This is a genomic window from Microbulbifer halophilus (genome assembly GCF_026183675.1).
Taxonomy (GTDB): domain Bacteria; phylum Pseudomonadota; class Gammaproteobacteria; order Pseudomonadales; family Cellvibrionaceae; genus Microbulbifer; species Microbulbifer halophilus.
Window position 1 is genome coordinate 115,343 of the sequence record NZ_JAPIVK010000006.1, and the last position, 41,536, is coordinate 156,878.

The following is a 41,536-nucleotide window of genomic DNA, read 5'->3' on the forward strand; positions in this document are numbered from 1 at the left end:
ATGATCTGGTCCGATATCGAGTATGAAGACGAAGTCTACATGCCCGACGGCAGTACGCGATCCCCCGACAAAGTGGCTGTCAATACGGGTCTGCTATCCCACTACCGGGCTTTGATTCGGGTTCGCAACCGAAATCCGGCGCTGCAACTGGGTGATTTCGAGCCGGTACTGATCGACGATGAGCGCCAGCTCTACGGCTATCAGCGCACCTATCGCGACAACCGGGCCCTGGTCATACTGAACAACTCCCCCCGGGAAAAGGCCGTTTCGACAGCAATACTGGGAGACTCGCGCTGGCGCGATGTACTGAATGAAAAGGGACAGGCTTTCGACCACCAGCCCAACGATATGGCAATCGATGCACGGGATGGACTGATCCTGATCAGGGAGCGGTAGCCCGGTCCGGCCTGTTTGAAACAGCCGCTTGATGGCGAAGAGATGGTTCGATCCTGAATAGAAGTGCAGCTGTCATTTTCGCAATCCTCGCGATCGACAAAAAAACCCCTGCAATACGGAATTGCAGGGGTCTTTTATCTGCGAGACTAGCTGGCGGAATTACAGCTCGTAGCTGAAGCCCAACAGGTAAGTCTTGCCGTAGCTCTGGTAGTCGCGTACCTGGAGCTCATTGTCGCCACTCAGGGTGGTGAAGGGTTCGTCAGTCAGGTTGATTCCCTGCAGATAGACGGACAGCCCCTCAAGGCCGGAGATACCGGCATCGGTAAAGTCGTAACCGAGCTGGGCGTCGACAATGGTTTCACCCAGTACATCCACCTGCTCGGTATTAAAGCCGAGACCGTAGACATCGCCCTTGAAGTCGGAACGCTTGCGCACGCTGGTGCGGGCGGAGAAACCATGGTTCTCGTAGTACAGGGTCAGGGTTTCGATACGGTCGGACAGTCCCGGCAGTTCGAACTCGTTGTCGTTCTGGTCCTCGATATCGGAACTCACGCCGGTGTGGCTGGCCAGCAGGCCGAAACCATCCAGGCTCTCGGAGAAGGCGTTGAATGGCAGGGTCACAGACAGCTCGTAACCCTGCAGGGTACCGCCGCCGGCGTTGATCTTGCCATAGGCAGTGGCTGTGGAATTCTCCGGCACTTCCCCGGTGGACGGATCCGCCACACCCGTCAGCTCAACCTGATAGTTGTCGTCAAAGTGCCAGTTGCTCAGATCCTTCCAGAAAAGAGCGGCCGAGAAGTAACCTTCGTCGCTGAAGTAGTTTTCGTAGGAGAGGTCGACACCGACCGCCTCCTTCGGCTCCAGCGTCGGGTTGCCGCCACTAATTACCCAGTTGTTGCCATTCGTATCCGGCGTCTGGTTGTAATTCACTTCCAGGGACGCGTTCATTTCATCCATGCGCGCGCGGGAAATGGTTTTTGCCGCACCGAAGCGCAGGGTCTGCTGGTCGTCGATCTCCAACGCCAGGTTCAGGCTCGGCAACAGCCGGCCGTAATCATGACCGAGTTTGGTCGGCGTGGCGACGACCAGGCCCTCTTCGGTGGTCTGGCCGGCATGGCCCCTGGACTGCTGTTCGGTGTAGACGTAGCGCAGCCCGGCATTGCCGGAAAGCGGCAGCCCCGCCACCTGGGTTTCAAAGCCTGCCTGCGCAAACGCAGCGGTCACTTCTTCGCTGACACTGTAGGACTTTGTCAGGTGGTCGATCCCGGTGAGCGACTCGTCCAGCAGGTTGTAGTAACCGTCGTTCATCATTGCTGCGGCGTCGTAGGCGATCATGTCGCCCATGCCGATAAAGTCCAGGGAAGCCGTACCCAGACGGTAGTCCTCCGGCACTTCCAGCATCTCCGGGAAGTCCGTCAGAGTCATGTAGTAACCGCCGGACTGCTTGGTCTTGGTGCGATCGCGGTAGGAAACGCCGTAGTTGATTTCGTTGACTAAGCCCAGATCCACCATCTGGCTGGCGGCGAGTTTGATCGTGGTCAGCTCGTCATCGATAGTCGGCGTATTGAGGAAGCCGTCCTGTGCGGTATTCTCGCCTGCTGTACCGGTCAGGTTGTAGTAATCGTTCAACGCGGAGCTGGCACCCCAAGACAGCGGACCACCTAGCTGGATCAGATCCCAATCACTGTAGTCCAGTTCGTGGTCGAATTTGGCGCCGGTGTTGCCTCCGTCAAAGGTATAGGTGAGGTCTTCGGCAATACCTTCGTTATCACCGCGGCCAGTGCCGGAGTAACTCTCGAAGCTCCAGATATCCCGCTCGACAGTTGAATGGCTGGCATCGAACTCCAACTGGAAAGTGTCGCTGAAATCGTACTTGGTATTGAAACCGAAGGATCCCAGCTCGGCCTGGCGAGTTTCCAGGTCGTTACGCACAACGACGCGTTGGTCTTCCACGGTACCGCTGCTGACAAAGCCGGACGCTTCGTCGATTTCGTTGGCACTGACAGGACCCTGCCCCCAGGCCATCGGAACCTCGATACCACGCAGGATCTTCTCGTCATTGAAGTCCACGTAGAGGGCATCGAAAGTGGTGTGCAGCTTGTCGTTGGGCTGCAGTTCCACTACCAGCATGGCGCTGTCGCGTTCCAGTACGGAGGAGCGTACAAAGGGCTTGGCCCCACCCAGTACAGAGTAATCTTCCAGCCCCGGCGTGTCTGTGCGATAGCCCCACGTATTCCAGCGCTCTTCCTGGTTCGGGGAGCTCATGGTGTTGTAGGCGAAAGCTACACCGATAGTGTCGTCGGCGAACTGGTCGATATAGGAGAAGGTGGCGCGATGACCGCTATCTTCGCCGTCCGGATTCAGCTTGTCGAAACCAGTCTGCTCCAGCTGCCCATTGAACTTGACCACACGCTCGCCACGCTCCAGCGGTTTGACGGTCTGCATGTCGATCACGCCGGCAATACCTTCTGCCTCGATATTGGCCTGCGGCGTTTTATAGACAGTGACACCACTCATGATCTCTGAGGGATAGAGATCGAACTCTACGCCGCGGTTATCGCCAATGGAAACCTGCTCGCGGCCATTGAAGGTGGTGGCACTCTCGTTTTCACCAAAACCGCGGATGGTCACCCGACTGGCGCGACCATCCAGACGCTGGGTGGCGAGCCCCGGCAGGCGCGAGATGGACTCGGCGATGGAGGAATCCGGCAGCTTGCCGATATCCTCGGCGGAGATAGCCTCAACCACGGCCTTGGCGTCGCGTTTGGTGTCGATGGAGTCCATCACACTCTTGCGGAAGCCGGTGACAGTTACCTCTTCAAGTGTATTGGAGACGCCCTCTTCTGCGGCGAAAGCCGGCAGCGAAACACTCACGGCTGCTACCGCAGCGGACAGCAAAGTGGGCCGGAAGGCCCCCTTACCTTTATAGGATTGACTCATCATCTTCTCCCTGGATTTATCGTTATGGTGAGTAGTTGCATCCTATGAGCGCCTATCATCCATAACATCCTCCCCCCGAGGGGGAGGAGGCGGGAGAAGCGACCGGGCCCCCGGGCCCGGCGCGATAACACACCGTAACCACTTGTTTTACATAGACTTTATCGGGCCCAAGTGACCCGACCCGGAAGCGGCGGAACCATCTGGAGAGACTCGATATGCCCCTCCACCCCTCGATCCACCACAGTCCCCGTCCGGGCCGCATATGATGATTTCACAGGCCCAATCTGTCCAGAAAACAATCAAAACGTTGGCAGAACGTCCAGAAAAGACTCGATTTCGATCTATCCGGGAAATGGAAATCCCTCCGGATAGCGATGAAAGGAATCAGAATCCCCTCCTCCCACCTGCATTTCCGGTGGCGCGGGATTGCGTGGGCCAGACTGAAATGGAAGCTGCCGCCCGCTCAGTTATCCAGCTGTACCGCGGCCCCGATCAGGGCCTGAAACCCGGCTTTCAGGGCGTACAGGGGGACCGTCTCCATCCAGCCGTGGACCCGGCCCTTGTCGAGAAAACGCTGTTCGAAGTCGCTTTCCGGCAGCAGTTCGGCGATACGCGGCAGTATGCCGCCGCCGAGGAAAACACCGCCGCGGCCCCCCAGGTACAGCGCCGCGTCGCCGGCGGTGCTGCCGAGGAAGTTGAGGAAGTCGATCAGGGCTTCACGGCACATCGGGTCGGAACCATCCAGGCCGCGGCTCCCCACATCCGGCGGGGTCAGATCTTCGGCCCGCTTGCCGTTCAGTTCGCAGACGGCGCGATAGAGATTCACCAGGCCGTTGCCGGACAGCACCCACTCGTTGAACACCGGCTGGCGGTCCCGCATCAGTATCTGCAGTAGCTGCAGGTCGCGCTCGGTGGCCGGGGCCAGGTTGGCGTGGCCACCTTCACCGGCCAGTACGTGATAGCGGCCGTTTTCCACCGCCAGGCCGGCCACGCCAAGGCCGGTGCCCGGACCCAGCACCGCCATCTGTGCGCCCTCGATCCGCGGCGCGTCCCTCAGCACCGTGTAGTCCTCGCTGCCCAGTTTGGGCAGGGACAGGGCCAGCGCGGCGAAATCGTTGATCAATTCCAGGTGGGCAAAGCCGAACTCCCTACGCAGCGAATCGGCGCAAATACTCCAGCCCAGGTTGGTCATATAGACGCGGCCGCCGGCCTCGGTCCTGTCCACCGGGCCGGCCGCGGCGATACAGGCGCGCTCGGGCACCGACCGGTCGAGGCTCTCGATCCAGTGGTGGAAGGCGGCATCGAAGCCGGCGAACTGCTGGCAGTCCACCACCTTGAGGCACTGCAGTTCATAGCCGCCGTCGGTGGGCTGGGCGATGGCAAAGCGGGCGTTGGTACCGCCGATATCCGCTACGATGCTTGTCATTGCTTATTACCTGTTATCTCCCTGAAAAGCGGCGCTATAAGTTACGGATTCGGCGGGTAAAAAACCAGCCCTCCCCGGCGCCGATGGCGTCTCCCCTCCACCGGGAGGGGGAGACAGGCGCCAGTCGGCACTTTTGCGGGGGGCGCCGACAAACATGCGGCCAAAAAAAGACCGGCACTGGGGCCGGTCCAACTAGCAGAAAGGAAGAAGAAGGCGATGGAGCCCACTGCCTCGGCGACCGCAGTAACCAGGGATGCCGCCTGTGTGGCAGCGGCGGTCGCGTGATGCGGATCATCGCCGCAGGGGCCGGGTCTGTCGGCCCACTTTCGCCACCGGGGGCAAACTGGGGCCTTGCCACTTTGCCCGGCGGGCGGGACGCCGGCCATTCCGGGGCCGGGATCTCCGCAGGACTGGAATCGTTGACTGCTCGGTCGGAGCGCTTTCCACTCTGTCGCAAACCGCGGGTTGCCCTTTTCCCAGTATGGATGCCGAAATGAAACAACCGCCAACAGAGCGTATGGCAACCGGCGACAGCCACAAAATTCATCGCAAGCCAAGATAGGCGCGGCGCTGGTTATTCTCTATACTGCGCGACAGAACAACACTACAAACAACTCTAATAACCAGCCCGAGCGAGATGAAAGAATACGTATTCAATATCCCCGATGTGGTATTGCTGATGACCGCTGCGGAGTGCCTGCTGCTGTCCATCTTTCAACTGGTACTGCCACAGCGCGAACGCAACTACGCTCTGCTGCTGACCGCCTTCCTGCTGATCGTGGCCCTGGCCTCCACCTGTACCCTGATTCTCTGGAACGACCAGTTCACGCTGTGGCCGCTGTTCGAGCAGCACATGGTGCCCTACCTGCTGTTCGCCGCACTGATGCTGAAGGGGCCGGCCTTCTACCTCTACGTTTCGGCCCTGACCCAGCAGAACCTGCGCCTGCAGCGACACCATGCACTCCACCTGCTGCCGGCAGTGGTAATGCTGCTGTGCATCGCCATATTCGGCCTGAGCGCCGACGACCTGCGTCACATTGCCGTGGCCGGCCAGGGCATTCCCTCGGGGCTGGTGGATCTTGTCTGGGACCTGTCCACGCTGGTGCCACTCGCCTACGCGCTGGCCGCGGTGCTGCTGATCCGCCGCTACCGCGGTGAATTGAAGGACGAGTACTCCCACTTCTCCACCGAGGAGCTGAGCTGGCTGAGCGGCCTCACGCTGGCCGTGACCGCCAGTTGGGGCTGGACTCTGCTGGTGCATATCCTCGCCCGGTTCTCGTCCGTGGCCCTTGCCGACTACCTGGGGATCGCCGACAACTACATCACCTTCATCCTGGTGAACGCCTTTTTCGCCTATACCCTGACCTACGCCCACCGGCTGCTGGACACCAGGCCGGAAGCCAGCCGCGAGGTACCGGAGGAGGAGCCATCCGACAGTGCCATCGACCGGGTCCGCCGTGCGATGGAGGGCGACAAGGTATTCCTGAAGAAGAACCTGAACCTGGAACAGTTTTCCGAAAGAGTGGACCTGCCGGCAAAAGAGGTCTCCGCCGTTATCAACAAACACTTCGGCACCAACTTCTTCGAGTTCGTGAATTCCTATCGCGTGGAGGAGGCCAAAGCGTTGCTGGCCGATGCGAAAAACGCCGACATGACGATTCTCGATATCCTGCTGCAGTCCGGCTTCAATAGTAAGTCCGCCTTCCACCGCTTCTTCAGCCGGCTGGTGGGAATGTCGCCGACGGAGTACCGTAAACAGACGCGGGCGCCCAGGGAAGAAACATCGGTCGCACAGCCATAGTCCGCCGGCTCCAATACAACCGTCGTGGACAGCGATGTCCGCGGCGGAAATAGCCGCATACCCACCATTACTCATCAACGGCACGCTGGATACCACCTACCTCGGCGGCCTGGGCCAGAGCGACGGCGTCTACCGCCGCATTCCCTACGGCGTGCCCAAACTCTTCTACGAGGCCTCCAACGCCGGCCATAAGGTCTGGGGCGGACCGGAAGATGCCAATCGCTACGTGGGCCAACTGGCACCGGCCTTCCAGAAAACCTTCCTCGACGGCGATACCCACTGGGCCGAATTCCTGGACCGCCCGCCCCTCTATGTGGCAACTTTCGAAAGCGCCCACCTCCCCAACTGATCTTTCCACCAAAAGACAGGCACTGTGCACCGGCGTTTGTCGGTGCATTTTTTGTGGGGAAGCCGAGAGATACCGCAGGACAGGAGGAAGATTACGCCCCTATTGACATCCAGCAGTTCTCTGCGAGAAATTTCGTGTCATCATCCATCAGGATCATTTTCAGGGAACAGAAGCCAACTGCTTTCTCGCACAGTCCTTTGACAACTTTTCCCCCTGAGACTCATGATAGCGATCTGTTCGGAATAAAACCTGACAAGGATGCCTCATGCCAACCCTAAAGAATGGATTACTGATTGACCCTAAAGTACATCAACGGGTATTTCCCGGCCTTGAAAAAGGGCCTCTAAATTCTGTCAATGCCTTAGTCATTCACCAAACTGGGGCCCCTACTGCACAACACACTTTCAATTCATATCAGAAATCCAGTTATGGGGCGCACTTTTTAATCGACAAATCAGGAAAGGTCTACCAAACAGCAAGCCTTGAAAAGAAGGCTTATCACGTTGGCAAAATAAAATCGAAATGCTATGAAAACAACAACTGCAAGAAAGCAGAGCTACAAACTGTAACCAGCATTCTATTTGCGCAGGGAAAACGCTATTCAACCCGCATTTCTAACCTACATTCTCACGAAAAGGCAAAGCCTTACCCGGATTGATTCCCCCTCAACCTGGACTCTCTTGGCATTGAAATCGTGGGGGAGTACGATGCCGCCGCCAAATCCTACGAAAGCGTATCTCCTCAACAGAACACTTCACTACAATGGCTTATCGGCACTCTATATCAGTTATTCAGCCTAACCAAAGCTGATATATACCGGCACCCTGACGTTTCCTACAAAATGCCCTCTGAAGCAGGCACTGCAAAATGGTAAAGCAAATACTGTTTTTTACGCTCTCTCTTCTCACTGTTCAGTTTCTGCCCGGCTGCACAAAGGCCAATACAGATATCACAGTTACGGAGATAACAGGAAGGGGAGTTGATGATGACAGCGGGGCTTTCTGCTCAGATTTTTCCCTGACCACTGAAGAGGCCCAACACTATTTCGACAAAACGCGAAAAGTATCTGTCAAGGAACTTCACGATCGGTACGACTTTCTTCCCTGCTATGTAAAAGGGAAGGCCACGAGGGGTGGCCAGATTTGCGAATGGGAAATCCGCGCGGGAGGGACAGGGCGTTTTACTTGTGGGGAGGACGCCGGTTTGACGGCATGCGTGGATTGCCTTCCCGCCGCCAAAACCTCGCATTGATTTCCGGCCAGTAAAAAGCCCGGCTTTTTCGACCCGGGTTTTTTATCGGGGTGGAAAACCCTGTGGTAACCGATCCGCACCGAGGCAGGCGTAGGTTGTAGTGAGCCCCGCGAACTCCAACCTACACCAATTTGTCAGTCGCGGTTGAATGGCGGCTTGCCTTTTTTCCAGCCCCGCTTCTCACCACGCAGGGGCAGGCATTTGTGTCGGCCTTTTTTCCAGCGCACCGTTTTGCATTTCTCTCCACTGTCGCCGCCGGAGAGGTAGATATTGTCGATCGACGGGTCGCTCACCTCGCCGATGCCCAGCACCTGGAAAAGTTGGCGCATATCGGCAAATTCCAGATCTGCCGCCAGGTCCGTCATCGGAATGGCGATATGGTGCCATTGGCCATCGCGGGAGAAACCGTAGGGGTCACTGCCGGGACTGAAGGTCACCCAGGTCTGGCCAATATCCTGCACATTACCGCTCTTCATACCGATGCGGAATTCGGTCTGGTCCGTGGTGCGCATGGAAAAGTGCAGCGCTGCCTCCTCGTTGTCGAAGGCAGAGAGATCGAAACCCTCTCGGTCAGCGAAGCCCATTCCGAACCAGCCCAGGCCGGTGGAGGCCAGGTTGAGTGCGCTGTCGCCCTCCGGGGCATTGCCGTGGGACAGGTTCAGCGTACCTTCCCAGATAAACAGGTCGCTGTCCTCGCCCTCCACCAGGGTGCCGGCGCTGCTGTTGGTATCGGTTTCGGTGTAGATGCCGAAGCTGCCATCCTGCGGTGCCGGCAGCGGCTCGCTCTCGGTGAGATAGATATTGTCCACGGCGATCTCGAAGGCCTCCGCCGGCGCCGGGCTGGAGAGGCTGAACAGCGTCTGTACGGTTTCCATATCCACACCCTCGAAACCGGACAGGGGAATCGCTACATGATGCCAGGCACCATCTCGCACCAGACCGTACTGTTCCAGATATAGAGGCTGGTGTTGTTCTCCCAGTCCAGCGCATTTTTCACTTCCCGGGTTTCGGTCATGATACCAAAATCGCCGCTCGGGTAGTCTTCACTGGCCACTTCCAGTTCGGTGTGCTCGTTGGTATAGAGGCGCACGTAATCCACGTACATTCTCGCCGGGAAGTCCGCGGTGATCTGCACGGCATCGGTGATCTCGACAAAATTCCAGCCGCCAACCGCCAGGTTGAGCAGGATATGCATGGGGTTGTCGCGGAACTCCGACATATTGGGGTCGGTGATATCCATGGTAAGCACCTGCGTGTCGTCCACGGAGATCACCAGTTCCTCGGGTGTCCAGTCCAGGCGATAGGTGCGATAGTCGGAGTAGAGCGGATCGGACAGCACCACGTCCTCGGCGTGGTCCGCCTGCAGCCAGTCGCTCCAGGTGCCGGACTCGTGCCACCAGTGCACCGCGCCGGACACCGCGTGATTGACGGTGCCGTTGTCGATTGCAGAGCGGAAGCCGGCCTCGAGAATATCGATCTCGCCGGACCGGGGCCAACCGTCCACACCGTAGTTGTCACCCATCAGCCAGAAGGCCGGCCACAGGCCATTATCCAGTTGCGGCAGCTTGATACGCGCCTCGAGAGTACCGTAACGGAAGCCAACGCGGCCGTTGGTATGCAGGCGCGCAGAGGTGAACGGCTTGCCCTCGTATTCTTCGCGGCGCGCCTCGATCACCAGGTTGCCGTCTTCGAGGTAGACGTTGTCTTGCGAGGCGGTGTAATACTGCAACTCGCCGTTACCAAAGCCGCTGCCGCCGGTGTTGTAGGTCCAGACACTGCGGTCGATGCGCTCGCCGTCGAACTCGTCTGACCAGATGGGGCCGACTGTGCACTCGCGAACGACGCTGCTAACAGACCGGCCGCGAAGGTGCCCGACACTGCGGGGATTCCTATTTTACGCATGGGTTTTCTCTCGCTTTTTGCTTTTATCATCGATTGATTGTCGGAGCGGACGCACCGGCGGGTTGAGGTAAAAACAGCGCTCGCCGCCAGTTGCGTTCCGGGCGCGGATCTCACAGCCAACTGCGTGGACGGGGTTCCGGCGGATGGGTAGAGATGTGCCGGAGCTGTCCTGAAACTGCAGAGAAGTTCGGTTTTTATTGTTCTTTTAAACTCAAGTTTCGGGGTTTGGTTCAGGGAGCTGGAGCGGGGTGCGCCGTGCGTACCGTCTAAAGCCTGGCATCGGCGCCAGGCCTTTCGGTGCGCAGGGTGCACCCTACGATTGCGATGACCTTATTGTCCTCCGGGTATCGTGTACCGGAATCAGATCAGCCGCACTGGATATCCGCCTCCACATCGGTGGCGATGCGGATGCTGTTGACCGATACATCCATCTCGCCTTCGGTCAGCATAAAGAAGGGCGACAGCACCATATCCATCTGCGCCCCCTGCTCGGCCATGCACTGCAGCGCCACGGAGACGGTGCCCCACTGGCCCGGTTCGGCGGCGCGCAACAGGTCGGTGACCGGCTGGGTGGCCAGGCAGTCGGTGCCGCAGTTCATGCCGATGCTGGCCGCGCTGCTGGGCGCCTTGTCGACTTTCACATCGAACACCAGCGCACCGTCGGCTTCGAGGTAGGCGCTCAGGTCCGTGCGGCTGTTGGCGAAGAAACCGACGCTGGCCGGCCCCTGACCGCTCCACTGCAGGCGGCGGCTGTCTTCCTGGACATTGCGGTCTACAGACTGCACGCGAATACCATCCAGCTCGGCGATGCTGGTGGTGATCGGCTGGCGGTTGTTGGCGATGTCGACCACTTCCAGGCTCCAGGGATCCAGGGCGCGGCCCTCGAATACCGGCAGCGCATCGGCGATATCCCGCCGGGTCAGGCCGCTTTCTTCCGGCAGTTGTGCCGCAGCAATGCCCCGCTCGCCAAAATCCAGTCCGTAGCCGTAGGGGAAGAGTGCCTGTCCGCTGTCGGCGAGGTTGCGCGGTGTGGGCACGGCGTTTTCCGGCCAGGTGAACGGCAGCTTGCCGACGAAGTCGTGGTTCACTTCACCCCGGGCATCGCGGAAGACCACATCCGCCACGCCGCCGCCCTCGGTACCCGGCTGCCAGATCACGGCAAAGGCGTCGGAGGCATTGATCTCGGGATTGACCCACAGCGGGCGCCCGGTAATGAACAGGGATACCACCGGGACATCCTGTGCGTGCAGTTTCCGCAGCAACGCCAGGTCCTCGTCGTCGCTGTAGTCTAGGTTGGCGATATCACCCTGCATTTCCGCGTAGGGATCCTCGCCGAACACCACGATGGCCACATCGGGTTTCCGTTCGAAGCTGCCGTCCTCGCTCAACACCGCCTCGCCGCCGGCGGAGGTCACCGCTTCGGCAATGCCGTCGTAGATGGAGGTGGCCCCGGGGAAGTCGCTGTTGTCCGTGCCGGTACCCTGCCAGGTGACACTCCAGCCACCGGCCTGCTTGCCGATATTGTCGGCGCCGTCACCGGCCACCAGCACGCGCTGGTCGCGGGCCAGAGGCAGCAACTGGTCGCGGTTTTTCAGCAGTACCAGGGATTCGCGCACGGCCCGGCGCGCCACGGCGCGGTGTTCCGGTGCGCCGATTACCGATTCGTCACCGGCCAGCGCGCGCTCGGAGGGGGCGCCGCGCTCGAACAGGTCCGCGCGCAGCTTGACGCGCAGGATGCGGCGCACCGCATCGTTCAGGCGCCCGCTGGAGATGGTGCCGTCTTTGGCCTGGGCCAGGGTGCTGGCGTAGAGTTTTTTCCAGTCGCCGTCCGGTGCCATGAACATATCAATACCGGCGTTGATCGCCTGCGGGCAGCTGGTGTTGCTGCAGCCGTTGACGAACTGGTGACCGTTCCAGTCGCCGATCACGAAACCGTCGAAGCCCATCTGTTTCTTGAGCACATCGGTCAGCAGGTATTCGTGGCCGTGCAGTTTTTCACCCTGCCAGCTGCTGAAGGAGGCCATTACCGTCTGCACGCCGGCCTCGATCGCCGTGAAATAACCGGGGGCGTGGATCTTCATCAGCTCTTCCTCGCTGATATCCGCATCGCCGCGATCGATACCGTCGCGGGTACCGCCGTCGGCGATAAAGTGTTTGGCGGTGGCGATCACCTGGCCGCCGGAGAGGAAGCCGTCGCTCTGCGGATCGCCCTGCAGTCCCTCGACCATGGGGCCGCCGTAGCTTTTCACCACCGCCGGGTCTTCGGAATAGGATTCGTAGGTGCGGCCCCAGCGGTCGTCGCGGGCCACTGCCAGGGTGGGGGAGAAATCCCAGTCGATGCCGGTGGCGGCCACCTCGGCGGCGGTGGCCTTGCCGATCTCGCGGATCAGATCGGGATTGCGGGTTGCCCCCAGGGCGATATTGTGCGGGTACAGGGTCGCGCCGATCACATTGTTGTGCCCATGTACCGCGTCGGTCCCCCAGATGATGGGAACGGCGGTGCCGCCGTCGCTGGTATCCATGGAGGCCGCATAGAAGCTGTCCGCGAGCGCCACCCAGTCATCCACGCTGGAGTGCTTGTTGTTGTTCGGGAAGGCGCCGCCGCCGTTGAGGATGGAACCCAGGTGATATTCCCGCACATCTTCCGGGGTCACTGCGCGCAGCTCCGCCTGGAACAGCTGGCCCACCTTTTCCTCCAGGGTCATCTGCTCCAGCAGCTGGTCGAGCCTCGCCTCCAGTTGCGGGTTTTCGGCAACGCGACTGGTCAGTTGCGGCCATTCGACCGCGCCCCCGGCCTGTACCTCTTCCGGCGCCGCGCCGCCATCGCCGTCAATCGGCTGCCCACAACCCGTGAACGCACCGCCCACCATCAGGCCGGACAAGATACCGATTATCCTGCCCAACGAATGTCGCTTTTTCATTACCGCGAACTCCTGTCTTATTCTTACTTCACATCCGCCGACATGGCGGCACCCGGCAGCCTCCGTTGTACGGGAGGCCCCGGGTGGGGTCGTCCCACTTTGAAACGGCATGGCAAAATGGTGCATACCACCTTGCCGCCCGCAGCAGACATCAAAATGGGACGGAACTCACCGGGCCAGGCGCACGTTGTCCACCTGCAGTACCGCACCATCCTGGTTTCCCCAGACCGGAGAGATCACAAACGGCGTATCCACCGCTTTCGCGTTCAGGCCGCCGTCGACCAGGTCCGCCATGGGGATCTCGAAGTGGGTCCACTGATCGAGCGGCGGCATGTCCAGGGGGTAATCCCCGGAAGTACAGGGATGCCCGCAGTCGGCGCGAAAGGTGAGGGCAGCCGAGCCGGCATCGGCCGGCTCTTCCAGAACCCGCAAGTCAAACTTCACGTAGGTGTAATCACTCAGGTCGTAGGCATCCACGGACTGGAAAAAACCGATACCCGCGTCGGTGTTGTAGGTAATCCGGCCCGCATCGCCGTAGTCACCACCTACTTCCACCGTTTCAAAATCCACAGTGCCGCCGTCTGTATAGGTGTACCACTGGTAGGGCGCCCGGATTTCTCCGTTGAATATCACCAGCTCGTCACCGGCATTGTCCGGCGCCTCGGGCGGCGTATGACCGGGGTTGCTGACGAAATCTCCATCCGTACTCGCACAGCCCCGGCCGGTCTCGAAATCCTCGCTGCATTGATAGACACGCACATGGTCGATCTGGAATTCCTGCGGAAAAGCGCTTTCGTCGATACCGCCATCATTGACGTTGGCCGGCCAGTCTCCGCCCACGGCCAGGTTGAGAATCAGGTGGAAGGTCCGGTCGAAGGGCGCCAGGGGATTGTCCAGCGCGGCGGAGGAATACCAGCCGTCGCTGGTCTGGGTGGCGTAGTGGTCGCCATCCACATACCAGCGGATCTCCCCCTCTTCCCACTCCACCGCATAATCGTGGAAACCGTCCGCCGGGTTGAGGTCGCCGGGGATCCGATAGGCCTCGCCGGAGTGGACGTTGCCGGGCCATTCATCGCCGAAATGCAGGGTGCCGTGGATACGGTCCTCGCCGCCCACTTTCAGGTTCACCGCCTCCAGGATGTCGATCTCCCCGGACAACGGCCAGCCGCCGTATTCCCAATCCGTGGGCAGCATCCAGAAAGCCGGCCAGCTCCCCTGCCCGTGGGGCAGTTTTGCGCGCATCTCGAAGCGGCCGTACTTCCAGTCGCCGAGCCCCTTGCTACGCAGGCGTGCGGAGGTATAGGTGCCGCTGCCGCTGGTGTCTTCGGGATCGTAGTCGGGGTCGTCATCGGTCTTGCCCGGGCCCACCGCGTCTTCGCGGATGGCTTTGATATGCAGCATATCGTCGGCGACCCAGGAGTTGTCCCGGTCGTCCACATAGCACTGGGCCTCGTTGTTGCCGCCGCCGGTGCAGTTCTGTTCGTGGGTCCATTTTTCGCTGTCGATGGCGTCGCCGGAGAATTCGTCCTGCCATACCAGGCAGTAGCCGGAATTCTGCGGATCTTCCAGGCAGCGTTCGGGGCGGGTCTCAACGGGATCTTCGGGTATGTCGGTGATGCCGTCGCTGTTGCCGCCGGAACTGCCGCCACCACAGGCGGTGGTCGCTGCGGCCAGGGCGAGTAGTGTTACCCGGAAAGGGATTGCAGGCATGTTTGTCTCCTCATCGCTTGGTTATTGTTTTTAATCGCTCCCGAAACAGGGAGCACTTTTTATCTAACGGGGAAACGCAAAAAGAATCGCCCCACATTGCGAAAATGCGCAAGGTGGGGCGAACATTCATTCAGGAAAAACGGAGAAAACAGGGCACGCCCTGCAGTTTTTTACAGGCTCAGCTTTCGGAGCTGGAAATGCCTGCCGATGGCACAAGCCGGGGCGGGGTGCGCCTTTCTGGGACTGTCTGCGAGAGGGACCTCGCAGACAAGCCTACGGGGACGTATTCACGGCGGGGGCGCCTAGCCGTGTCCCGGAAAGACGCACCCCGCCCCGGCTCCCCGAAGCAGAGCTCAGAAGCTTGAGTTAGAGTGAGTTGAGGAAGTTCAGCAGATCCTGTTTGTCGGAAGACGACAGCTCCTGATAGTTGTCATTGGCAGCCTGCCCCTCGCCACCGTGCCAGAGGATGGCCTCTTCGATGGAGCGGGCGCGACCGTCGTGGAGATAGCTGTGCTCGGGCGTACAGATTTCATCGCCCTGCTGCCCCGTGGGGTTTTCCACCCCGCCGGTGACACAGGCGGAAAGACCCAGCCCCCACAGCGGCGGCGTGCGCCACTCGGCACCGGTGGCCTCGCCTTCGCCGAAATTATCCGCCAGGCCCGGCCCCATATCGTGCAACAGCAGATCGGTATAGGGGTGAATGGTCTGGTTGCGCAGTTCGGCCAGCGGGTGATTTTCACCGGTCTGGTGGGTGGGCGTGTGGCAACCGGCACAGCCAGCATCCGCGAACAGCTGTTCACCGTTCTGTACCGAGGGATCGTTGTAATCCCGCTGCGGACGCACGCCCAGCAGCGAAATGTATTTGATCAGATCCTGCAGATGTTCGTCGTCGAGCTCCGCACCGCTATTGCCGCAATCACTCTGGCTGCCGCCGCAATCCGGCTGCGGATACACGGATGACAGCACGCCCATATCGGTATTGAGGGCCCGCGCCAGCTGGTGGCGGATGCTCGCACTACCGGCCTTCCAACCGAAGCGGCCGAGGCGGGTGTCGCCGGTCTCCGGGTCTATTACCCGATTGGCGCGACCGGAAATACCATCGCCGTCGGCGTCGTTCGGATCCGCCTGCGCCAGAATGGCGGATTCACCGATCGCTTCCAGCAGGCCCATACCCACCAGGTTGGGCGCGATGCGGGCGGAGAAGCGCTCCGGCGTCACGCCGGTAAAGGCGTAATTGGGCGAGCGCAGGCCATTCTGTTCACTCCAGAAGGCGATGGACACACTGCCTTCACTGGCGGCGCCGTCTCTGGCTTTGGGCTGTAGCACCGAGCCGAGATAGGGATCCGGATTGCCGTTGGCATCGGCCACCTTGAAGGTCCATTTGTCCAGTGGCTCTCCCACCGGCGCGGGTGCGGCGCGGCCGTTGCGTGCGTGGCAGCCGGCACAGCTGTCGTTGATATAGTGCGGCCCGGCCAGACCGAGCATGTCCTGCATCGGCGGGTTCTCAATCGGCTTCTCGTCGTGGACGCCATCCACCGCCGAACTGTGGAGTATGCGGCGGCCACGCATGAACGGCTGCGCATTGTCGTAGCCGGCATTCGTCGCCATCTGCATGAAATGGTTGTCCGTCTCCCCGGAAGTCATCTCGTGAATGGTGGTTTCGCCACCCAGCCAGGCGCGCTCCGGAATGCGGAAGGAATCCTTGACGCCGCCGAATGGTGTTTCGCCGCCGACATCCCAGGGCACCAGCCCCTCGCCGACGATGTACAGGAAGGTGGTGCCGTAATAGTTGGCCCGCCCATTGGGCACACTGGCATCCAGGAACTGGCTGATCTCGAATTCCAGCTTGTCGCCCACCTGGATATTACGGCCTTCACGGCAGTTATAGGTGCGCTCCTTGTGGTAGTTATACTGGTCCTCCACCACCATGGTGCCGTTGTCGCAGTACTCGGCAACCGTGCCGACACCGCGGTAAAACCAGCGGTTCTCCGCCTCGGTGTCACTCAAGCGAAACTCGGTCCGTACATTCATCCGCACCGTGTCGCCACCCTTGGCAACCTCGTCGATGATCTCGATCCCGGCAGTGCGGTCTTCCCAGTAGAAACTCAGGTAGTGGTCGTACGCCTGGAAATGATCCTCTTTTGCGTGGCGATCTCGGGCACGATCCGAGAATCGGGTGACCAGTGCGGTATCGGTCTCGAACTGGATCGCCGGCTCGAGCGGTGTGGTGCTGTCATAGAGGGGAAGAATGTTGCCGAGGTCGGGCGAGCCGCCGGATGAGGAACTGCTGCCGGACGACGAACCACCCGAAGAACTGCTGGAACTGCTGGAACTGCTGGAACTGCTGGAGCTCGAGCTACTTGAGCTGGAGCTACTGGAACTGCTCGAACTGGAACTGCCCGAACTGGACCCGCCCCCGCCGGATGAGGAACCGCCCTGACCCAGGAAAGTGTACTGGGTCGCGGCCGTCGTCTCGCCGACGCCGTCGGTGATTTTGGTGTAGTGCAGGCTGATGACGTCGCCCGCGGTGAGATTGGCAATATTGTGATACCAGTCGCCACCGTCCTGCGTCATTCTCACATTCTGCTGGACACCACCGTTCACGGTGTAGTGGATATCCACAATATCCCCCCCGGTCATGCGGGCCTGGGCGGTGGCGGCATCCAGCTCCACCACGCAGCCACTGTCGCAGTCCGGTTGCGAGCCGTAGACATCCAGTTCCCAAATGGAATATCCCCACTGGTTCCCGTCGCTTCGGCTGATTCCGTGAACCCTGACATGCCGATAGGTACCGCCAACCGGCACGCTATCGGTGCGATCACCGAAGACGCCACCACTCTCTGTGGCGAGGGTGTCCCACTGAATGCCATCGTTGGAGCCGAGGATTTCATAGGTTTCGGCGTTGGCCGCTTCCCAGGAAATCTCTACCCGATCCAGATCGTAGGGCTGGCCGAGATCGATGCTCAGCCAAGAGGGATCGGTCTGGGCCGCCGAGGCCCAGCGTGTGTTGTCGTCGCCATCCACCGCATTGGCGGCGGCCAGGTCCGCGGTACTCGCCGACGCCGTGGCGCCGCCGGCCAGGTCGGTGGACTGGGCCTGGGCCGTGACACTCATCGCTAGAAAAGCAGCGGCCATGAACAGGGAGAGCGCGGACGCCAGAAAGGTGTCCCGCTGTGGAGGGTATTGACACATGGGTCGATCCTCGCTGTTTTGTATTATTGATTATTGGACTTCTGCGAGAGCGGATAACCCGGGTTTTGGGGCTGGAGATTCCTGTCGGCGGCACCCCGCACCGGCTCCCGAAACCTGAGTTAATTCGCCTGCTGCACTCGCATTGCTGGTTATGGAGAGATGGAGGGTAGTTGCCCGGTGCACCTGCGTCGTCCCACTTTAGGGATATCTCCAATCTGGTGCGCTCAGCAACCAGCGAAAGGGAAATCCAGGCGACAAATCTTTGAACTCGCGCCCAATTCTCAGGAAAACTCGAAAAACAGATTGGCGGTTAGGCGACCACTTCGCGGATCCGGATCGATGTCCGTCTCCGTGTCCACCAGAATGGAATGCAGCAGGCTTCCGGGGTAGATGGAGAGGCGATGCTGTTGATAATCAATCCGGTGATAGAGCTCGAAGCCGTCGCGGCTTTCGGTCACATAGCCGGCGGAGGGGCCGCCCTGCTCCCGCAGGAACTGATCCGTGCTGGAAAAGTAGGTCTCCGTGCGCTCCTCACTCACCCGCTCGAAACCGGTGCTCCGGTGGCGAAAAAAGCCGGTACCGCCGCGGGGGCCCGGGTTCAGGTACAGCAGCAGGGCAAAGAAATACGGACTGGAGGTGTCGAAGTGGGGAATCCGCTGCAGGTCCGATAGCGATTCCGGCGCACTTACCCGATATTGGCTTTGCAGTATCGGTTGATGAATTCCATATGGTCGGGCCAGCTATCCACCTTTTGCCGCACATAGTTGCGGATACTGGCGAGGAAGCGACTCAGCTCTTCATCGCTCATCATGTCCACGATGGGGTGATAGGTGCGGGGCATCAGGCCCTGGCCCAGCATGACCTGAAGCCAAGAGGTTTCGCCAAACAGCTCCTCGCCATATTTGTATACGCGGCCACTTTTTTCGAACATCTCCATACGGTGAGCGAGTGAGTCGGGAATATCCATACCGCGACAGTAACGCCAGAACTCAGAGTCCTGCCGATCGGTCAGCTTGTAGTGCAAAATCACAAAGTCTCGCACATTTTCCGTTTCGTCCCGCACCATTCTGTTGAACTCATTGATATCCACTTGGAAGATACCGTTGGATGGAAAAACAGTTAGCAGTCGGATAATACTGCGCTGGATCAGGTGGATACTGGTGGATTCCAACGGCTCGATAAAACCACTGGAAAGTCCTACCGCGATGCAGTTTTTATTCCAGTGCTGGCGACGAGTGCCGGTTCGGAATGGAATAACACGCGGCTCATTGATCGGCTCGCCTTCGATGTTACCCAGCAGCTGTTTACGTGCGTCGTTATCATCCATGTAGTGGCTGCAGAACACCAGGCCGTTGCCACTGCGGGACTGTAGGGGAATACGCCATTGCCAGCCGGATTCGCGTGCGATAGAGCGGGTGTAAGGCATCGGCTTCGCTGCTTTTCCGGTTTGCACCGCTACTGCACGATCACATGGCAACCAGTGCCCCCAGTCCTCATAGCCGGTGTGCAGTGCCTTGTCGATTAACAGACCGCGGAATCCGCTACAATCGATAAACAGATCCCCTTCCAGCAATTTTCCGCTGTCCAACTTCAGTGCCTTGATATGACCGTTGTGGTGATCCAGCTGCACATCTTCAATCTTGCCTTCGATACGCATAGCGCCGTACTTTTCCGCCAGTTCGCGCAAATACTTGGCATAGAGGGTAGCATCCAAGTGATAGGCGTGATTGCGCTCCTGTCGCGGCGCGACCTGGAACCGTCCCTGCCTCGAAGCGAAGTGTTCCAGGCAATAGTCTCCGATATCGTGACTGATACCATTCCGCAGGCCTTTGACCCAGAAATGACTGAAGTTACAGGCCCAACAGTCTTTCCCAGCGGTACCGAAGGAGTGGATATAGCTGTGATCCACATCTTTCCAGTTTTCAAACGCAATGCCCAGCTTGAATGTAGCATTGGTATATGCCATCACCTCCCGCTCATCGATCCCCAGGAGCTGGTGGAACAACTGTAAAGTGGGAATGGTGGCTTCGCCGACACCAACGGTTCCTATGGATTCCGACTCGACCAGACAAATATCGAGATTTTTCCCAAGCAGTTTGGACAGGGCAGCGGCAGTCATCCAGCCGGCGGTACCACCACCGGCAACAACCACTCTGCGAATTCTTTTCTCTGCGTTCACGTGATTCTCTCGCTGACTGATGACACGCTCAGCGTTTCAGGTCATTTTGTAACTTGGCGCGCAACCGCATGGCGGCCTCGACGCTGAGCGGCTGCTGCAATATACCGCGGGCATCGGGCTCGATATGTTCGGCGGCACCGTCACCGGCGTCGAAAATGTAGTAGTCGAACAGCGCCTTCCAGGCCTTGCGTTGGTGCTCCGGCAGATTGCGCAACCCCAGAATGGCATGGAACAGGGCGTTGGTAGGGCGGCCCATGAAGGCCTCAGAGTCGCGCCACCAGTGGGTATAGAGCACATTCAGAGTATCCAGGCTCTCCACATGGTGCCACCACATCCCCGGCAGGAACAGGGCATCGCCGGGCTCCAGTTCTGCAAGCTGTGCATGGGCCAGAGCCTCGCGGAAGCGTGGAAAGCGCTCGAAGTCCGGGTTGTGAAAATCCACCAGGCTCACCTCCTGGCCACCGGGTGCAAACTCCAGCGGCCCCGGATAGAGGTTGGCGATCTCCTCCGGCGGCAGCAGGGTAAAACGCCGCCTGCCGGCAATATTGCAGGCGAGGTTATTGGGGAAGTCGTAGTGGGCCGCCACACGCACCCTGTTGCCCAGCCACAGGGAGCCGATGGGAGAGACCTCGCCGACGCCGGCGTCATTGGCGTCGGCGAATGCGGGAAACCAGTGCGATACTTCGCTGGAGGGCATATACCGCATTGGCATGGCAGCCGTATCGGCACTGGCCAGAATATCCTCCAGCAACGCGCGCAGATCCACTCGATGGGTCTGGAAGTTGAAGCCGCTCAGGTCTTCGCTGTAGAACACCCGGCCGCCGGTGCTCGCATCGCCGTAACAGCCATTGACGGGTCTCCCTCCATAGTGATCGAGGAGATAGTCCGCCATGGCCCGGGGAGATTCCCGGCCCGCGCGAACAGAGGGGAAATGCCCGCAGTAGCCGCGCAGAATCAGTGGTCGGGTAACGCCGACCACAGACGCCAGGACATTGCCCGGATTGACCCCTTCCACTTCATCGGTGGAGGGCAACCCGGCGGTTTCGATAAATGGCTGGCCCATGGCATCCCCCTACTGCACGGAGAGTCGGCGGTTTTTTTCATCGATCAGGCGACGCAACTGCGACTGGGAGGCCATGGCCATATAGATGGCCTCCAGGAAGCCCGCACGATGGAGCTCGTCCAGGTCCTCCGCGCTCATTCCCCGCAGCCGCTCTTCATCGATGGTGTAAAAGCCCTTGAGCTGATTGGCCTCACCATTGTCCAGGGTCACGTCCAGGGTAAAGGGTTCCAGCAGGCCGTTGACCTGCAGTGCGCGGACAAATTTTTCACTCTGCTCTATACCCCGATGGATCGCATCGAGCATATCAGCCACGCTGTCCAGGTAAGGGGAGTTTCCGCCGTATTCCAGAAACAGGGGCTCGCCCCGCTCGCGATTGACCCGCGGGTTGTCGATATCGATATGAATGACGCGGCGGCTTTTCTGCACCCCGTCTTCGACAAAATCCTGGCGCCCGATCAGGAACGGCTCGCGGCGAATGGTCAGCGGGACATAAGAGGCTGCCCAACCGTCTTCGCGCAGGTAGAGGTTTTCGCCGGGTTGGAAACCCAGTAACGCCAGCGGGAAAAAGCTGCCGCTGCTGGCGTCTTTCTGGAAAAAAATGGGATATTGCCCCTGGAGTGCGCGAAACTCCAGCGGGAAGGTCAGCGCGAACCAGGCGTCGTCGCCCAGTGCCGCATGGCGCTCGGCATTCACACGCAGGTCGCCATGCTCCACATTGTTCAGCAGTACCGCATTGGTCATCGTACTTCTCTCGTCGTCACTCGTTATTGTTGTTTCAGGATTACACAGTTTTCCGAATCAAAAAAGCCGCTGGTCCCCGGGGACCAGCGGCTTTCCTTTGCCTTGTCAAACCATTCCCGGCAATGGTTCAGAAGGCGTAGCGGGCACCCAGCTGCCAGCGCTCTCCACCCTGGTAGAGCCCCAGGAGCTGGCGATCATCGCGGCCGTGAACACGGATGTATTCATCGGTAACGTTGATCCCCTCCAGAAACACCTGCAGTCCTTCCAGTTGTGGCAGCTCATAGCTGAAATTCACATCAATCTGGCTGTAGGCCTCGGTGTACTGCGGATGGGCACCAGACGGAGTTTCTTCATGGCTGCGGGAGCTCAGGAACTCGTCGCGCCAGTTATAGGCAATACGGGCCTGGAAACCGTTCCTGTCATAGAAGCCCACCAGGTTGGCGGAATCGCTGAGACCAATCATGGACTCCTGGTCCATCAGCAGGTAGGGGTCGTACTCCAGGTCCGAATCTACCGCCGTATAATTGGCCTGCACGCCGAAACCCGATTCGCCGAACATATGCTGCACCGCCAACTCCAGGCCGTCGATGGTGTTTTCCACATCACCATTCACCGGCTGGCTGATGAGGAACACCAGGTCGGGATCGGTTTCCGGATTGCCGCTGATGCTAACCCCCTCAATTTCGCCGCCACTGCCGTATTCCACGTCAACGTAGGGATTGTCGGCGTGATTCTCGGCAATATACTGGCGAATAGTGCCAAAGGTATCGTGACCGGCGGCCCGGGCTTCCTCTACCAGCGGACCTTTCGCCGGGTTGGGGATGTTGAATACGGTTTTTTCCGTTATGCCGCTGCTGATGAAGTTGGACACTTCCTTGCGGAACAGGCCCGCAGAGGCATAGCTGCTGTCGCCGTAATACCACTCCAGGGACAGATCGTAATTGAGGGACTCGAAGGGTTTCAGCCCCGGGTTACCGGCGCTGCCGCCGCCGAGACCGGCATTCGCCACAGTACCCACAGAGGTGCCACCCTGGATGTCGCCGTATCCCGGCCGGGAGATGGCCTCGCTCACGGCGGCACGTGCCACCAGGTCATCCTTCAGGTCCATACTGAACGCCAGGCTCGGCAGCACGTAACTGTAGTCACCGGTTTCGGTCAAGTATTCCCGCTCGCCACTGCTCTGCAGGATAACTTCGTTGTCGGATGGCCAATATGCGCCATTATAGGCCGGTACCACCGAGGTGGATTCCACTTCGGTCTCCTCGTAGCGAAGGCCGGCATTCAGCTGATAGGGCATACCGCTGAGCTCGGAGCGGAAGTTGTACTGAACGTAAACGGCGTTGGAAGTTTCCTCCGTGGTACGGTCGGTTTCGGCGCCCCAGTCGGTGGAGGCACAGAATGCGGTACCGCAATCCCCCATACGGGTGGCATTAGCAATGTCGCCAGGATCTTCGCCGTACAACTCCTCCGCGGTTGCGCGCACCTCCTCGAAGTTCCAGGCGTAATAAGTATCCATGGCCTCCAGGCCACCGAGCTCGGAGAAATCCCCCCAAGACATATCAAACTGACTGGAAATGCTCTTGGGCGTAAACAGATCATCCGGCAGATCTTCTGGACTGCCCACACCACCCCAGGCGTTACGCATTACATTCACTGACTGGGAGGTATTGCTCACTTCCTGGCGAGAGATACCGAAATCGATATCGCTGGATTCGTTCAGCTCAAAGTTACCGCTGAAGCGGAACTGATCAATCTCGGAATGATCCTTGCTATTGGTGAGAGCAGAACCAGTCAGCAGAATATCCGAGGCATTGATGCCATCGTCAGTATCGACATAAATGGCCGGCAGATCTTTGGTGTAGTCCACGCTGCTACCGTTGCGCACCATGGCCGCGAGGCTCATGGTGCCACTCGTCCCCCAGGGACTGTCCGGACGGCGCTCTGCCTCGGAGTGCTGGCCATCAAACTCCAAACTCAGGCGGTCGTTGACTTGCCAGTCCAGGTTGATACCCGCCATATCGCCTTCGAATACCTCTGCAGTGCTGCCGCCACCCATGGCCACATCACCGCCTGTGCCGAATTCGGAATAGATCAACGGCGAGGAAATGGGGCCATCGGTCCATACACCCTGCTGGTCACCCGCCCAACTGTGGTAGACAGAGATATCATTGAACTGCTTGGCAATTTCGTTCTGGTAGTAGTTGTAATCCACGGTCGCCGTGAGGTCGTCTGTCGGCGCCCACTGCAGCACCAGTTGGCCGTTGGTCCGCTTACGCTGCTGCTCCTCAAACTTGTAGACGGCGCTGCGGGCAATAGAGTAAGTGTCTCCTTCCCCGGGGCGATTGACCTGATTCTCCTCTGGAAGACCATCCGGACTGTCGTAACTGCTCCAGCCGGGCGTGGTGGATTGCGCACTGCCACTCTCGCGCTCCTGCACACTGCCGGCGATGACCACACCGAATTCGCCATCGGCAAAGGTGTCGGAGTAGAAACCGCTGTATTCCGGCGTGATGCTGGCATCGTCGGAAGACTCATCCATCACGCCCTTAGCGGAAAAGCGGATGGTCCGCTCCGGCGTTTCCAGTGGACGCGCAGTCAGCAGATTGATGGTGGCGCCCATACCACCGGACGGCAGGGTCGCATCGCTGGTCTTGGCCACCTCCACGCCGGTGACCATATCGGAGGCGATATTCTGGAAGTCGAAGGAGCGGCCGCCGGTGGTGCGGGCCAGTTGGCGGCCATTCAGGGTCACCAGGTTGAAGTCCGGCCCCAGGCCACGCACCGTGACCTTGCTGCCCTCGCCGTTCACACGGTCGATGGACACACCGGAGATACGCTGCATGGACTCCGCCAGGTTGGTATCGGGGAACTTGCCGATGTCTTCGGCGGAAATGGCGTCAACCACGCCACTGGAGTCGCGCTTGATATCCATGGATCTCTGGAGACTGCCACGGATACCCAGGACCACAACTTCTTCGAGATTGTTGGATGAACTTACATCAGATTCGGTCTGCGCCAGGGCTGCGCCACTGAGGCCAGTCAGGGCGGCGATTGCCGCCGCCATGGATTTCTTTCTGAATCCAGCTTGCTTGCTCATGGAGTTCTCTCCCCATCGTCACGTCGTTATTTTTTATGCGTCTACGTACGTCAGATGACGGCTATCCGATTATCCGATGAAGATGGATGCGGGCTGCGCAGGATAGCGCTATCTGGCGCCAGGCTATACTCCGTTTCGCGACCGCGCAGTGTCGTCCCAGTTTCAAGTTGGGGCTAAAGATGAACTATCCCACCTTGCCCACCACAAAGCGGGAACCAACAAATCCTTATAAATCAATCACCTACAAAAAGTGGGACGCCGTGAGAGAAAGTCAGGTAAGACTTTGTTCCGGCCTGCCGGCAGCCGCCTCATTTCCGGAACCCCGCCATTCCCGACCGGCAGACTGGACGGTCATAAAAGCATCGATACACTCGCGAGCCTGCCGGGCTGTGGCGCGAGACCAGCCCCGCGAGCAGCGGTTGCTTGCTCCGCGGCGGCGCACTCTCCGCGATAAAGCAAAACAATAGAAGACGCGCCATGGTGGAAAAACCCCAGTACCCGGGATCGACTGAAAGGCTACCGCTATGCGCTGCACAGAGGGGGCATTCCGGTAGACGAAACCCTGATCGAAGTGGGCAACCATGGCCTCCGCGATGCCGAGCGCGCCACCCGCAAACTGATGGAGCAACCGGACCGCCCCACCGCCATTTTCAACTTCAGCGACGAGATGGCCATGAGCTGCCTCGCCGCCCTGCACAGCATGGGCTATCGCATCCCCGATGATATTTCGGTCATGGGTTTCGACGATATCCCCTACGCGGAATACTGCCACCCGGCACTGACCACTGTCTCCCAGCCGATGGCGGAGATCGGTATCGAGTGTATGGAGCTGCTGCCACAACTGAAAGGCAAAGAGATGGATGCCTGCAACAGGATTCTGCCGCACCGCCTGATGGTGCGGAACAGCACCGGCCCGACTCTGTCCGCTATGAGCCCGGCACTAGCGGGCCGCTCGCAAAGCTAGTGGTCTATGCGGTAGATTCTGTAACACTATCTCTTCGCCACAGGCGCCGGTGCTGCGTTGAAAAAGCTTGAATTAGCGCTGCTATTCCAGCGCTTTCTCGCCTTGATCTGATCGCTTTGGCTGTGCTCCTTTGTTCGCGAACTTCCCGCACAGCACACTAGACAATATCTGATCCCCCTTGTCAGGAACCCTATGATTGGCAAAGGGAAAGGATGGCCCATTTGTCCCGGTGACAAGTGGGAATCCCTCTCAGTTGGGGTCCTTGGCGAGCTTTTTCAGGAAGACCTCGATTTCCCGCTCCACCTGCTTGTCGCCCTTGTCGCGGGCCACGTCCAGCCCGCGATTCAACACCTCCCTCGCGCGCTCCTTTTCATCCAATGCCATCAGGCTGCGCCCCAGCAGTTTCCAGGCCGCGGAGTGATCCGGCATCTGTTCCACGCAGGCCTGCAGGTGCTCGGCGGCCTCCGCGTGGGCCTTGTCATTGAACAGGGCGCTGCCGAGACCGAAACGCAACAGTGGTGAGTCCTTGCCCTGGCCCAGCTGTTCGCGCAGGCGCTGGATGATCGGATTGGTCATGTGGTACCTCAGTCAAGTCGCGTTAGAATCGATCAACGATAATGAAAACACAAAGGAAACCGCCGTGAAAAAAATATTCCTGTCTTTCGCCATCGGCACAGCATTTCTGGGCAGCGGCCCGGCGCTGGCCGCCGATCCCGAACCGCTGCTCGAGCAAACCGGGGACAAGGTGATCGAGTGGCGCCGCCATATCCACCGGAACCCGGAGCTGGGCAACCGCGAGTTCGAGACCGCCAAATATATCCAGCAGCACCTGGAAGACCTGGGCATGGAAGTGGAGACCGGAGTCGCCCATACCGGCGTGGTGGCGCTGCTCAAGGGTGGCCGGCCCGGACCCACCGTGGCCCTGCGCGCGGATATGGACGCGCTGCCGGTCACCGAAGAGGTGGACCTGCCCTTCGCCTCCGAGGTCACCACCGAATACAACGGCGAGGAAGTGGGCGTAATGCACGCCTGCGGCCACGACACCCACGTCGCCATGCTGATGGGCGCGGCGGAAGTGCTGGCCGGTATGCGCGAGGAACTGAACGGCAATGTATTGTTCGTGTTCCAGCCCGCCGAGGAGGGCGCACCGGACGGCGAGGAAGGCGGCGCCGAACTGATGCTGAAAGAGGGCCTTTTCAAAAAGTACAAGCCGGACGTGGCCTTCGGCCAGCATGTGACCTCCAACCTGCCGGTGGGCGTGATCGGCTACCGCTCCGGGCCGCTGATGGCCAGCTCGGATGAATTCCGCATCACCGTCGACGGCCGCCAGACCCACGGCTCGCGCCCCTGGGGAGGCGTGGACCCGATCACCGCGGCGGCGCAGATCGTGACCGGCACCCAGGCCATCGTCAGCCGCCAGATCGATATCACCAAGGAGCCGGCGGTGGTGTCCTTCGGCGTGATCGAGGGCGGTGTGCGCAACAACATCATCCCGGACAACGTCTTTCTGAACGGCACCATCCGCAATTTCGATATGGACAACCGCGCGCAGATTTTCGACAAACTGAAAATCACCGCGGAGAACATCGCCGAGAGCAGCGGCGCCAAGGCCACGGTGCAGATTCTGGAGGGTTACCCGGTGACGGTGAATGATCCGCAACTGACCACCGAAGTACTGCCGACATTGCGCGAGGTGGCCGGCGACAAACGCGTGCTCGAGGTGCCCAAGGTCACCGGCGCCGAGGATTTCTCCTTCTTCGCCCAGGAAGTACCGGGTTTCTACTATTTCCTCGGCGTGACCCCGGAAGGCGAGGACCCCGCCACGGCCGCCAGCAACCACTCGCCGCGTTTCTATGTCGACGAGAGCGCGCTGCAGGTGGGCACCGAGGCGATTACACGGCTGGCGCTGGACTATATGGCCAGTCACAAAGAGGACTGATTCCATACTCAAGTTTCGGGGTTCGGGTCGGGGAGCCGGGTGACGCGGCCCTTGGCGGGACACGCTGCAAGTACGTCCCTGTAAGCTCTAATCGACATCCCTGTCTCATAAGGTCCCGCAAAGGGCCGCGCCACCCGGCTCTATGCCAATTTTCAAGGTTTCTCAACTCCGAAACTTGAGTTCCATAGATGGTCTCCTCCCTTCTCCCACCGGGACAAATTTGCCGGGAACAAATTTGGACACCGAAGGCGCCGCGAAACCGTGAGCGCCAGGGATGGCGCGAGTCAGTGGGGCCGGGGAGAGGCGCGCGAAGGGCCCCGAGGCCTCGACGGCCCCATCGGTACACACGACGCCCCCTTCGGAACTAGACGACCGGTCTACTTGTTTATTAAACTGTCCCCATGAAACGCGCCTACGACGACACCCGCCAACACCTGCTGGACACCGGTCACCGGATCATTGCCGGCAAGGGTTTCTACGGCGTGGGGTTGAGCGAGCTGCTGGGCAGTGCCGGCGTGCCCAGGGGCTCCTTCTACCACTATTTCAAATCCAAGGAACAGTTCGGCCAGGCATTGCTGGAGGAGTATTTCCGCAAGTACCTGGCCGAGGTGGATCAGCTGTTCACGCCCGGCGAGAAACCCGCCGCGCAGCAGTTGATGATCTACTGGAAAGAGTGGCTGCGCCGCTACAACGAAGGCTGCGACGAGCAGAAATGCCTGGTGGTGAAGCTCAGCGCCGAGGTGGCGGACCTGTCCGAGCCGATGCGGCTGACCCTGCGCGACGGCACCCAGCGCATCGTCGAGCGGGTGGCCCGCTGTATCGAACTCGGGCGCAAGGACGGCTCCCTACCGACGACACTGGATCCACAGCAGACAGCCACCATGCTCTACCAACTGTGGCTCGGCGCCAGCCTGCTGGCCAAGCTGCACCGCTCCAGCGAACCCATGGAGCAGGCGCTGCAGATCACCCGCGCCACACTGGGAAGCTGATCCGGACAACAAAACCTGCCCGCCGCGTGCGGGTATTTTTTCGCGCACAGATTAGACGACCGGTCTAGTAGAAATGCCCGCCACTACAATCTATTGGCGGCACTGCACTACAACTCAACCACACACTTCACTGCAGAGGACTGCACCATGACCCAACCGGACAACAGCAACCGCCGCTTCGTACTGGCATCGCGCCCCGAGGGCGCACCGGCGGCGGACAACTTCCGCCTGGAGCAAACCGAGATCCCCCAGCCCGCCGACGGCGAGGTGCTGCTGCGCAGCGTCTACCTGTCGCTGGACCCTTACATGCGCGGCCGCATGAGCGATGCGCCTTCCTACGCCGAGCCGGTGGCCGTGGATGACGTGATGTGCGGCGCCACCGTCTGCCGCGTGGTGGAATCCCGCAATGAACACTTCGGCAAGGGCGACTGGGTACTGGCCTACACCGGCTGGCAGGACTACGCCGTCTCCGACGGCAGCGGCCTGATGAATCTCGGTCCGTCGCCGCAGAATCCCTCCTACGCCCTGGGCGTGCTGGGCATGCCCGGCTTCACCGCCTATATGGGCCTGCTGGATATCGGCGAACCGAAGGAGGGCGAAACCCTGGTGGTGGCCGCGGCCACCGGTCCGGTGGGCGCCACCGTGGGCCAGATCGCCAGGATCCGGGGCTGTCGCGCAGTGGGCGTGGCCGGCGGCGCGGAGAAATGCCGCTACGCGGTAGAGGAACTGGGCTTCGACGCCTGTATCGATCACTACGCCGACGACTTTGCCGAGCAGCTGGCCGCGGCCTGCCCGGACGGCATCGATATCTATTTCGAGAATGTCGGTGGCAAGGTGTTCGACGGCGTGCTGCCGCTGCTCAACACCTTCGCGCGCATCCCGCTGTGCGGCCTGGTGTCCCAGTACAACGCCACCTCACTGCCGAAAGGGCCGGACCGCCTGGGCCTGCTGATGGGCCAGGCGCTGATCAAGCGGCTGAAAATCCAGGGCTTCATCATCTTCGACTACGAAAAACGCTTCGGCGAGTTTTTCCCGCAGATGTCCGACTGGGTCGCCGACGGCCAGATCAAATACCGCGAGGAAATCGTCGACGGGCTGGAAAACGCCCCGGAGGCCTTTATCGGTATGCTGGAGGGCAAGAACTTCGGCAAGCTGGTGATCCGCGTGGGCGACGACGGCTGACTCGGGCACCGAGCCAAACCCCCCAAAAATGCCGCGGCCAACCTTGCGGTGGCTGCGGCCCCTGTCCCACCCATTTCAACAAGGAAACTGCATGAAAATCCTGATGGTACTGACCTCGCACGACCAGCTGGGCGATACCGGCAACAAGACCGGCTTCTGGCTGGAGGAATTCGCCGCGCCCTATTACATCTTCAGGGATGCCGGTGCGGACATTACCCTCGCGTCGCCCCGGGGCGGGCAACCGCCGCTGGATCCGAACAGCGACAACCCGGATGCGCAGACACCGGCTACCGAGCGCTTCCACGGCGACAAAGACGCGCAGCAGGTACTGGCCAATACCGCCCTCCTCGCCGACATGAATGCGGACGATTTCGATGCGGTCTTCTATCCCGGCGGCCACGGCCCGCTGTGGGACCTGGCCGGGGATCGCGATTCCATCGCACTGATCGAGTCCTTTATCGGCGCGGACAAACCGGTGGCGGCGGTCTGCCACGCCCCCGGTGTACTGCGTCAGGTAAAAAATTCGCAGGGCGAACCGCTGGTCAGCGGCAAAAAAGTCACCGGCTTCACCAACTCCGAGGAGGAAGCCGTGGGCCTGACGCAGATAGTCCCCTTCCTGGTCGAGGATATGCTGAAAGACAACGGCGGTCAGTACTCCAGGGGCGACGACTGGGCCAGCCATGTGGTCGCCGACGGACTGCTGATCACCGGCCAGAACCCCGCCTCCTCCGAGGCCACCGCCAAGGCATTGCTGGACAGCCTCTAAGTTGCGCACCAATCGTCATCCCGGACTTGATCCGGGATCCAGTGCCCTGGCTCCTGGATTCCGGATCAAATCCGGAATGACGATGGCGCGTCCCCGAACCATCCACATTCCTCCACACACCGCCCTCCGCCCCACTGGTCGCCCCCTCCATCCCGGACTACGCTAAAACAATGACGCGCAAATTCCGGCGCCACTGAGGTTCTGGTATGACGCCACGGGAAGATTCCCCGCCGGTCCGGTTCCGGCACCCCACGATCGACGACGGCGCCGCCATCTGGCAACTGGTGGTGGATGCCGGCACCCTCGACCGCAACTCCAGCTATCTTTACCTGTTGCTGTGTCGCGATTTCGCCGACTGCTGCGCGGTGGCCGAGGCGGACGGCAGGTTGCAGGGCTTTACCACCGGCTTCCGCTCGGCGAAGCGAGCGGACGTCTGGTTCCTGTGGCAGGTGGGCGTGGCCGCCGGCGCCCGCGGACAGCGGCTGGCCGGGCGCATGACGCACTTTATCCTGAATACCCAGGCCCCCGAGGGCGTGCGCTACCTGGAAACCACCGTGGCGCCATCCAACGAGGCATCGCGGGCGCTGTTTGCAGGCATTGCGCGGCGGCTCGACACCGAACTGGCGGAGAGCGACCTCTTTACCGAACCGCAGTTTCCGCCCGACGAGGGCGTACACGAAGCCGAGCCATTGCTCCGCATCGGCCCCTTCGACACCGCGCGGGTGGCGCAGGTGTTCAAGGATTACTGTTGACCGTTTTTTTCAATACCGAATACAGCAGGGGAACCAGGCAATGCGAATTTTCGAAGAAATGGAATCAGAGGTGCGCGGCTATGTGCGCTCCTTCCCCACCATTTTCGACAAGGCCCGCGGCTCGGAAATGTTCGACGAGCAGGGCGACCGCTATATCGATTTCTTCGCCGGCGCCGGCACCCTGAATTACGGCCACAACAATCCGCTGCTGACCGACGCCGTAATCGAGTACCTGCAGGAAGGCGGTATAGTCCACGGACTGGACAAGGCCACCGTGGCCAAGCGCGCCTTCCTGACCAAGCTGCGCGACACCATTCTGGCGCCGCGCAACCTGCAATACAAAGTCCAGTTCACCGGCCCCACCGGCACCAACGCGGTGGAGACGGCGCTGAAACTGGCTCGCATGGTGAAAAAGCGTTCCAATATCATCGCCTTTACCAACGGCTACCACGGTCTGACCCTGGGCGCGCTGGCGGTAACCGGCAACTACGACTACAAGGACGAGACCTACGGCTCCCGCAGCAATACCGCCTTCATGCCCTACGATGGTTTTCTCGGCAAAGACGTGGACAGCATCGACTACATGCGCCGCTTTCTCGAGGACGGCAGCAGCGGTGTCGACCTGCCGGCGGCGGTGATCCTGGAAACGGTACAGGGCGAGGGCGGTATCAATGTCGCCAGTGTGGAATGGCTGCAGAAACTGGAAGCCCTGTGCCGGGAATTCGATATCCTGCTGATTGTCGACGATATCCAGGTGGGCAACGGCCGCACCGGCGGATTCTTCAGTTTCGAGCGCGCCGGCATCTATCCGGATATGGTCACATTGTCGAAATCCATCGGCGGCGGTATGCCCATGGCGCTGCTGCTGATGCGCCCGGACCTGGACCAGTGGCAGCCCGGCGAGCACACCGGCACCTTCCGCGGCAACAACCTCGCCTTCGTCGCCGCCACCCAGGCACTGGGCTACTGGGACAACGAAGACCTGGCCCACGCAGTCAGACGCAATGGCGAACTGATGCAGAGTGAACTGCAGAAAATCGCCGACAAATACCCGCAACTGGAACCGGACCTGCGCGGTGTGGGCATGGTCTGGGGGCTGGAGCTGCCGCAGCCCGGCGTCGCCGGCGAGGCGGCTAGGGAAGCCTTCGAGCGCGGCCTACTGATCGAGACCGCCGGCGACCGCGACCAGGTACTGAAATTCCTGCCGTCGCTGCTGATCGAGGAGGAGCTACTGCGCGAGGGCTTCGACATTGTCGACCAGGCCCTGGGCGCACTGCTGGAAAAACGCCATAACCTGGGTGGATGACAGAGCGGCCGACCATGACAGAACTGATTGTCAGCAAATTCGGCGGCAGCTCGGTGGCTACCGCCGCACAGATCGAAAAGGTGCGCCGCATCGTCGAGAACGATGCACAGCGGCGTATCGTGGTGGTTTCGGCCCCCGGGCGCAGCAGACCGGACGAACAGAAAATCACCGACCACCTGTTCAATATCGCCACCGATGGTGAACACTTCCGCGAACAGCGGTTGGTGATTCCGGTCGCCGACAGCAAAAAGGCGGTACTGGAGCGCTTCACCGCGATACTGAAAGACCTCGATATCTCCTCGGAAAACATTCTTGCAGCGCTGCGGCAGGACCTGGAATGCCAGTTGACCGGCGAGCGGCGTATCGCCTTTCTCGCCTCCCGCGGCGAGCACTACAACGCGCGGGTGATTGCTGAATATTTCAGCCGCTCGGATATGCAGGCCGAAGCCTGCCTGCCGGAGAATTTCGGCCTACAGGTGAGCGAGGATTTTCTCGACGCGAAACTGCTGAGCGATGCCTACGGCAATATGCAGCAACTGGTGGAGGGGGAAAAGATCGCAGTGGTACCGGGGTTCTACGGTGTCACCCGCAACGGCGAAGTGGCGGTTTTCTCCCGCGGCGGATCGGACCTGACCGGCGGCGAGATCGCCAAGGGTGTGAACGCGGCCTGCTACGAAAACTGGACCGATGTCAGCGGCGTATTCGAAACCGACCCGCGCCTGGTAGCCGAAGCCCGCGCGATTCCGCGGCTGACCTTCAAGGAAATCCGCCTGCTGTCCACCAAGGGCTTCAACGTGTTTCACCTGAACGCCATGCTGCCCTGCAAGGAACGCAAGATCCCCATCCATATCCGCAACACCAACCGGCCCCAGGACCAGGGCACGGTGATTCTGTCGGAGCGGGTACCGGAGGAAGGGGTTGTGGGTATCGCGCGGCTGGACAACCTCGCCTACATCTACCTGGAAAAGGATATGCTCGGCGAGGAGATCGGTTTTACCGCCGAGTTGCTGGGCATACTGCGCGACTTCAATATCCAGACCTATCACTTCCCTACGGACAAGGATGATATCGCGGTACTGGCCAATCAGGACGACCTGACCGGTGCCATCAACGACCTGCGCCGGCGCATCGAGGACAGGCTCAAGCCGGATCTGATGGATGTGGCCTACAACCTCTCCATCCTCACCGCCGTGGGTCTGGGGCTGCAGGGCAATTCCTATCCCATTGTCGACGCCCTGAGCGCGCTGGGCGAGGCGCATATCCCCATCGAGATGATCGACCAGAGCCCATCACAGATCTGCTTCCATATCGGCGTACAACAGTCCGTCGCCGACGACGCCCTGCAGATCCTCTACCGCGCCCTGATCGGCTGACGCCACCTGGGTGCGCCGAGCTCGGGAGCGCCCGCCGCCAGCTCCGCCAGCGGGCCGCAGGCCCGCCGACAATCAGGCGGATTCGGAACGAGCCGGCCGCCTGCCGCGACGCCGCGGCCGGGAATTATCCCCGCGCGGTTGTCCGTTGCCCCGCCCACCGGAGCGACTGCGCCCGCCACCGGCATTGTTGCCGCGCGGCCGGCTATTGCCGCCGGGCCTGCCGGACTCCGGCAAATCGTGCCCCGGCTCAAAGCCTTCCACTTCTTCCCGCGGAATCGGCTTCCGGACCAATCGCTCGATATCCTTCAACTGCTTGATTTCATCGGCACTTACCAGCGACACCGCCTGCCCGCGAGAGCCGGCGCGGCCGGTGCGGCCGATGCGGTGCACATAGTCTTCCGGCACATTGGGCAGATCGAAATTCACCACCTGCGGCAACTGGTCGATATCGATACCGCGCGCGGCAATATCCGTGGCCACCAGAATCTGCACCTTGCCGCCCTTGAATTCCGCCAGCGCCTTGGTGCGGGCATTCTGGCTCTTGTTGCCGTGAATGGCCGCCGCGCGAATGCCGTCGCCCTCGAGCTGTTTCACCAGGCGGTTGGCACCATGCTTGGTGCGGCTGAACACCAGCGCCTGGTGCCAGTTGTTCTCCAGGATCAGGTGGCTCAGCAGTTTCTGCTTGCGCGCCTTGTCCACCGGGTGCAGTTTCTGCTGCACCGTCTCGGTGGCCGTGTTCCGCGGGCTGATATCGATTTCCGTGGGGTTGTCCAGCAGCCCTTTGGCGAGGCCGCGGATATCCCCTGAGAAGGTGGCGGAGAACAACAGGTTCTGGCGCTTCTTCGGCAGAACGCGCAACACACGCTTGATATCGTGGATAAAACCCATGTCCAGCATGCGGTCCGCCTCGTCCAGCACCAGCACTTCCAGGTCGTCGAAGCGCAGCGCCCCCTGGCCATACAGGTCCAGCAGGCGGCCGGGCGTGGCCACCAGAATATCGGCACCACCTTTCAGGCGGCCGATCTGCGGATTGATTTTCACCCCACCGAACACCACCGCGTGGCGCAGCTTCAGGTATTTGCTGTAACTCTGCACATTGTCGAATACCTGCGCCGCCAGCTCGCGGGTGGGGGTCAGCACCAGGGCGCGCACCTGCTTGTTGCGCGCCGGCTGCCCCTGACACAGGCGGTGCAGCAGCGGCAGGGTAAAGCCGGCAGTCTTGCCGGTGCCCGTCTGTGCCGCGGCCATGATATCGCCGCCTTTCATCACTGCGGGAATGGCCTGCGCCTGGATGGGTGTGGGTTTGCTGTAGCCCTGTTCGGCCACGGCACGGCCCAGCTCGCTGGCCAGGTCCAAATCTTCAAATAACATAATTTCCTCAATCGCGCGCTCGCGCAATGGATATGGGTGCGCCTCGCCCGGAGGCGGCGCAGAAAAATCGGATTGGCGAGCGGAACTGTCGCCTTGCCGTCGGTTGCGGCATTCAGTAGAGGGTTCCGGAGAGAGGTTGCGAACAGGGCCGCAACAGGCATTCCTGGGAGGGTACCGGGCTTCGCGGCGCTATCGGCCACTCGCGCTGCCCGGTCTACAGATGACGCAGCTGATACGAAATCAGCGCCGGCACTATAACACAGCCATAGCGACTGTATAGTTCTATTTTCCCGGATTTCGGGAGCCGGAGCCCGTTGGGACCGCGGACCCGCGACCATAACATGGGGATGCGATCACCCCGGCGGTGATCGGGAATCTCTGTAGAAACAGAATTTCTGCCGAGCGAATGAACTGGCATTGAGCTGCAAGCTCCAACATGGGGGGACGATAGAATGCCTAGCCACCGAACGGTTACCAACACCCTGGAACCCGAAACCATCACCCTGGACAATGGGCGCAAGGTCGTTGTCCGGGAAGTTTGCAAAGAGGACGGCGAGCTGGAGAAAAAGCTGTTCGAAAGCCTGTCTCCGGAGAGCCGTCGCGACCGATTTATCGGCGGCAATAGCAAGGTCACTGACAAGCTGATCGAGCTGCTGACCGACAATGATCACGATGTCCATGAGGCGCTGATCGCCATCGCCGATCCGGATACCGACCCGAAGGCCGTCGGCGTCGCCCACTACGCCTGCGACCCGACCCACCGCTCCTGCGAGTGCGCCGTCGTCATTGCCGACGACTGGCAGCATCACGGACTGGGCACCAGACTGATGACCAACCTGACCGAGCTCGCCCAGAACCGCGGCCTGGACGAAATCTACTCCATCGATTCCGCCGAGAACCGCAGTGTTCACCGCCTCGCAAAATCCCTCGGGTTCGAGTGCCGGGCCGATCCGCACGACTATACATTGCTGACCTACAGCAAGTACCTGCATCCGGATTACCTGGTCAGCAAGGAGGCAGCGAACCGACCCCACAAGCGCCATTGATTCGATGACGGCAATAAGATGAGCTCAGACAGCGAGCTCTACCAGGTGATCATCGTCGGCGCCGGCCCGGTGGGACTCAGCCTGGCACTGATGCTGGCCCGGAAAAGCTACAGGGTTCTGGTACTGGAAAAAGAGGCGGGCACTGCGGAACATTCCCGTGCACCGGTCATCTGGCCCGGAACCCAGGAAATTCTGGCGGGCCTGGGCGTGATGGAAAAGTTCACGAAAACGGGGATCCTGAAGCCCTCCCTCGAGATCCATGATGTGGATCGCGATACCTGTCTGCTGCGGGCCCCCCTGGAATCCCTGTCGGATCAAACCCGCTTTCCCCGGTTGCTGATACTTCCTCAGTCCCGTACCGAATCTTTATTGCTGGAGGCGTTGGAGCGACAAGCCTCCGCCAGCATCCGCTTTTCGTCCGAAGTCATCGGGCTCGACCAGCGGGATGGATCTGTAGACGTGCGCTTTGCCACGCCGAAGGGGCAATCCACGGCATCGGGGGAAATACTGGTGGGCTGCGACGGCGCCCACAGTTTTGTGCGCCAGTCCATGGGCGCTCACCAGGAAGGTATAACCTACGCCATGCGGGCGGCTCTGGCGGATATTCGAATCAACGATAGTAGAGGCCTGGATTCTCCCCGCCTGACCACAATACCGGGCATTGCTATCGGCATTCGCATCGAGGCGGACACTTGGCGATTGATTTTGCCATTTACCCAAAGCGACCCTACGCCACTGGAGCGGCGAATCCGGGAGGCAGTGGAACACCTGTTTCCTCCCTCGAACTGGGAGGCGGTCTGGCGCAGCGAATTCCAGCTCCACCGCCGCATCAGCTCCAGGTTCAGTCGCGGCCGCACAGTCCTGGCCGGTGACGCGGCCCACCTGAACAGCCCGGTCGGGGGCCAGGGAATGAATGCCGGCATTCAGGACGCCTCGCACCTGGCGCCCGCCATTGAACAGGCGCTCGAATCCGATCCGGAAGCGACGCTGCAGGCGTACGGCGACCGCCGGAAGGCCCAGATTGCACAGGGCGTGAATCGCGTAACGGATATCATGACCCGACTTATTATGGCGAGGCAGGGTCGTTTCATTCGCTGGGTGTTGGCCGGTACCAATGCGGCATTACGCACCCCCGGCCTGCGCCGAAAAATACTGCGGCGCATGTCGATGCTGGACTGATTGCCTATTCAAGACCTCATGCTCGACGATCAGCGGTTAAATCCGGATATCGGCCATATTCCAGCGGCCTGCCCGGCCTAGGTGGATCTCAATCCGATCCACGCGGAGATGGCAGAGACACCGAAGGAATCAGATCATACATCCATCAAACGGCGTATTCGGGCAGCCAGGAAGACCAGACAGCCGGGACGCCTGCTTCCCTTTGCGGGCAATCCTCGCAAATCCATACCCGAAGGCATTCCCGCCCCCTTGGACAACTATCTGGAACTGATGAATTGGAGCGGACGTTTTCTGCGCGAGGGAAAGCGCGCGGCCATCGATGAAAATCTGTCTCCGATTCTGGACAGCTTGCAAATCGATCCACGGCATTGACTCTACCTTAACAAAAACTTCGCGAGCCGCTTTAAACCTATGGTTGGTGCCGAAATTTGTTTCCTGCTTTTCTAATTATGGGTGCCCTATTCCTCCCAGGCGCTATTGATATGGAAGATCCCGGCCGAGAATGGCATTAAGAGAAACAGCAGTGGTGAATGCCAGTGGCGATTACCACTGCTGTCTCAATCAAAAATCCAGGCTCAGAGACACGGCAGTCATGGAAGGGTCCATACCTTCCCCTTCGAACGCAGTCTGGAAAATGGTGTGCTCCACACCGAGCGCCCAGTTGTCTACACGCCCGTTAGCGCAAGAATCGCTGTGGTTAGATGCAAACTCTATTTCAAACTAGACCCTCTAATGCGCGATCTACGCGGCTTGCCCAACAATCCGAAGAAATCTCCTCATAAGGATTACCGCCGTCAAAACCACTGCAAATTACCATGTCTGGATCGAGTTCCCGCAAGAGCTCTAGACTTTCGATCAGCACTTCACGATCACTGTGGCCGGGTATAAAGCCGGCTTCCCATGTTCTGTTTTGGCTGAGGGTGAGAGTATCTCCAGTAAAAAGGTAGTTTCCATGAGGTGAGTGCACGAAGAAAGATGTACTGCCCGCAGTATGTCCAGGCGAGGGAATTACCTCGATATTTCCCAGATGTATCTCGCGTTCTTCAAACAGAATATCCGGCTTGCAGAAGCGGGAAAATTCATCCTGTTCATTTACATGACCGCCCAGTTTGGCGCCAAAACGCTCCCGGATTAGACTTAGTGATTCCCCCAGCTCGTCCTGATGGCTCAGGTACTGGTACGACACGCCACCCAGTTTCGCCATCTTTTCCACTTCACGACGGTGGCTTGTGTTGTAGAACAGTACGTTCCCGCTATCTCGCGTGAGCAAATAAGCATGAGTGTAGAGACCGGGAGCGGGATGCTCTATCTCCGTTTGCCACAGGTCAGGAAAAATTTGTTTCATGATTCGCTCCTTGCATCTCAACAGAACGACAAGTATAAAACCTTAAGCTAACTTGACGTCAAGAGCCGAGATCCAGAGAAGCTGCAGTAGCTCCTATCCTTCGCTGGCACCCCCCGTGAACCCATACCGGAGAGGCTGACCTTCCGGCTGCAGGACCATCTGTAGCTGGTAGATTGGAGCAGACACTGCTTGCGCGACAGTAAACGCAGAGCCATCGAGAGCGGGCTGCCGCGAGGGGTTGCCACCTTTCCCAACACACTGACTGTTACCGCCGGACACGCCTCTCGTCGACAACACCAGAATCGTTTCTGGAGGCTTAAAAAAAGCCCCGCTCTGCGGGGCTCTATTTGCACAAGAATCAGCTGACTTCAGCGAGGTTTCCCTTACTCTCCAGCCACTGCTTCCTGTCCCCGGCCCTCTTCTTCGCCAGCAACATATCCAGTATCTGCTGGCTCTCATCGCCGGCGTCCACGTAGAGTTGCACCAGTCGCCGCGTATCCGGGTCCATGGTGGTTTCGCGCAGCTGCAGTGGATTCATTTCGCCCAGGCCCTTGAAGCGGGTGACCTGGACCTTGCCCTTTTTCTTTTCCGCGCTGATGCGGTCGAGAATGCCCTGCCTCTCCGCCTCGTCCAGCGCGTAGTAGACCTCCTTGCCAATATCCACGCGGTACAGCGGCGGCATGGCGACAAAGACATGGCCGCCGGTTACCAGCGGGCGAAAGTGACGCAGGAAGAGGGCGCACAGCAGAGTGGCGATATGCAGGCCGTCGGAGTCGGCGTCGGCGAGGATGCAGATCTTGTTGTAGCGCAGCCCTTCCAGGTTGTCACTGGCCGGGTCCACGCCCAGTGCCACGGCAATATCGTGCACTTCCTGGTTGGAGAAAATCTCGCCGGCGTCCACTTCCCAGGTGTTCAGGATCTTGCCGCGCAGGGGCATGATGGCCTGGAAGTCGCGGTCGCGGGCCTGCTTGGCGGAGCCGCCGGCGGAGTCGCCCTCCACCAGGAAGAGTTCCGAGCGGCCGGCGTCGCCGCTGGCACAGTCCGCCAGTTTGCCCGGCAGTGCCGGGCCCTGGGTGACTTTTTTGCGCGCCACCTTTTTCGCCGAGCGCAGGCGTTTCTGCGCGTTGCCGACACAGAGTTCGGCCAGTTTGTCGCCCTCTTCGGTGTGCTGGTTCAGCCACAGGCTGAAGGCATCCTTGGCCACGCCGGAGATAAACGCGGTGGCTTCGCGGGAGGACAGGCGCTCCTTGGTCTGGCCGGAGAACTGCGGGTCGGCGAGCTTGGCGGACAGCACGTAGGAGCACTGGGTCCAGATATCCTCGGGTCCGAGTTTGAGGCCGCGCGGTACCAGGTTGCGGATTTCGCAGTATTCGCGCATCGCTTCCAGCAGGCCGGAGCGCAGGCCGTTGACGTGGGTGCCGCCCTGGGCGGTGGGAATCAGGTTGACGTAGGACTCCGTCGTTACCTCGCCACCTTCCGGCAGCCACTGCACGGCCCAGTCGGCGGCTTCGGTGGAGGCGCTGAAGGTGCCGACAAAGGGATCGTCCGGCAGCGTTTCCCACCCCTGGTTGGCGGCCGCCAGGTAGTCCTTGAGGCCGTCTTCGTAGTACCACTCGTCGGATTCGCCGTCCTGCTCATTGATAAAGACGACGGTCAGACCCGGACAGAGTACCGCCTTGGCCCGCAGCAGGTGTCGCAGGCGCGGCACGGAGAACCTGGCCGAGTCGAAATACTGCGGGTCCGGCAGGAATCGCATGCTGGTGCCGGTGCTGCGCTTGGCGCAGTCGTCGATGACTTCCAGTTCAGAGGCCTTGTTGCCGTCCTGAAAGCCCATACGGTGGACCTTGCCGTCGCGCTGGATGGTGATTTCCAGCACTTTGGACAGGGCGTTGACCACCGATACGCCGACGCCATGCAGGCCGCCGGAGAACTGGTAGTTCTTGTTGGAAAACTTGCCGCCGGCGTGCAGCGTGGACAGGATCACCTCGACGCCGGGGCGGCCCTGTTCCGGATGGATATCCACCGGCATACCGCGGCCGTCGTCGCTGACGGACAGGGACTGGTCCTTGTGCAGCACCACTTCGATTTTCTTTGCGTGACCGGCCAGCGCCTCGTCCACGCTGTTGTCGACCACTTCCTGCGCCATGTGGTTGGGGCGTGTGGTGTCGGTGTACATGCCCGGGCGTTTGCGCACCGGGTCGAGTCCCGTGAGGACTTCGATATCTTCGGCTGAGTATTTGGCCATATTTTATTTTCGCCTGCAGGCAGGCTCCTACAACACAAATTGAACGAAATGGACTAGTGGGCCGCCCGCAAAGTTCTGTAACAGTTCGCTGCGCCAAAACGCCCAGCTCTG

General features: G+C 60.3%; 32 protein-coding genes (1 of these 32 only partly in view). 16 read left to right on the forward strand and 16 right to left on the reverse strand.

Going from position 1 to position 41,536, the window contains the following annotated elements; genetic code table 11:
• Positions 1-396 carry the 3' end of a glycoside hydrolase family 13 protein gene (locus OQE62_RS04895; protein ID WP_265720880.1) on the forward strand. It extends 1,455 nt beyond the left edge of the window, so 396 of the gene's 1,851 nt are visible here — the last part of the coding sequence; its start codon lies off the left edge, out of view; it ends in the stop codon at positions 394-396.
• A 159-nt stretch (positions 397-555) separates the two neighbouring features.
• Here OQE62_RS04895 and OQE62_RS04900 read toward each other — a convergent pair whose 3' ends face one another.
• Positions 556-3,336, reverse strand: a complete 2,781-nt coding sequence (locus tag OQE62_RS04900; protein WP_265720881.1) for a TonB-dependent receptor — start codon at positions 3,334-3,336, stop codon at positions 556-558.
• 463 nt (positions 3,337-3,799) lie between these two features.
• The gene (glk, locus tag OQE62_RS04905) at positions 3,800-4,762 is read right to left on the reverse strand and encodes a glucokinase (RefSeq protein ID WP_265720882.1); all 963 of its coding nucleotides are present in this window, start codon (positions 4,760-4,762) and stop codon (positions 3,800-3,802) included.
• A gap of 637 nt (positions 4,763-5,399) precedes the next feature.
• On the opposite strand from glk, the gene OQE62_RS04910 reads away from it, so the two are divergent.
• The 4 genes from OQE62_RS04910 (at position 5,400) to OQE62_RS04925 (ending at position 8,163) form a co-directional block, all read left to right on the forward strand.
• The gene (locus OQE62_RS04910; protein WP_265720883.1) at positions 5,400-6,563 is read left to right on the forward strand and encodes a helix-turn-helix domain-containing protein; all 1,164 of its coding nucleotides are present in this window, start codon (positions 5,400-5,402) and stop codon (positions 6,561-6,563) included.
• Positions 6,564-6,597: 34 nt separating this feature from the next.
• Positions 6,598-6,912, forward strand: coding sequence for a hypothetical protein (locus tag OQE62_RS04915; RefSeq protein WP_265720884.1), 315 nt, complete (start codon positions 6,598-6,600; stop codon positions 6,910-6,912).
• A 265-nt stretch (positions 6,913-7,177) separates the two neighbouring features.
• A complete protein-coding gene (locus OQE62_RS19475) occupies positions 7,178-7,570 on the forward strand; it encodes a peptidoglycan recognition protein family protein (protein WP_377535741.1) in 393 nt (130 codons plus the stop codon).
• A gap of 209 nt (positions 7,571-7,779) precedes the next feature.
• Positions 7,780-8,163 carry a hypothetical protein gene (locus tag OQE62_RS04925; RefSeq protein ID WP_265720885.1) on the forward strand — a complete coding sequence of 128 codons (384 nt, stop codon included), beginning with the start codon at positions 7,780-7,782 and terminating at the stop codon, positions 8,161-8,163.
• A gap of 134 nt (positions 8,164-8,297) precedes the next feature.
• Here the strand turns inward: OQE62_RS04925 and OQE62_RS04930 are convergent, their stop codons facing one another.
• From OQE62_RS04930 to OQE62_RS04975, 10 genes are all read right to left on the reverse strand, one after another.
• On the reverse strand, positions 8,298-9,098 hold the full coding sequence (locus tag OQE62_RS04930; RefSeq protein WP_265720886.1) for a hypothetical protein: 801 nt from the start codon (positions 9,096-9,098) through the stop codon (positions 8,298-8,300).
• Positions 9,071-9,892, reverse strand: a complete 822-nt coding sequence (locus OQE62_RS04935) for a glycoside hydrolase family 16 protein (protein WP_265720887.1) — start codon at positions 9,890-9,892, stop codon at positions 9,071-9,073. Before OQE62_RS04935 ends, OQE62_RS04930 begins: the two co-directional genes overlap by 28 nt.
• A 538-nt stretch (positions 9,893-10,430) precedes the next feature.
• Positions 10,431-12,986 (reverse strand): glycoside hydrolase family 3 protein, encoded by a 2,556-nt coding sequence (locus OQE62_RS04940; protein ID WP_265720888.1) that lies wholly within the window; start codon positions 12,984-12,986, stop codon positions 10,431-10,433.
• Positions 12,987-13,154: 168 nt separating this feature from the next.
• Complete coding sequence (locus tag OQE62_RS04945) at positions 13,155-14,696, reverse strand: glycoside hydrolase family 16 protein (RefSeq protein WP_265720889.1); 1,542 nt, start codon at positions 14,694-14,696, stop codon at positions 13,155-13,157.
• A 366-nt stretch (positions 14,697-15,062) separates the two neighbouring features.
• The gene (locus tag OQE62_RS04950) at positions 15,063-17,888 is read right to left on the reverse strand and encodes a di-heme oxidoredictase family protein (protein ID WP_265720890.1); all 2,826 of its coding nucleotides are present in this window, start codon (positions 17,886-17,888) and stop codon (positions 15,063-15,065) included.
• Between the two features lie 281 nt (positions 17,889-18,169).
• Positions 18,170-18,628 carry a DUF6445 family protein gene (locus tag OQE62_RS04955; protein ID WP_322746561.1) on the reverse strand — a complete coding sequence of 153 codons (459 nt, stop codon included), beginning with the start codon at positions 18,626-18,628 and terminating at the stop codon, positions 18,170-18,172.
• Positions 18,574-20,067: a tryptophan halogenase family protein gene (locus OQE62_RS04960; RefSeq protein ID WP_265720891.1), complete on the reverse strand. Its 1,494-nt coding sequence runs from the start codon at positions 20,065-20,067 to the stop codon at positions 18,574-18,576. The genes OQE62_RS04955 and OQE62_RS04960 overlap by 55 nt, the downstream gene beginning before the upstream one ends.
• A 28-nt stretch (positions 20,068-20,095) precedes the next feature.
• On the reverse strand, positions 20,096-21,130 hold the full coding sequence (locus OQE62_RS04965; protein ID WP_265720892.1) for a cupin-like domain-containing protein: 1,035 nt from the start codon (positions 21,128-21,130) through the stop codon (positions 20,096-20,098).
• Between the two features lie 9 nt (positions 21,131-21,139).
• The gene (locus OQE62_RS04970) at positions 21,140-21,871 is read right to left on the reverse strand and encodes a SapC family protein (protein ID WP_265720893.1); all 732 of its coding nucleotides are present in this window, start codon (positions 21,869-21,871) and stop codon (positions 21,140-21,142) included.
• A 127-nt stretch (positions 21,872-21,998) separates the two neighbouring features.
• On the reverse strand, positions 21,999-24,968 hold the full coding sequence (locus OQE62_RS04975) for a TonB-dependent receptor (RefSeq protein ID WP_265720894.1): 2,970 nt from the start codon (positions 24,966-24,968) through the stop codon (positions 21,999-22,001).
• 463 nt (positions 24,969-25,431) lie between these two features.
• Between OQE62_RS04975 and OQE62_RS04980 the strand changes: the two genes are divergently transcribed.
• Positions 25,432-25,932 (forward strand): substrate-binding domain-containing protein, encoded by a 501-nt coding sequence (locus OQE62_RS04980; protein WP_265720912.1) that lies wholly within the window; start codon positions 25,432-25,434, stop codon positions 25,930-25,932.
• A 249-nt stretch (positions 25,933-26,181) separates the two neighbouring features.
• Here OQE62_RS04980 and OQE62_RS04985 read toward each other — a convergent pair whose 3' ends face one another.
• Positions 26,182-26,508 (reverse strand): tetratricopeptide repeat protein, encoded by a 327-nt coding sequence (locus OQE62_RS04985; RefSeq protein ID WP_265720895.1) that lies wholly within the window; start codon positions 26,506-26,508, stop codon positions 26,182-26,184.
• 64 nt (positions 26,509-26,572) lie between these two features.
• Here OQE62_RS04985 and OQE62_RS04990 point away from each other — a divergent pair, with 64 nt between their 5' ends.
• The 7 genes from OQE62_RS04990 (at position 26,573) to OQE62_RS05020 (ending at position 34,239) form a co-directional block, all read left to right on the forward strand.
• Positions 26,573-27,871: a M20 family metallopeptidase gene (locus OQE62_RS04990; protein ID WP_265720896.1), complete on the forward strand. Its 1,299-nt coding sequence runs from the start codon at positions 26,573-26,575 to the stop codon at positions 27,869-27,871.
• Between the two features lie 401 nt (positions 27,872-28,272).
• Positions 28,273-28,860, forward strand: a complete 588-nt coding sequence (locus OQE62_RS04995; protein ID WP_265720897.1) for a TetR/AcrR family transcriptional regulator — start codon at positions 28,273-28,275, stop codon at positions 28,858-28,860.
• A 147-nt stretch (positions 28,861-29,007) separates the two neighbouring features.
• A complete protein-coding gene (locus OQE62_RS05000; protein WP_265720898.1) occupies positions 29,008-30,042 on the forward strand; it encodes an NADP-dependent oxidoreductase in 1,035 nt (344 codons plus the stop codon).
• A gap of 91 nt (positions 30,043-30,133) precedes the next feature.
• A complete protein-coding gene (locus tag OQE62_RS05005) occupies positions 30,134-30,808 on the forward strand; it encodes a type 1 glutamine amidotransferase domain-containing protein (RefSeq protein WP_265720899.1) in 675 nt (224 codons plus the stop codon).
• Positions 30,809-31,014: 206 nt separating this feature from the next.
• A complete protein-coding gene (gene ectA / locus OQE62_RS05010) occupies positions 31,015-31,560 on the forward strand; it encodes a diaminobutyrate acetyltransferase (protein ID WP_265720900.1) in 546 nt (181 codons plus the stop codon).
• A gap of 40 nt (positions 31,561-31,600) precedes the next feature.
• Positions 31,601-32,866, forward strand: a complete 1,266-nt coding sequence (ectB, locus tag OQE62_RS05015; protein ID WP_265720901.1) for a diaminobutyrate--2-oxoglutarate transaminase — start codon at positions 31,601-31,603, stop codon at positions 32,864-32,866.
• A gap of 14 nt (positions 32,867-32,880) precedes the next feature.
• The gene (locus OQE62_RS05020) at positions 32,881-34,239 is read left to right on the forward strand and encodes an aspartate kinase (RefSeq protein WP_265720902.1); all 1,359 of its coding nucleotides are present in this window, start codon (positions 32,881-32,883) and stop codon (positions 34,237-34,239) included.
• Positions 34,240-34,311: 72 nt separating this feature from the next.
• Here the strand turns inward: OQE62_RS05020 and OQE62_RS05025 are convergent, their stop codons facing one another.
• Positions 34,312-35,610: a DEAD/DEAH box helicase gene (locus tag OQE62_RS05025; RefSeq protein ID WP_265720903.1), complete on the reverse strand. Its 1,299-nt coding sequence runs from the start codon at positions 35,608-35,610 to the stop codon at positions 34,312-34,314.
• Between the two features lie 452 nt (positions 35,611-36,062).
• Here OQE62_RS05025 and OQE62_RS05030 point away from each other — a divergent pair, with 452 nt between their 5' ends.
• From OQE62_RS05030 to OQE62_RS05040, 3 genes are all read left to right on the forward strand, one after another.
• On the forward strand, positions 36,063-36,656 hold the full coding sequence (locus tag OQE62_RS05030; RefSeq protein ID WP_265720904.1) for a GNAT family N-acetyltransferase: 594 nt from the start codon (positions 36,063-36,065) through the stop codon (positions 36,654-36,656).
• 18 nt (positions 36,657-36,674) lie between these two features.
• Positions 36,675-37,835: an FAD-dependent oxidoreductase gene (locus tag OQE62_RS05035; RefSeq protein ID WP_265720905.1), complete on the forward strand. Its 1,161-nt coding sequence runs from the start codon at positions 36,675-36,677 to the stop codon at positions 37,833-37,835.
• Positions 37,836-37,916: 81 nt separating this feature from the next.
• The gene (locus OQE62_RS05040) at positions 37,917-38,207 is read left to right on the forward strand and encodes a hypothetical protein (RefSeq protein ID WP_265720906.1); all 291 of its coding nucleotides are present in this window, start codon (positions 37,917-37,919) and stop codon (positions 38,205-38,207) included.
• A 343-nt stretch (positions 38,208-38,550) separates the two neighbouring features.
• On the opposite strand, the gene OQE62_RS05045 is transcribed toward OQE62_RS05040, so the two are convergent.
• Positions 38,551-39,180 carry an MBL fold metallo-hydrolase gene (locus OQE62_RS05045; protein ID WP_265720907.1) on the reverse strand — a complete coding sequence of 210 codons (630 nt, stop codon included), beginning with the start codon at positions 39,178-39,180 and terminating at the stop codon, positions 38,551-38,553.
• A 358-nt stretch (positions 39,181-39,538) separates the two neighbouring features.
• Positions 39,539-41,425 (reverse strand): DNA topoisomerase IV subunit B, encoded by a 1,887-nt coding sequence (parE, locus tag OQE62_RS05050; protein WP_265720908.1) that lies wholly within the window; start codon positions 41,423-41,425, stop codon positions 39,539-39,541.
• Between the last annotated feature and the right edge of the window lie 111 nt (positions 41,426-41,536).

What these genes read in the sequence shown, in the direction of transcription:
- OQE62_RS04925 (WP_265720885.1), top strand. Translation starts at nt 7,780, where the DNA reads ATGGTAAAGCAAATACTGTTTTTTACGCTCTCTCTTCTCACTGTTCAG.
- OQE62_RS05020 (WP_265720902.1), top strand. Translation starts at nt 32,881, where the DNA reads ATGACAGAACTGATTGTCAGCAAATTCGGCGGCAGCTCGGTGGCTACC.
- OQE62_RS04910 (WP_265720883.1), top strand. Translation starts at nt 5,400, where the DNA reads ATGAAAGAATACGTATTCAATATCCCCGATGTGGTATTGCTGATGACC.
- OQE62_RS05035 (WP_265720905.1), top strand. Translation starts at nt 36,675, where the DNA reads ATGAGCTCAGACAGCGAGCTCTACCAGGTGATCATCGTCGGCGCCGGC.
- OQE62_RS04940 (WP_265720888.1), bottom strand. Translation starts at nt 12,986, where the DNA reads ATGAAAAAGCGACATTCGTTGGGCAGGATAATCGGTATCTTGTCCGGC.
- OQE62_RS04945 (WP_265720889.1), bottom strand. Translation starts at nt 14,696, where the DNA reads ATGCCTGCAATCCCTTTCCGGGTAACACTACTCGCCCTGGCCGCAGCG.
- OQE62_RS04900 (WP_265720881.1), bottom strand. Translation starts at nt 3,336, where the DNA reads ATGAGTCAATCCTATAAAGGTAAGGGGGCCTTCCGGCCCACTTTGCTG.
- glk (WP_265720882.1), bottom strand. Translation starts at nt 4,762, where the DNA reads ATGACAAGCATCGTAGCGGATATCGGCGGTACCAACGCCCGCTTTGCC.
- OQE62_RS04950 (WP_265720890.1), bottom strand. Translation starts at nt 17,888, where the DNA reads ATGTGTCAATACCCTCCACAGCGGGACACCTTTCTGGCGTCCGCGCTC.
- ectB (WP_265720901.1), top strand. Translation starts at nt 31,601, where the DNA reads ATGCGAATTTTCGAAGAAATGGAATCAGAGGTGCGCGGCTATGTGCGC.
- OQE62_RS05000 (WP_265720898.1), top strand. Translation starts at nt 29,008, where the DNA reads ATGACCCAACCGGACAACAGCAACCGCCGCTTCGTACTGGCATCGCGC.
- OQE62_RS04915 (WP_265720884.1), top strand. Translation starts at nt 6,598, where the DNA reads ATGTCCGCGGCGGAAATAGCCGCATACCCACCATTACTCATCAACGGC.
- OQE62_RS04995 (WP_265720897.1), top strand. Translation starts at nt 28,273, where the DNA reads ATGAAACGCGCCTACGACGACACCCGCCAACACCTGCTGGACACCGGT.
- OQE62_RS05030 (WP_265720904.1), top strand. Translation starts at nt 36,063, where the DNA reads ATGCCTAGCCACCGAACGGTTACCAACACCCTGGAACCCGAAACCATC.
- ectA (WP_265720900.1), top strand. Translation starts at nt 31,015, where the DNA reads ATGACGCCACGGGAAGATTCCCCGCCGGTCCGGTTCCGGCACCCCACG.
- parE (WP_265720908.1), bottom strand. Translation starts at nt 41,425, where the DNA reads ATGGCCAAATACTCAGCCGAAGATATCGAAGTCCTCACGGGACTCGAC.
- OQE62_RS05005 (WP_265720899.1), top strand. Translation starts at nt 30,134, where the DNA reads ATGAAAATCCTGATGGTACTGACCTCGCACGACCAGCTGGGCGATACC.
- OQE62_RS19475 (WP_377535741.1), top strand. Translation starts at nt 7,178, where the DNA reads ATGCCAACCCTAAAGAATGGATTACTGATTGACCCTAAAGTACATCAA.
- OQE62_RS04970 (WP_265720893.1), bottom strand. Translation starts at nt 21,871, where the DNA reads ATGACCAATGCGGTACTGCTGAACAATGTGGAGCATGGCGACCTGCGT.
- OQE62_RS04985 (WP_265720895.1), bottom strand. Translation starts at nt 26,508, where the DNA reads ATGACCAATCCGATCATCCAGCGCCTGCGCGAACAGCTGGGCCAGGGC.
- OQE62_RS05045 (WP_265720907.1), bottom strand. Translation starts at nt 39,180, where the DNA reads ATGAAACAAATTTTTCCTGACCTGTGGCAAACGGAGATAGAGCATCCC.
- OQE62_RS04965 (WP_265720892.1), bottom strand. Translation starts at nt 21,130, where the DNA reads ATGGGCCAGCCATTTATCGAAACCGCCGGGTTGCCCTCCACCGATGAA.
- OQE62_RS05025 (WP_265720903.1), bottom strand. Translation starts at nt 35,610, where the DNA reads ATGTTATTTGAAGATTTGGACCTGGCCAGCGAGCTGGGCCGTGCCGTG.
- OQE62_RS04975 (WP_265720894.1), bottom strand. Translation starts at nt 24,968, where the DNA reads ATGAGCAAGCAAGCTGGATTCAGAAAGAAATCCATGGCGGCGGCAATC.